A 57671-nucleotide genomic window follows, 5' to 3' on the forward strand; every position below is an offset into this window, starting at 1 on the left:
TTCTCGGGGATGCGCTGATCAAAGAAGCGGTAAAGCGTTTCCTCGTCCACCACGATATCGCGCTTGCGTGCCTTGGCTTCCAGTTCATCCAGCTGGCTGAGCAACTGCTGGTTGGCCTTGTTGAAGGCCGCCCTGCCGTGCCACTCGCCTGCCACCAGCGCCTGGCGAATAAACAGTTCGCGCGAGACAACCGGATCAATCGGGCCGAAGTGCACCTTGCGCTTTGGCACGATGATCAGGCCGTACAGCGAGACCTGCTCAAAGGCCACGACCTGACCGCGCTTTTTCTCCCAGTGCGGTTCACTGTGGCTGGTCTTGACCAGGTGCGCCGCCAGCGGCTCGACCCACACCGGATCAATCTTTGCCGCCAGCCGACCATACAGACGGCGGGTTTCGGTCAGCTCGGCGACCATCACCCAGGCCGGCTTTTTCTTCGCCAGACCCGAGGACGGATGCAGCAGGAAGCGGCGTTGCCGTGCGCCGAGATAATCGCCCTCCTCGGTCTTGTTGCCGAGGTGGCTGAGCAGACCCGCGAGCAGCGCCTTGTGTATCGGCTCGCCGGACGCAGGCTGTTTGTTTTCTTCCAGTCCCATGTCGCGGCAGGTGAGACGAATCTGCCGATGGGTTTCGCGCCACTCACGCAGACGCAGATAATTCAGGAAATTGCGACGGCACCAGCTGCGCAGCTGGCTTTGGGTCAGTGCCTGACGCTGGCTCTCAAAACCGTTCCACAGATTCAGGAAGGCGGCAAAGTCCGAGCCCTCCTCGTTCCACTGGGCATGGGCCTGATCGGCTGCCTGCTGCTTTTCCAGCGGACGTTCGCGCGGATCCTGCACAGCCAGCGCGCTGGCAATCACCGCCAGCTCGGCCAGGCAGCCCTGACGAGCCCCTTCCAGCAACATCCGACCAATGCGCGGATCAACCGGCAGGCGCGCCAGCTGGCGACCGATATCAGTCATTGCGCCGCTGCGATCAACCGCGCCCAGTTCCTGCAGCAAGGTGAAACCGTCGCTGATGGCCCGGCCATCCGGCGGCTCGATAAACGGGAAATCCTCGATGCGGCCAAGGCGCAGATGCAGCATCTGCAGAATGACCGAGGCCAGGTTGGTGCGGCGAATCTCAGGGTCGGTGAACTCCGGGCGAGCGAGGAAGTCTTCCTCGCTGAACAGCCGCACACAGATACCGGGGGCAACCCGGCCGCACCGGCCCTTGCGCTGGTTGGCACTGGCCTGCGAGACAGCTTCCACCGGCAGCCGCTGCACCTTGGAGCGCGGACTGTAGCGGCTGATGCGCGCCTCGCCCGGGTCAATCACATAAACGATGCCCGGCACCGTCAGCGAGGTTTCCGCCACGTTGGTTGCCAGCACCACACGCCGCCCGGCATGGGAGGAAAAAATCTTCTGCTGTTCGGCAGCCGACAGCCGCGCATACAACGGCAGAATCTCGGTGTGCTTCAGGTTGGCCTTGCGCAGGTACTCGGCGGTATCGCGAATCTCCCGCTCGCCCGGCAGAAACACCAGCACGTCACCCGGCGACTTGCCCTGACTGCGCTCAAACTGCTGAATCTCGGTCAGCGCGGCAACGATGCCCTGGTCGATGCTGAGGTCTTCCTCGACCGTGTTGCCCTCTTCGTCCCGTTCGGCGCTGAGCGCCCGATACCAGACATCCACCGGGTAGGTACGACCGGACACTTCAATCACCGGCGCATTGTCGAAATGGGCCGAGAACCGCTCAAGATCAATGGTTGCCGAGGTGATGATCACCTTCAGATCAGGCCGCTTGGCCAGGATGGTCTTGAGGTAACCCAGCAGGAAATCGATATTGAGGCTGCGCTCGTGCGCCTCGTCGATGATCAAGGTGTCATAGCGGGTGAGGTAACGGTCATTCTGGGTTTCGGCCAGCAGAATGCCGTCGGTCATCAGCTTGATCAGCGAGCGCTCTGAGGTCTGATCGGTAAAGCGCACCTGATAGCCGACCAGCTCACCCAGCGGCGTGCCCAGCTCTTCCGCAATCCGCGATGCCACGCTGCGCGCAGCCAGTCGCCGCGGCTGGGTATGGCCGATCACACCGTGGGTGCCGCGCCCCAGTTCCAGACAGATCTTCGGCAACTGGGTGGTCTTGCCTGAGCCGGTCTCGCCGGCGATCACCACCACCTGATTGTCGGCAATAGCGGCCTTGATCTGCTCACGCTTGTCGGCAATAGGCAGCGCGTCCGGGTAAATGATCTTCGGGATCAGCCGGGCGCGCTCGGCCACCTTCTCGCTTGAAGCGTTAAAGCGCTCCAGCCAGGCTGCAGCGGCCTTGCCCTGATCGTCCTTGGGCAGGCGCTGAAACTGCTGCTGCAGGCGATGACGATCGCTGGCCATGACCTGGGAAAAATCGGGTGCATTGGAGTGCTTGGCTGACATGATTGATCCTTGGCATTAAAAAACCCCGCCCGGCAGTGCCGGGCGGGGCTCTATTGTCGCAAAATCGAAGCGACCGGTGCAGCTTACTGGCTGGCGAGTTTCTTCAGCTCTTCGTCACGCAGTTCGCGGCGCAGGATCTTGCCGACGTTGGTGGTCGGCAGAGCGTCGCGGAACTCGACGTGCTTGGGCACCTTGTAGGCAGTCAGGCTGCTGCGCATATGGGCGATCACGTCTTTCTCGGTCAGGGTCGAGTCGGCAGATTTGACCAGGAAAACCTTGATCGCTTCGCCCGATTTCTCGTCCGGCACGCCAATGGCAGCACACTGCACCACGCCCGGCAGGGTCGCCATGACATCTTCCAGCTCGTTCGGGTACACGTTGAAACCGGATACCAGAATCATGTCCTTCTTGCGGTCAACAATGCGCAAGTAGCCGTCTTCCTGAATGATCGCAATGTCACCGGTTTTCAGCCAGCCTTCGGCGTCCAGGATCTCATCGGTTGCTTCCTGACGCTGCCAGTAGCCCTTCATTACCTGCGGGCCCTTGACGCACAGCTCGCCACGCTCACCCAGCGGCAGCTCGTTGCCGTCTTCATCGATGACCTTGCACAGGGTGGACGGTACTGGAATACCGATGGTGCCCAGCTGGATGTTGCTGATCGGGTTAACCGTAGCAACCGGGCTGGTTTCGGTCATGCCAAAGCCTTCACAGATATCGCACCCGGTAACCTGCTTCCAACGCTCGGCGGTAGCCAGTTGCAGCGCCATACCACCGGACAGGGTGACCTTGAACTTGCTGAAATCCAGCGCACGGAAAGCGGCATCGTTACACAGAGCAACGAACAAGGTGTTGAGGCCAACAAAGCCGGTGAACTGGAACTTGGACAGCTCCTTCACAAAGGACGGGATATCACGCGGGTTGGTGATCAGCACGTTATGGTTACCGCTGACCATCATTGCCATGCAGTGGAAGGTGAAGGCATAGATGTGATAAAGCGGCAACGGGCAGATCACGACTTCTTCGCCATCGATCATGTTCGAGCCCATCAGTGCCTTGGCCTGCAGCATGTTGGCGACCAGGTTGCGGTGCGTCAGCATCGCGCCCTTGGCAACGCCAGTGGTGCCGCCGGTGTACTGCAGCACGGCGATATCACCCGATGCCGGATTGGCTTCAGCCAGACTCAGGCTGCGTCCCTTGGCCATGGCATCGTTGAAGCGGACCATGCCCGGAATGTTGTAGGACGGTACCATCTTCTTGAGGTACTTGACCGCCGCATTGATCAGCAGGCGCTTGAGCGGAGGCAGCATATCGCCGAGCTCGGTGACGATGACATGCTTGACGCCGGTCTTGGGCACTACTTCTTCTGCCATATGCGCCATGTTCGCCAGGCAGATCAGCGCCTTGGCACCGGAGTCGTTGAACTGGTGTTCCATTTCCCGCGGGGTGTAAAGCGGGTTGGTATTGACTACCACATAGCCGGCACGCATCGCGCCGAACACGGCAATCGGATACTGCAAAACGTTCGGCATCTGGATAGCGATACGATCGCCCGGCTGCAGGCCGCTGTGCTTCTGAAGGTAGGCAGCAAAGTGACCCGAGAGAGTGTAAAGGTCACCGTAGGTGAGTGTCTTTCCGAGGTTGGTAAAGGCAGGCTTGTTGGCGAAGCGCTGGCAGGAGTCTTTGAGAACGGCGAGAACGTTGGGGTACTGGTCGGGATCGATTTCAGGGGAAACACCCGCTGGATATTTGTCTTTCCAGAAATTTTCAAGCATGTAGGCCGGCTCCTGAACAGGTATTGCTGCTGTCTTATCGTATGTTCGGTTGTCTTTTGGTGCTTTCAGCACTCTTGTCACGACACTCAGTCTGCCCCCAGGCAAGCGTCTATTTGACGCACCCGAGGGGCCAAAGAGCCCGAAGACTAGCAGCTTTTCCAGAGGCAGACCAGCACCCCGGACAGGCATCCAGGGTGCATGAAGCTTGGCTTTGAGCGCCTGCGAGAGTGACCGGCGGGTCACCCTCGCAGGCAGAGGATTACTGGTCGCGCAGCTCGCGACGCAGAATCTTGCCAACCGCCGACATGGGCAGCGACTCACGAATCTCGTAATGCTTGGGCACCTTGTACCCGGTGAAATTCGCGCGGCAGTATGCCTTGAGCTCGTCAACGGTCAGGCTCTTGTCGCTGGGCACAACAAACAGCTTGACCGCTTCGCCGGATTTCTCGTCTTCCACGCCGATGGCCGCCGCATTGGCGACCTTGGGATGGGCAGCCACCACGTCTTCAATCTCGTTGGGATAGACGTTGAAACCGGACACAATGATCAGGTCCTTGATGCGGTCAACAATCGACACAAAGCCGTCTTCGTCGATGATCGCCACGTCACCGGTACGGAACCAGCCGTCGGCATCCAGTACCTCTGCAGTCGCTTCCGGGCGATTCCAGTAGCCCTTCATTACCTGCGGGCCTTTGACGCACAGCTCGCCACGCTCGCCGATAGGCAGCTCGTTGCCGTTTTCATCAATGACCTTGAGGGCTGTCCCCGGTGCCGGCAGGCCAACCGAGCCCAGACGCGCCAAACCATCGCCCGGGCTGGAGGTCACAACGGGTGAGCACTCGGTCAGGCCATAGCCTTCACCAATGACGCAGCCGGTCTTTTTCTGCCAGCGCTCGGCAGTGGCCTTGACCAGTGCAGTGCCGCCGGAACCGGTACTTTTAAGGCGAGAGAAATCCAGCTTTTCAAACTCGGGATGATCCATCAACGCGACAAACAGCGTATTGAGGCCGACAATCGACGAGAACTGCCACTTTTTCAGCTCGGCGACAAAGCCGGGAATATCGCGCGGATTGGTGATCAGCACGTTATGGTGCCCGGCGATCATCATGCACATGCAGTTCACGGTGAAAGCAAAGATGTGATACAGCGGCAGCGGTGCAATGATCACCTCGCCAGGCTCACCGTTGATCTTCTGGCCGTTGCTGTCGAGCTGCTGCATGTTGGCGTACACCTGCAGCATGTTGGCCACCAGGTTGCCGTGGGTCAGCATGGCCCCCTTGGCAACACCGGTAGTGCCGCCGGTGTATTGCAGCACTGCCACGTCGTCCAGCGTGCGGGTAACACCGCTCGGGCGCCGGCCGTTGCTGCGCTTGAGTGCTGCCTTGAACGGTACCGCCTGCGGCAACGAGTAATCCGGGACCAGCTTTTTAACGTGCTTGACCGCAGCGTTGACCAGCATGCCCTTGAGACCGGGCAGCATGTCACCCATGCGCGCCTCAAACAGGTACTTGATCTCGGTATCAGGCAGCACTTCCTGCACCAGATGCCCAAACATGTTCATGTAGATCAGCGCCTTGGCACCAGAGTCCTGGAACTGGTGACGCATCTCCCGGGCGGTATAGAGCGGATTGGTGTTGACCACCACCAGTCCGGCACGAATCGCACCGAAAACAGCAATCGGGAACTGCAGCACGTTAGGCATTTGCACGGCAATACGGTCGCCGGGCTCAAGGTCGGTGTGCTGCTGGAGATAACTGGCGAAGGCGGCTGACAGACGATCCAGGTCAGCGTAGGTCAGGGTGACCCCCATGTTGCTGAAGGCTGCCAACTTGGCGTGCTTCACACAAGCCTGGTCAAAGACGTCGATAATCGAGCTGTACTGTGTCAGATCGATGTCGTTGGGAATCCCCGCCGGCCGTTTGTCAGCCCAGAAGGACGCATCCATTGTTATTCTCCTATTCCCCGGTGGTGCAGTTTCTTATATTGGCGACGCCAGTCGTTGGCATCGATTGAGCATTGAAGCTCTTGGCACTACTGATAAAGTGGCTCAAAGCTAACAGGGCTTTGCGCAAATACAAAATGCTGGAGTGTTTCATTTGATTTGTGAATACCGCTCCTCCCGCGGGCACTAGCATGCCTGCAGCGACTGCCCGTAAACAACAAGAACAACAAGCACAGGACGACTGACCGATGCCCTACTCCACCCTAGCGTTAACTGCACCTGACGGCGCCCGCCTGAACATTCACCACTGGCCCAGCGCATTGCCAGTGCGCGCCAGCGTCGTCATCTGTCACGGCATGGCCGAACACGGCGCACGCTATCAGGCACTGGCGGAACAACTGAACGCCACCGGCCTTAAGGTATGGGCGCTGGATCTGCGTGGTCACGGTCTGAGTACGCCCGAACTGGCTCGTGGGCAACTTACCCCCGGTGCCGGCTGGGAGGCATTGACCAACGACCTGCTGCAAGTGATCAGGCATGCCAGAGACGCTGCGCCGGAGCACCCGCTGATCCTGCTCGGGCACAGCATGGGCAGCTACGTCGTCCAAAGCCTGCTGCTCACCCATTCCGACTGCGTCGATCTGGCAGTGCTCAGCGGCAGCAACGCCAACCCCCGGATTCTCTGCCGTATCGGCCAGGTAATGGCAGCACTGGAAAGCCGCTTGCGTGGTGCCGATGCGCCCGCACACACCATGAGCACACTCTCGTTCGGTCGCTTCAACCGCGCCTTCGGTGCACCCCGCACTGCGTTTGACTGGCTCAGCCGGGACCCTGTTCAGGTCGACCGCTATGTAGCTGACCCGCTTTGCGGGTTCGTGCTCAGTGGTCACTACTGGCAGCGCCTGTTCGACGCGCTTGGACGTATTGCGACAGCCGATCAACTGGCGTCGATACGGCGCGACCTGCCCATTCTGATACTGGGCGGCGAGCGCGACCCCGTCAGCGCCGGAAACGGCCTGGCAAAGCTGCAGCAACGGTTGCACGCCGCCGGACTTTCACAGGTAGAATTGCGGCTTTATCCGGGTGCCCGGCACGAAGCCTTCAATGAGATCAATCGGGATGAGGTCATCTCCGATTTGCTCGGCTGGCTGGACCGGCACCTGCCCACCCCCGTGCAACGGAGCCGCAGCCATGCAGAAGCTTGAAAACCGCATTTACGACGAACTCAACATTGGCGACAAGGCCAGCCTTGCCCACCAGGTACAGGAGAGCGACCTGCTGCTGTTCGCTGCGGTGTCCGGCGACGTCAACCCGGTCCACCTGGACGAAGAATTTGCCGCAGCCACCCCGTTCAAGGGTCGCATTGCCCACGGCATGTTCTCCGGCGCACTGATCTCCGCCGCCATTGCCTGCGAACTGCCGGGGCCGGGCAGCATCTACATCGGCCAGGAACTGAGCTTTCTGCGCCCGGTACGCCTGGGCGACAACATCACCATTGAGCTGGAAGTGCTGGAAAAACTGCCAAAGAACCGGGTAAAAATCGCCACCCGCGTGATCAATCAGGACGGCAAGCAGGTTGTGGATGGTGTCGCCACCGTAATGGCGCCCACCGAGAAGGTCAGCATCGACCGTCCGCAGGCGCCGGCGGTGCAGTTGGGCTGAGAGGCAGCTTTCGCTGCCGCAGCTGGAAGCTACAAGCGGCAAGCCTCAAGCTAAAAACAAACCCGGCCTTGTGCCGGGTTTTGTTTTGGAGCTGGAAGCGAATGTGCCGAATCAGCCGCCTCAAGCAGCCCCTGCAGGGACTGCTTGTGGCTTATAGCTTGCAGCTTCTGGCTGCGGCGGCGAAGCCGCCGCCTACTTGCTGAGGTACTTCATCCCATCTTCCAGACCCTGCAGGGTCAAGGGGTACATCTTGTCCTCGACCAGCTCGCGAATCAGCTTGGTTGATGAGGTGTATTCCCAGGCATCCTTCGGGTACGGGTTAATCCAGATGAGCTTCTTGTACTTTTCCATGAAGCGCTGAATCCAGACGTAGCCCGCCTCTTCGTTCCAGTGCTCTACGCTGCCGCCCGGCTGAGTGATTTCGTAGGGCGCCATGGCCGCGTCTCCGACAAACACCACCTTGTAGTCCGGACCGTACTTGTGCAGCAGGTCCAGCGTCGAGGTGCGCTCGCTGGTGCGACGCATGTTGTTCTTCCACACCGACTCATAGACGCAGTTATGGAAGTAGTAATACTCCAGGTGCTTGAACTCGGTACGGCAGGCGGAGAACAACTCTTCGCACACCTTGATGTGCGCATCCATCGAGCCGCCGATATCGAACAACAGCAGCAGCTTGACCGCGTTACGCCGCTCCGGACGCATCTGGATATTCAGCAGACCCGCATCCTTGGCGGTGTGGTCGATGGTGCCGTCAATGTCCAGTTCGTCTGCAGCGCCCTGACGCGCGAATTTGCGCAGGCGACGCAGCGCCACCTTGATATTGCGTGTCCCCAGCTCGACCTGATCATCCAGGTTCTTGTATTCGCGCTGATCCCAGACCTTGACCGCCTTGCCCTGGCGCTTTCCGGCGTCGCCGACGCGAATACCCTCAGGGTTGAAGCCACCGGAACCAAAGGGACTGGTGCCGCCGGTCCCGACCCACTTGTTGCCGCCCTCGTGGCGCTCTTTCTGCTCTTCGAGGCGCTTTTTGAACTCCTCGATCAGCTTGTCAAGACCGCCGAGCGTCTGGATCTTGGCTTTTTCCTCCTCGGTCAGCATGCGCTCGAATTCCTTGCGCAGCCAGTCGTCGGGGATCATCGCCTCAATCAGTTGATCGAGGTTTTCCAGCCCCTTGAAATAGGCGCCAAAGGCACGATCGAACTTGTCGAAGTGCCGCTCGTCCTTGACCATGACCGTACGCGCCAGATAGTAGAACTCGTCCATATCGGCGAACACGACGTGGTGCTTCAACGCGTTGATCAGGTCGAGCAGCTCACGTACCGAGACCGGTACCTTGGCTGCCCGCATCTCATTGAACAGGCCCAGTAACATCGGGCACCTCCCTCTTAACGGTTCTGACGACGCGTCATGAAGGCGAGGCGTTCCAGCAGCTGGACATCCTGTTCGTTCTTGACCAGCGCACCGTACAGCGGCGGAATCGCCTTGGTCGGATCGCGGTCACGCAGAACGGCCTCGGGAATCTGATCAGCCATCAGCAGCTTCAGCCAGTCAACCAGCTCGGAGGTAGACGGCTTCTTCTTAATACCGGGTACCTTGCGCACATCGAAGAAGATATCCATGGCTTCGGACAGCAGTGTCTGCTCGATCTTCGGGAAATGCACTTCCACAATCTTCTTCATGGTCTCGCGATCCGGGAAGGCAATGTAGTGGAAGAAGCAACGACGCAGGAAGGCGTCCGGCAGCTCTTTCTCGTTATTGGAGGTAATGATGATGATCGGGCGCTGCTTGGCCTTGATGGTCTGATTGGTCTCGTAAACGTAGAACTCCATCTTGTCGAGTTCCTGCAGCAGGTCGTTCGGGAACTCGATGTCGGCCTTGTCGATTTCATCGATCAGCAGAATGGCACGCTCTTCGGACTCGAACGCTTCCCAGAGCTTGCCTTTCTTGATGTAGTTGGCAACGTCATGCACCTTGTCGACGCCCAACTGGGAATCACGCAGACGACTTACCGCGTCATACTCGTACAGCCCCTGATGCGCCTTGGTGGTGGATTTGATGTGCCAGGTAATCAGCTTGGCGCCCATGGACTCGGCCAGTTGCTCGGCCAGCATGGTTTTACCCGTGCCCGGCTCGCCCTTGATCAGCAGCGGGCGTTCCAGGGTAATGGCAGCGTTAACCGCCAGTTTGAGGTCGTCGGTTGCGACGTAGGACTGAGTACCTTCGAACTTCATCTGAGTGTTCCTTGGGCCGGAGCCCGGTGTAATAGAGACCAGGCATTGCACGAAAAATGGATCAAGCACTATAGCTTGCGACGATTTTCACTGTAAACGCGACATGGCACAACCAAAGGCTGGCTGATACCCCTTCATTATTGGCGACGAGATTTGCGCCACCACCGCCCCCGAAAGCACCGCGCATCGCATTGACGGGTGCCGGCGCCCGGCATAGGCTGATTGGCCTGATCCCCCCCTGCCCTGCAGCATTTACAACAAGGAGTCGTGCCATGAGCCGCATCTTCGCAGACAACTCCCAGGCCATCGGCAACACGCCGCTGGTTCGTATCAATCGCCTCGGCCCGAAGGGCGTGACCATTCTGGCCAAGATCGAAGGCCGCAACCCTGCCTATTCGGTCAAGTGCCGTATCGGCGCAAGCATGATCTGGGATGCCGAATCCAGCGGCCGCCTGAAGCCGGGCATGACCATTGTCGAGCCAACCTCTGGCAACACCGGCATCGGCCTGGCATTCGTTGCAGCCGCCCGCGGCTACAAGCTGGTGCTGACCATGCCTGCCTCAATGAGTCTGGAGCGCCGCAAGGTACTCAAGGCGCTGGGTGCCGAGTTGGTACTGACCGATCCGGCCAAGGGCATGAAGGGTGCTATCGAAAAGGCACAGGAGCTGGCCACCCAGCACCCGGAGCAATACATTCTGCTGCAGCAGTTCGAGAACCCGGCCAACCCGGCCATTCACGAAAAGACCACCGGTCCGGAAATCTGGAACGACACCGACGGCAGCATTGACGTGCTGGTCGCCGGCGTCGGCACCGGCGGTACCATTACCGGCATTTCTCGCTACATCAAGCTGACCTGCGGCAAGAAGATAACGTCTATCGCGGTTGAACCGGCGACCTCCCCGGTAATCACCCAGACGCTGCAGGGTGATGAGGTCAAACCCAGCCCGCACAAGATCCAGGGCATTGGTGCCGGCTTCGTGCCTGCCAACCTTGATCTGGGCATGGTTGATCGCGTTGAACAGGTCAGTGATGACGAAGCCAAGGACATGGCGCTGCGCCTGATGCGCGAGGAAGGCATTCTGGTCGGCATTTCCTGCGGTGCGGCCATGGCGGCAGCAGTGCGGGTCGCAGAGGAGCCAGCGATGCAAGGCAAAACCATCGTCGTCGTCCTGCCGGATTCCGGCGAGCGCTACCTGTCCACCATGCTGTTCAGCGACCTGTTCACCGATCAGGAAACCGTGCAGTAACAGCCGCGCCCGCCGCACCCTGACACGGTGCGGCGGATCGCAGCACACCCTTCCCAGTCTGCCCCTGACTGGCTATGCTGCGGGCATTCGCTCCCCTACCCGCAGGCGCTCTCATGTCCCAGGCTTCCGATCAGATAGCTCAGCAGATTCTTTCCGGCTTTGACCGCTACCGTCGCATCTTTCGCGACCTGACCGCCGGCGCCCGAGCGCGCTTCGAGCAAGCCCGCTGGAACGACATTCAGGAAGCCTCTACCCTGCGGATCAACGCCTACGAAGAACAGGTACAGGACACCGCTGAACGTCTTGCCGCATCCGAACTTGGCGAGCAGGTGCGCAATGTCGCGGCCTGGCCCGATGTTCGCCTCTCCTACATTACCCTGATTGATCAGCGCTTTGACGACGAACTCGCAGAGACCTGGTTCAACTCGGTATTCTGCAGCCTGCATCAGCACGACCAGATCAGCGACGAAACCATGTTCGTCCATAGCACCCGGCCGGTTAGCCGCCCGCCCTCACGCATCACCCTGACCCGTGGCTTCATCTCCGAGGGGTCGCTGCAGGGGCTGGCCCACCAGATTCTCAGTGAATACAGCTTCGATGTGCCCTGGGAAGACATGACCCGGGATGTCGAGATGATTGTCAGTGAGCTGCAGCAGGGGCTGCCTGACTGGGCGCAGATGGATCGCGGACTGACCGCCGAGATGGTGCAGAGTGTGTTCTACCGCAACAAGGGAGCCTACCTGGTCGGACGCCTGATCAGCCAACAGGAGCAATGGCCCTTTGTGCTGCCGCTGGTCAACCGCGAGCACCAGGGCATCAGCGTCGATACCGTGATCACCGATGAGTCGGACGTTTCGATCATCTTCTCCTTCACCCGCTCCTATTTCATGGTCGAATGTGCGGTACCCAGTGAGCTGATCGCCTTCGTGAAACGCCTGCTGCCCGGCAAGCATCTGGCCGAGCTTTATACCGCCATCGGTTTCTACAAGCAGGGCAAGTCCGAGTTTTACCGTTCGCTGATCGCCCACCTGGCCAATTCGGATGACCGGTTTATCATGGCGCCCGGGGTACGCGGCATGGTAATGAGCGTATTTACCCTGCCGGGCTTCAATACGGTCTTCAAGATTATCAAGGACCGATTTGCCCCCTCGAAGAACATCGAACGGGCTACCGTCATCGAGAAATACCGACTGGTTAAACGTCACGATCGCGTCGGTCGCATGGCAGACACCCAGGAATTTGCCGATTTTCGCTTTCCGCGTGATCGCTTCGACCCCGAATGCCTGCAAGAGCTGCTGGAGGTCGCCGCGTCAACCGTCATTGAGGAAGGCGATACCATTCTGATCCGGCACTGCTGGACCGAGCGCCGCATGACGCCACTGAACATCTATCTGGAAAATGCCAGCGAACAGCAGACTCACGACGCTTTGCTCGATTATGGCAAGGCGATCAAGGAACTGGCCGCTGCCAATATTTTCCCCGGCGACATGCTGTTGAAGAATTTTGGTGTTACCCGCCATGGCCGCGTAGTGTTTTATGACTACGACGAAATCAGTTATCTGACCGAGGTTAACTTTCGAGTCATTCCGGAAGCGCTTTACCCGGAACAGGAAATGGCGTCGGAACCCTGGTATTCGGTATCACCAAATGACGTGTTCCCCGAAGAGTTTCCGGTTTTCCTGTTTGCCGATCTGCACCAGCGCAGACTGTTCTCCAGATTGCACGGTGACCTGTTCGACGCCGGGTACTGGCAAGGCCTGCAGGAGCAGATTCGCGCGGGCCAGGTACTGGATGTCTACCCCTACCGACGCGCCACGCAAGGCGCGTAAAACGGGCATTTCCGGCTTACTGAAAAAAAATCTTGAAAGACGTGCCATTTCCTGAATCTGTCGTATACTCAATTTCGTTTATTCGCGCCGTGACGGGGTCTTGTTGAGGTCTTGACTTGTCCCCCTGAAAGGCGCAGAGTGAGCGCGTAGGTTTTCAAGAGATAGAGTTGTAGGCTGCAAGCGCACTTTTCAGTACGTAAGTTTGTCATTCTCGTGATCTTTGATTCCCACGCTTTAATTGAGTGCAAGCTCAAGTATTTCAATTTGATAGGAATTATCTGAAATGGCAACTGGTACAGTTAAGTGGTTCAACGACACTAAAGGTTTTGGTTTCATCACTCCGGATGGCGGTGGAGACGACCTGTTCGCCCACTTCTCCGAGATCAAGGTTCAGGGCTTCAAGTCCCTGGCTGAGAACCAGAAGGTGTCCTTTGACGTGACCACTGGTCCGAAAGGCAAGCAGGCTGCAAACATTCAGATCATCGGTTAATCCGAGAACTGAATAAAAAAACCCGGCTCAGGCCGGGTTTTTTGTTGCCTGCAGAATGCTAAAAACTACTCGCCTCCGCCGTCCCGACCGCGTACCCTATGCGGCATAAAAGCCATCCGACACCCCTGCTGCCGCCCGGGGTATCCCGCGGATGCAACACGTCTAACAGCCTCGTTTTACCCTCGCCCGACCAGAATCGGCCGCGAGCAGGAACGTCAGTCACAGGGGGTTACCAGTGGAAACCACGCCCAGCAGTCAGAACCCGGATGCACTCAAGGTCATCATTTTTCGTGCCGCAGAAGCGATCGTCAGTGAATTGGGCGCGTCGCAACTGACCTTCGCCAGCCTGAGCGAACGCAGCAAAATTGATGAAGCCACGCTGCAACAAATGTTCCCCGACCGCGAAGCGCTGCTGAGCGCCATGATCGAATACCGTCTTGAGCGTTTTCGCGTGCGCTGGGGCGCCTATGAAAGCGTATTGCCCGACGAGCCCATGCGCGAACTCAAGGCATTGCTGCTCAGCAACATGAGCGAATCCAGCGAGGAAAAGAACCTGGACTCGGCCATTTTCGCTGCCGCCGCCAGCAATCCGGCCTTGCTGCAGACCAGCTCGGATAACGTCCAGGGGCTGTTCGATATTCTGGAGAAGTCTCCCCTGGGGCTAGCCCAGGCGGCCATCCTGTTTTTCTCGGTACGGGGTTATCGTCTGTTCGAGCAACTGAACATGTGCCCTATGACCGACGCTCAGCGTACCGAATTCCAGGAGCAGATCATGCGTCTGGCACGCATGATGTATGAGGCTCGCAACGGAGAATAAGGGATCAGGCGTCGGCGGCGGCCGGCTCGTCTTCCTGTGGATGACGCCGGCGCCACCAACGCTGGACTGCAAGGCGGACCGCCGCAACCGGCACATAGCAGGCAAACGCCAGCGTCATCACCAGGCTGAGCTCGCCAAGCACGCGCGACTGGTTCTCACCGGTAGACAGAAACGTATCGAGCAGATAGATCAGGGTGGCCGGAGCCATCCAGGTCCCGTCAGCCTCGACGGAAACCGGTGTAAACAGCAAGACCGCCATGGCCAGACAAAGCGGCTCACGAATAAGCCACCAGCGGGTCAGAGCAGTCAGCTTCCACCAGACAAGCCAGCACCCTGCCGCCGTCGCCAGATAGATCCACCAGACCGTCTGATATTCTGCTTCGTTGAACATTGCCTGCCATCCGTCCGATCAAATCAACCGCGCCATGATAACGGTTTTTAGCCCATGAGTCCTGAACTGCACCAACCCATCGCCCGCCGCGAGTCCGGTGAAGATCCCTACCGCTGGCTCGAGCAGCGCGACACACCAGAGGTCATCCAATATCTGCAGGCGGAGAATGAGCACACCGACGCCTGGATGGCGCCCCATGCCGAGCTTCGCGAACAGCTGTTTCAGGAGATTCGTGGGCGCATCCGGGAGACCGATCTGGGCCTGCCCAGCCCCAAGGGCGCCTGGCTGTATTATCAGCGCACCGAAGCCGGCGCCGAGTATCCGCGCTACTACCGCTGCCGCCGGCCGGCCGACCAGAGCCTGCACATCGACACCAGCACCGAACAGTTGCTGCTGGACCTGAATCAGCTCGCCGAAAATGAAGATTTTCTCGAGCTTGGCGACTTCAGCGTCAGTCCGGACCAGCACTGGCTGGCCTACAGTCTGGACACCCAGGGTAACGAGGTATATCAGCTTTACGTTCGCTCATTGCTGAATGATGAAATCTACTCCCTGCCACTGGAGAATGCCGGTGGCAACCTGTGCTGGGCCAACGATAACCGCACGCTGTTCGCCATCAGTCTGGATGACAGCGCACGCCCGGCTCACCTCTGGCGTCTGCGTCGAGACGAAGAGCCGGTCAGGGTCTTTGACGAGCCGGACGCGCTGTTCTATCTCTCGGTCTATCGCAGCAGTTCCGAACACTTTATCTGCGTCTCCAGCAGCAGCAAGAACACCGGTGAGGTGCACTTTCTGCCGGCGGACCGACCGGAAGCGGCTCTGGAGTGTCTGGCCGCTCGACAGACAGGCCACGAATACGACGCAGACCATGGTGAGCAGGGTTTCATTATTCGCAGCAACAGTGCGGGAGAGAACTTTGGTCTCTACTGCTGTGATCCGGCCACACCGGGTCAGTCGAACTGGCGGCTACTGTGCCCTGCAGATCCGGCGCATACCCTGGAGGATGTCGAGGTACAGCGCGACGCGCTGATTCTCCAGTATCGATGCGATGGCCTTTGCCGGCTGGATGTCCTGCCGGTTGGCGCAGACGCGTATCAGGTACAGATGCCAGATGCTGCCTACAGCCTCCATGTGCAGTCCGGCGAGGAGTACCAGAGCCCGCAGGTTCGACTGCGCTATGAGTCGCTGAATCGACCGGCCGAGATTCGCGCTCTGAATCTCAAGAGCGGCGAGCAAACGGTGCTGAAGCAAACACCGGTTGAGGGCCCCTTCGATGCAGAGGCCTACCGGGTCGAACGACTCTGGGCTATTGCTGACGACGGTGCCCGCATTCCCGTCAGCCTGATCGAGCGCAGCGATGCAAGCGGCAGCGGTCCGCTTTATCTATATGGCTACGGTGCTTACGGCGCATCTATGGACCCGTGGTTCTCCCACGCCCGGTTGTCACTGCTGGATCGCGGCTGGCGCTTTGCGATAGCGCACGTTCGCGGCGGCGCAGAAATGGGCGAGTACTGGTATCAGCAGGGTAAGCTGGAGCACAAGGGCAATACGTTCAGTGATTTTATCCGCTGCGCAGAGCAACTGATCGAGCAAGGCAAAACGGATCCCGGCCACCTGGTCATTGCTGGAGGCAGTGCCGGTGGCCTGCTGATCGGCAATGTCATCAACCAGCGCCCGGAGCTGTTTCGTGCAGCCGTAGCAGACGTGCCGTTCGTGGATGTCTGGAACACCATGAACAACCCGGAGTTGCCGCTGACTATCGGTGAATACGAAGAGTGGGGCGATCCCAACGAGCCGGAGGTTGCCGCACGCATCAAGGGTTATGCACCCTACGAGAATGTTGGCGCCAAGGCCTACCCTGCCCTGTTTGTGACCGCGGGTTACCATGACGTGCGCGTGCAGTACTGGGAAGCGGCCAAGTGGGTTGCGCGGTTGCGTTCCACACGCAGCAATCAGGCACCGCTGCTGCTGCGCACGCAGATGAGCGCGGGGCACGGCGGCGCCAGCGGCCGCTACCAGGCCATGCGCGACATTGCCGAGGAATACACCTTCCTGCTGACCGTGTGCAGCGGTTAGGCACTGCAGCGCAAGCATAAAAAAACCGCCGGCCCTTGTGGGTGCGGCGGTTTTTTACGTTCAGACGATCAGAACCGTGAAGCCATGTCGTCGAATTGATCGGCTACCTTGCCTTCCGGAGCCGGGGTGATCAGGGTCACCACCACAATGGCGATGGTGGCAAGGATGAAACCGGGGATGATTTCGTAAAGACCGATGGTATCGATCTGCTTCCACACCACCACGGTAACGCCACCAACAATGATACCGGCCAGCGCACCAAAGCGATTCATCCGGCGCCAGAACAGCGACAGAATGATCGCCGGCCCGAAGGCGGCGCCAAACCCGGCCCACGCGTAGGACACCAGACCCAGTACGGTACTTTCAGGGTTGAAAGCGAAGACCAGAGCCAGCGCTGCGATACCCACAACCGCCGCGCGACCAACCCAGACCAGCTCCTGCTGTGACGCATCACGACGGAACAGTGCCTTGTAGAAATCTTCGGCCAGAGCAGAGGACGATACCAGCAGCTGGGAGTCGGCAGTGGACATGATGGCAGCCAGCACCGCAGCCAACAGGATACCCGCAACCAGCGGATGCATCAGCGCCTGAACCAGGGCGAGGAACACGGTCTCGGCGTCCGCCAGCCCTTCTTCACCGAAGTAACCGATGCCGATCCAGCCGATCACCAGCGCTGCCAGCAGGCACACGCCGGACCACAGGACCGCGATGCGGCGGGCGGTCGGCAGTGCGGCATCACTCTCGATCGCCTTGAAGCGCGCGAGAATGTGCGGCTGACCGAAATAGCCAAGACCCCAGCCCAGCAGGGAAATAATGGCGATAAAGCCCAGCGGCTCGCCTTCTACGTTGGTCCAGAGGTTCAGCAGTTCAGGGTTGCGTGCTTCCATGGCTCCGTGCACTGCATCCCATCCACCCACGACGTTGAGTGCCATAACCGGCACGACAATCAGCGCTGCGGCCATCAGCAGACCCTGAATAACGTCGGTCCAGGATACCGCGAGAAACCCGCCGAAGAAGGTGTAGGAGATAATCGCCAGCGTGCCGATGACAACTGCGAGCTCGTAACCAAAGCCGAAGGTGCTCTCGAACAGCTTGCCGGCTGCGACCAGACCGGAACTGGTGTAGAACAGGAAGAACAACAGGATGAACACGGCCGAGATAACCCGCAGCATCCGGCTGTTGTCTTCGAAACGGTTCTCGAAGTAAGCCGGCAGCGTCAGTGAGTCACTGGCCAGGTGCGAGTAAACCCGCAGACGGCGCGCCACGATCAACCAGTTTGCCCAAGTCCCCAGCAACAGACCGATGGCAATCCAGGATGCCTCGTAACCGGCTGACAGCGCATAACCGGGCAAGCCCAGCAGCAGCCAGCCACTCATATCCGATGCGCCGGCAGACAATGCCGCCGTGCCCGGGCCCAACGAGCGGCCCCCCAAAATGTAATCCGACAGGTTGGTGGTGCGCTTGTAGGCGATATAGCCCAGTGCGAGCATCACCCCGATGTACACGATAAACGTCGCCGTAACGACTGCAGTATTACCTTCCATTTTTATTCTCTCTCTTGGAGATTCGTGAATGGTTCTCGCGGGCCGGGGGTAACCCGATCCGCGAGCAGGTGGCTATTGTCACCCAACTAACCGGTTCACGCATCTATGGTTGCTGAACTGTCCGTGCTGCTGATTCATCCCTGTTGCTTCTTTTCGCCAGTCGCCGCCGCCTCAGGGCTCCCCGTCACCAAGTGAAAGCAGACTGGCATTACCACCTACCGCCGTAGTGTTGATGGTTCGCGTACGCTCCGTGACAAACCGTAGCAGATAATGCGGACCACCCGCCTTGGGACCAGTGCCGGAGAGGCCCTGACCACCGAAAGGTTGCACCCCGACAACCGCACCGATCTGGTTGCGATTGATGTAGACGTTGCCGATGCGCACCCGTGCGTCGATATGCTCTGCGGTATCCTCGTTACGCGTATGTACGCCGAGGGTCAGACCAAAACCGGTCGCGTTGATGTCATCGATGATCTTGTCGAGATCCCGTGCGCGCCAGGTTACAACGTGAAGAACCGGGCCAAAATGCTCCTCGCTCAGCTCGTTGATGCTGTCGAGACGGAAAGCGACCGGCGCCACGAAGTGACCGTTCAGCGATTCGGGTACCGGTGTCTCGGCGATCAGACGTCCGGCCTGTTTCATTTCTCGAATATGCTTGAGCAGCCCGTCACGGGCATCAGCGTCGATCACCGGGCCAACATCGGTGTCTCGACGTGCAGGATCACCCACATGCAGCTCGGCCATCGCCCCCTTAAGCAGTTCGATAACTCGCTCGGCGATGTCTTCCTGCACAAACAGCACGCGCAACGCAGAGCAGCGCTGACCGGCGCTCTGGAACGCCGAGTGCACCACATCGTTGACCACCTGCTCGGGCAAGGCAGTGGAGTCGACAATCATAGCGTTCTGACCACCGGTCTCGGCGATCATCGGCGCAATCGCGCCGTTGCGGGCGGCCAGCGCGCGGTTGATCACATGGGCTGTCTGGGTGGAGCCGGTGAAGGCCACACCGGCGATACGCGGGTCGGACGTGATGACGCTACCAACCTGTGCCCCATCACCCGGCAACAGTGCCAGCACGTCACCCGGCAGGCCGGCTTCATGCATCAGCTCAACGCAGCGTACGGCAACCAGACTGGTCTGCTCGGCCGGCTTGGCAACCACGGTGTTGCCGCAGACCAGCGCCGCGCTGACCTGACCGAGGAAGATCGCCAGCGGAAAGTTCCACGGACTGATACAGGCAAACACGCCGCGTCCTTGCAGATACAGCTCGTTGCTTTCACCGGTCGGCCCCGGCAGGGTGATGGTAGCGAAGCGCTGGCGCGCCTGCATGGCGTAGAAGCGGCAGAAATCAACTGCTTCACGCACTTCATCGATGCCGTCCTGCAACAGCTTGCCCGCCTCGCGGGTACACAGGGCCATCAGCTCGGGCATGTGTTCTTCGAGCTTGTCGGCGGTACGCTCAAGAATCGCTGCACGCTCATCAACCGGGGTCGCATTCCAGCGCACAAAGGCGCTGCTCAGGCTATCAATCGCGGAGCGGGTCTGATCGGCCGAGGCCCAGACCACCTCACCGACCTGATGGCTCAGCTCGTAGGGACACATGACCGGGCGCCCCTCCCCTTGCAGACGCTTGCCGTTAACCAGCGGAGCGCCGCTCCAGCGGGCATCCCACCACTTGTCCAACTCGTCCTTCAACGGCAGCCATTCGCTGAGGATGTTCATGTTCACACCGCGGGAGTTTCGGCGCGCGTCACCAAACAATGCAGGCGGCAGCGGAATGCGCGGATTGGCCAGCGAGGCATGACGCTTGAGCGCGTTAACCGGATGAGTCGTCAGACTGTCGACCGGTACACGCGGGTCAACCAGCTTGTGCACAAAGGACGAATTGGCGCCGTTCTCAAGCAGGCGGCGAACAAGATACGGCAGCAGGTCCTTGTGGGCTCCTACCGGCGCATAAATGCGCACCGGGCACTTGGCCTGCTCAATCACCGTGTCATACAGCGCATCACCCATGCCGTGCAGGCGCTGAAACTCGAACTCGCGGCGACCCGCCAGCTCCAGAATGCAGGTAACGGTGTGCGCATTGTGGGTAGCAAACTGCGGGTAGATATGGCCTTCGGTCAGCGGGCTGAGCAGGTAGCGGGCACATGCCAGATAGGAGACATCGGTCGCCTCCTTGCGGGTAAATACCGGGTAGCTGCTGAGGCCAGCCTGTTGCGACCACTTGATCTCGGAGTCCCAGTAGGCGCCCTTGACCAGACGCACCGGAATACGATCACCCTGGGAGCGGGCAACCAGCGTCAGCCAGCACAGCACCGGCAACGCGCGCTTGGAGTAGGCTTGTACGACGAGGCCGAAGTTGCCCCAGCCCTGCACATCCGGGTGGCGATATACGCGCTCGAACAGTTTCAGCGACAGCTCCAGGCGGTCAGCCTCTTCCGCGTCGATGGTAATACCCACGTCGCCTACGCGTGCCTGCCGCACCAGCGCCAGCACACTGTCACCCAACTCTTTGAGCACCTGCTCTTCGCGCGCGGTTTCATAGTGCGGATGCAAAGCGGAGAGTTTGATCGAAATCGTCGGTTTCGGGCTGCGGCCCTTGTATTTGTCGTCTACCAGCGCGGCGATCGCCTTGCTGTAGTCCTGGAAATACTTTTCGGCGTCGGCACGGGTCAGCGCCGCCTCGCCGAGCATATCAAAGGAGTAGGTGTAGCCCTGGTCGCGTTGCGGCTTGCCGTTCTTCAACGCTTCGGTGATGGTGCGCCCGAGCACGAACTGGCGCCCCATGATCTTCATCGCCTGCATCATGGCGGCGCGAATGACCGGCTCACCGCTGCGCTTGATCAGACGCCCCAGCACGGTACCCGGCGTGCCATCCTGACGCTGATCCATGTTGACCACCTTGCCGGTCATCACCAGGCCCCAGGCCGCGGCGTTCACCAGCGTATGCTCGCTCTGTCCGAGGTGACGGTCCCACTGCGCAGCGTTCAGCTTGTCACGGATCAGCGCATCGGCGGTATCGGCATCCGGCACGCGCAGCAGCGCCTCGGCCAGACACATGAGCATGATGCCTTCCTGGGTATCCAGGCTGTACTGCTGCAGCAGCGCGTCGATACTGTCGACCGCGTTTTCACGCTTGCGTACATCCACAATCAGCTGGCTGGCCTTGCGCGTAATCGCACTCAGATCCTGGTCCTGCGCGAGTTCGATCAACTCACGCAGATAGCTGTCCTCATCAACAGCGTAATTGGCACTGACCTTGTGCAGAAATTCCGTTGGCTGGCTGCGCAGGAAATCGCCCTGCAGCACCTCGCTGGCTTTAAACATTCTGGCATGCTCCTGGATTTGTCCGGCATCGCATCAACTGATGTGCGGACATATGAGTTCGCCTGTTACAACCCTAGACCATTCAGGCGTATCGGACGAATCATCCCGTTTGTTGTGATTTAGCCGGGCGCTTGCCGACCGGCTTACGGGCAGCGACAGTGCCCGATGCTCGACTGTAGAAGCGCAGGCGGACGGAATCTTGCGGAAAGCTCTGGGATTTTTGTCAAAATCTCGGAAGCAGCGCGTGCCATTCAGCTCGCAAATAGTGGCGATGAAGCGGCGCCAGGAAGACCAAACTGGTCAGCAATATCAAGGGAATCACGCGGCCTTGCGCCATTCAACACACTCAGGCGCGCCCGAGACGCAACCCCCGGGGCGTCTGTCCCCAGTAGCGGCGCACGGCGTGGCTGAGCGCACTCTGACTGGAAAAGCCGCAGCGGCTGGCAACCTCGGCGACCGGCATTGCCGTCTCCTGCAGCAGTCGGGACGCTTCGCGAAGACGCAGGGACAGCACGTGCTGATGCGGGGTTATGCCCGTCGACTCACGAAACAGCGCATGAAAATGACTGCTGCTCACGCAGACCTGCGCTGCCAGCGCGGCAACACTGATGGGGTGGTCGAGATTGGCCAGAATGTAGGCATCAAGTCGCTGAAGCTCTGCGGGCGTCAGTGCGGTTCGCCGCGTGGGCTGCGGCAACCCGTCTGACAGGCGCCGTTGCAGCGCCGCAAGCAGAACACCCCCAAGATGCCAGTTAAGGCCATCCTGATCCGGTGCGGGTTCAGTCAATGCATGCTGGGCAAAGTCCAGCAGGCCCTGCATGCGATGATCAAGCTGCATAAAGCGTGGCCGCTCGAACAGGCGGGCCAGGTCATCGCCCAGCCCAAGCTCTTGGCCAGCGCCGGGCAAATCCATGATCAACATATGATTCTGGCCACGGCCGGAGAACGCATGCGCCTCCCCGCCCGGCACAATGCAGGCATGCAAACGATTCACCGCGCCGCCCTGGCCTTGCACTTCAAAATCCGCGCAGCCGCTCAACCCGACAACCAGCTGGTGCTCGGGATGGGCGTGAATCGCGGTTTGTACAGGAAGATCCAGTAAGCGGGTTCGCATCAACGGCGTCATCGATCCGGAAAGAACGCTGTCATGCTGCCACAATCCGCAACAAATTTCCGCTATTGAAATAGCCGCCCGGCGTCGCCATCTCATCCCCAATAGATGTCCATAGAAGGTGAATCGATGAGCGATCAGGATACCGACTACATTGAACACGTCGCCGAGGATGCTGCAGAGTCCCGCGGTACAGGGCTGGTTCTGCCCGATCAGAACCTGCCTGACAAACTGTATTTGCTGCCGATAAACAATCGGCCGTTCTTCCCTGCTCAGGTCATGCCGGTGGTGGTTAATGAATCCCCCTGGCACGAGACTATAGAACGGGTCGCCAATACCCAGCACAAGGCGCTGTCTCTGTTCTACGTCGACGGCCCCATGCCTGCCGATGGTGAACTCGACCCGGATCACTTGCCGACTACCGGCTGCGCCGTTCGCATCCATCATGCCGTGCGCGAAGACGGCAAGATCCAGTTTATTGCCCAGGGCCTGCGCCGGGTTCGTATTACCCAATGGCTCAGCCACAAGCCGCCCTATCTGGTAGAAGTCGAATACCCGCACTCGCCCGCCGACGAGCGAGATGAGGTGCGCGCCTATGCCATGGCGCTGATCAACGCGATCAAGGAACTGCTGCCGCTCAATCCCCTATACAGCGAGGAGCTGAAGAACTACCTCAACCGTTTCAGCCCCAACGACCCGTCGCCGCTGTCAGACTTTGCCGCTGCACTGACCTCCGCCAAGGGGCCTGAACTGCAGGACATCCTGGACACCACCGGCATTCTGCGCCGGATGGAAAAGGTGCTGGTGCTGCTGCGCAAGGAAATCGATGTAGCGCGCCTGCAGGGAGAAATCACCGCCGAGGTCAATCGCAACATTGGCGAGCATCAACGCACCTTCTTCCTCAAGGAACAGTTGAAGATCATCCAGAAAGAGCTGGGCATGTCGAAGGATGACCGAACAGCCGACATCGAGCAGTTCCGTCAGCGCCTGGAGGGCAAAACCCTGCCCGATGCCGCCGCCCAGCGGATTGAGGAGGAACTGAACAAGCTGTCGGTACTGGAGACCGGCTCGCCCGAGTATGCCGTTACCCGCAACTATCTGGACTGGGCAACCGCCCTGCCCTGGGGAATCGTGCACCCGGATCGGATCGATCTGAAACGGGCAAGACGCATCCTCGACCGTGACCATGACGGCCTTGAGGATGTAAAAAGCCGCATTCTGGAGTTCCTTGCGGTTGGCGCCTTCCGTGGCTCGATCTCCGGCTCGATCATTTTGCTGGTGGGCCCGCCGGGCGTTGGCAAAACCAGCATCGGACGCTCCATCGCGGAAAGCCTGGACCGCCCCTTCTATCGCTTCAGCGTCGGCGGCATGCGCGATGAGGCGGAAATCAAGGGCCATCGACGCACCTATATCGGTGCCATGCCCGGCAAGTTCGTCCAGGCGTTGAAGGACGTGGGCGTGATGAACCCGGTGATCATGCTCGACGAGATCGACAAGCTCGGCGCCAGCCATCAGGGCGATCCCGCATCAGCGCTGCTGGAGACGCTTGATCCGGAGCAGAACAGCCAGTTCCTCGACCATTACCTGGATCTGCGTCTGGACCTGTCGAACGTCCTGTTTGTCTGTACCGCCAATACGCTGGACAGCATTCCTGCTCCACTGCTCGATCGCATGGATGTCATCCGTCTGTCCGGCTATATCAGTGAAGAGAAACTGGCGATCGCCAAACACCACCTCTGGCCACGTCAGCTGGAGCGCGCCGGGCTGCGCAAGAGCCAGCTGCGCATCAGCGACAAGGCTCTGCGCGAGGTGATCGAGGGCTACGCCCGCGAAGCCGGCGTGCGCAACCTGGACAAACAGCTTGGCAAGCTGGTGCGCAAGTCAGTGGTGACGCTGCTGGAGGAGCCGGATACGCGTATCAGCATCAAGCCCGCTGACCTGAAAAGGCTGCTCGGCACGCCTGCCTTCCGCACCGAGAAGCAGCTCAAGGGCACCGGCATCATCACCGGCCTCGCCTGGACCTCGATGGGCGGCGCTACATTGCCAGTGGAGGCGACCCGCATTCACACGCTGAACCGCGGCTTCAAGCTGACCGGTCAGCTGGGTGACGTGATGAAGGAATCGGCGGAAATCGCCTACAGCTACCTGTGCGCCAACCTGGCCAGCTATAAGGCCGACCGCGCGTTCTTCGACGAAGCCTTCGTTCACCTGCACGTGCCCGAAGGTGCCACGCCCAAGGATGGCCCATCAGCCGGCATTACCATTGCCAGTGCGTTGCTGTCACTGGCACGCCAGCAACCGCCGCGCAGCGGACTGGCGATGACCGGGGAAATTACCCTGACCGGGCATGTGCTGCCGGTGGGCGGCATTCGGGAGAAGGTGATTGCCGCACGGCGCCAGGGCATCCATGAACTGATCCTGCCGGAGGCCAACCGTGGCGATTATGAGGAGCTGCCGGCGTATCTGCGCGAAGGCATGACCGTGCACTTTGCCAGCCACTTCAGGGACGTTGCCAAGCGCTTGTTTGACTGAAAGGGTCGTTGCGCAGTAGCTGGCTCGCTCTGCCCTACCGCACAGTCCTGTTCCGTAGGCTGGATTAAGCGCAGCGTATCCACCGACGCTCCCGCTCCAGGGCGTCTGCAGGCACCGATGTGCCGCGCCTGGTTTGCTCCAGACATAAAAAAGGCGACCGCAATGGTCGCCTTCCGTTCATGCTCTCTCTCAACGCTTGTCCTGCTCATCGCTGGGGCTGCGCACCAGATCATGAGGCCCATCCAGATCGTCCAGTTCCTCGATTTCCGGGAACTCGTGGAGACTGCTCTCGAACGCCTCGTCATCAAGCGCAATCGGATCAAGCCGACTGGTCTTGCGCGCCGGCGTGGGCGTCAGGCCTTCGATCAGATCCCAGTCGGGATCCAGGGTGAAGTCACTGAGGTTCAGCTGGGATTCCGCCAGGTCGTTGTCAGCCTGATCGGTATCCAGCACATCGTCTACCGTATCGATCGGCGATACCGCCGCGTCCAACTGCGGGAAGCGGGCGCGCAACTGATCAACGCGTTGCATATCGCCACCCAGCTGAGAAATGGCGGCTGCCTGCTCAGTGAACCCCTCGGCATCCCCCAATTCACCCATGACCCGAGCCTGCTTGTAGCGCAACTCCAGATTCTCCGGCTCCTCGCTGATCGCCTTCTCCAGCGCATCACGTGCCTCGGCAAAGCGTCCATAGGTGATATACAGCTCGATGCCGGACACGTTGTCCTGCGCCTCATCTGCCACGGCCGCCGCTGTCACGCCGGCGGCAGCCGGTGCAACGCTGCTGCGGGGCTCGGCTCGGGTGACATCGGAGGTCATCTGGCGCGGCGGCGCAACCACCGGCTTGCCGGCTGGCTTGCCGCGCACACGGGCCACCACCCAACCGATCAGGAACGCCAGCAGTGCCAGCAGTACAGACCACCAGGCAAACGACGAATCGGCCTTCTCGCTGGCAATCGGTTGCTCGGCGGCCACACTGCCGGCTTGCGGATCATCACTGCCGGTCGGAGAGATGGTATCGCCACCGTTACCACTGCCCAGCGTGCCGCCCGCCTGACCCTGACCGGCTGCGGCTTCCTCAGCCTGACGGGCCGCGTGCAGCACATCCAGCTCGGCCTGCAACGCGGCGATCTGACGGTCACGGCTATCCAGTTCACTCAACAGCGTATTGAAACGCCCTTCAAGTTCATTGAGCCGGGATGCCAGCATCGCTGCCTCGGCTTCGGCGTCACTGACCGCATCTTCGTCGATGGTCAGGCGGCCCTGCCCCAGCCCTGCATCAGACTGGCTCTGCGCAGCCATTGCAGCGGCATCATCACGCATCTCGTCGGCGATCTGTGCCGGCGAGCCATCACCTGCTGGAACCGTGGACGGTGCGGAGGGCACTGGCGTCGCCTCCGGGGCGTCCTCCGAAGCCGGAGCTGGAGCGGGGCTAGCCGACACACCCAGTTGCCCCGCCGTCGGCAAGACCAGTGCCTGCCCGACCTTGAGTCGATTGATATCGCCGTCAACGAAGGCCTGCTGGTTAAGCGCATGAATGGCAGTCATGGTGGCCTGAACCGAAACACTCGCAGCCGGACGATTACGTTCGGCAATGGCCCACAGTGAATCACCGGCAACCGTCGTGTACTGATCGGCATCAGGCTGCGGCGTCAGATTTGGCAGCACAACCTGGCGACGCGGCGCCGGGCTCGGAGCCCTGGCAGCCGGGGCAGCGGGTGCAGCCGTGACCGACGCACGCTCAACCGGCGCAGCCGGACCAGGACGGTAGAGTGGCGGATCCAGCAGCACCGTGTATTCACGCAACATGCGCCCGTTGGGACGACGCAGCTCTACAAGGAAATTCAGATAGGGTTCGCGCACCGGCTGGGTGGACCGCACCTGCACCGTCAGACGGCGATTTTGCACCACGGGCGTGAAGCGCAAATCATTGAGGAAATACGGTTTGTCGATGCCGGCGTTATCGAAGTCTGACGTCTGGGCCAGCCTGACGACCACGTCGTCCGGGCCCAGGCCCTCCGAGCCCTGCAACTCGATAATGGCATTGAGCGGTTGGTTCAGCGCAGATTCCAGCTGAATTTCCCCAAGACCCAGTGCCCCCGCAACACCCGCATACAGCGCCGCCAGCGAGGCAGCACCACGGACAATCTGGCGTTTAACAGCCATACCCTTTCCTCATTTAACTGTGAGCCCCGATTGGCGCAGGGAACTCAACGCGTCCATTGCTATTGTGTAAAGCAACTTGCTGTTGCCGGCAACCCGCCCACCAACGCGACGCCACCAGCACGCCATTATGCCATCTAGCCGCATGGAAACGAATGGCAAGCCAGCCAGACAGTCAAAAAAATACTACGAAGACTGCCTGACGAGCACAAAAAGCCAATAAATTGGCCCGTGACACAGCGCACACTCTAGTGTGCAGTCAAGCAATCCGCAGTCCATCCTGTCAAGGCAGACGAGTTGGGTTAGAATGCCCAGCCTCACGATGCCACCCGGGGTCCTGCCATGTCAGAGGTAGACAAGCTGTTCGCCAGCCCTATCAGCAAGGTCGACGATTTTCGCTTCGACGACGCGGTCGCGCGCGTCTTTCCCGACATGATCAAGCGGTCGGTACCCGGGTACCCCACCATCATCGAAAGCATTGGCGTGATCGCCGGGCAATACGCCCAGCCCGGCACCCTGATCTACGATCTCGGCTGTTCCCTGGGCGCGGCGACCCAGTCGATGCGCCGTCATTTGCCCCAGAACGGCTGCCGGATCATCGCGGTGGACAACGCCGAAGCCATGAGTGAGCGCTGCCGGGAATACCTCAGCGCCCAGGATGCCATGCTCGAAGAGGCGATTCCCGCCGAGGTGGTAACCGCCGACATCAACACACTGACGCTGCAACCCTGCTCCATGGTGGTGCTGAACTTCACCCTGCAGTTCATTCCGCCGCATCAGCGTCTGGCGCTATTGCAGCGTATCCGCAAGGCCCTGCTGCCAGGCGGCGTTCTGGTGCTGTCCGAAAAGCTCAACTTTACCGACAGCCAGACCCAGAACACGCTGGAATCGCTGCACTACGCGTTCAAGCGCGCCAACGGCTACAGTGAACTGGAGATTGCCCAGAAGCGCACCGCGATCGAGAACGTGATGCGCCCTGACCCGCTGGAAGTCCACCAGCAACGTCTGCGCGACGCCGGTTTCAGCCACAGCCACCTGTGGTTTCAGTGCCTCAATTTTTGCTCAATGATTGCCCACACGTGATTGATTACACTCCGCTACTCGACTCCCTGAAATCGACTCCGCTCGCCAGCTGGCACACGCCACTTGCAGAGGGCCTGCAAGTGCGTCTGGCAGAACTGCAGCACGGCGACCTGGAACGTTGGCAACAGAGCCTGCGCAACCTGCCGCCACTCGAAGGCGTGCAGCATGACTTCAGCCGGAGTGTGACCCTGACCGGGGCGGCACCACTGCCGGAGGCCACACGACAGCAACTGCACGAGGCCCTGCAGGGGTTGCATCCCTGGCGCAAGGGCCCGTTCAACCTGTTCGGCGTGCACATCGACACCGAATGGCGCTCAGACTGGAAGTGGGAGCGCGTCGCGCCGCACATCGACCTGCGCGGACGCCGGGTACTGGATATCGGCTGCGGCAATGGCTACTACATGTGGCGCATGTGGCACGCCGGTGCCGCCATGGTGATCGGCGTCGACCCCAACCTGCTATTTCTCAACCAGTTCGAGGCGGTAAAGCACTACCTGCCGAATGCACCGGTCTGGCAGCTGCCCTTCACCCTGGAAGACCTGCCGGAGCCCAGCAACGCCTTCGACACCGTCTTCTCGATGGGCGTGCTCTACCACCGCCGCTCACCCATCGATCACCTGCTGCAACTCAAGGCCTGCCTGCGCCCGGGCGGCGAACTGGTGCTGGAAACGCTGGTGGTAGAAGGGGATGAGAACCACTGCCTGCTGCCGGAAGACCGCTACGCGCAGATGCGCAACGTCTGGTTCCTGCCGTCAGTCCCAATGCTCGAACGCATGTTGCGACGCGCCGGTTTCAGAAACGTGCGCTGCGTTGATCTGAATCAGACCAGCGTGGAGGAGCAGCGCAGCACTGACTGGATGCGCTTCAACTCGCTGCCATCGTTCCTCGACCCGAACGACAGCAGCAAGACCATCGAAGGCTACCCGGCACCGCTGCGCGCCACCCTGATCGCGGAGCGCCCGGCCTGAGGCGTCAACCGAATACCGTGACCGTTTGCCGGCTGATCGCGACCAGCTCGCCTGCTGTATTCCAGACCATCGCCGCGCAGTGACCGTAACCATCACGGGCGTGCTCGATGGTTGCCCGGTACAACAACCAGTCATCACCGGCAATCGCTGGCTGCGGCTGGACGAACTCGATGGTCCAGGTCAGTGAGCTGGCAGGAGCCCGCTCCTTGAGGTGCGGCAGCACCGCAGGCGGCCACACGTCGACCAGGCCGACCAAATGCACCTCGTCAAACTGCTCGAAGGTTTCATCAAACCGCATCCAGCCGCCCATTTCCCGCTTGCGGCTATTGGTGCAGGGGTAGTCGCCAAAGGTCCAGCGCGTATCAAAATAGCGCAGGAAGTTGGGCATGATGCCTTCGACATACGGAGTACGCTGACATTCGCTGGCCGGGGGCGCGCTGGGCGCCGGCTCTGCCGCAACGTTGACGCTGGACTCACGGCCCGCGCCAAAGCTGCCCTGCACAATGCACATGGTCTGCCCGTTCTGCACCGCCCGCCCCAGCACCTGCGTGACGGCTCGGCCCTCGCGCAGGATTTCGGTCTGCACCTGCACCGGCTCGCCCGGCTGCACCGGGCCAACAAAGGTGATTGCCAGAGAACGCACCGGCCGGGCGTCGGACAGGCTGGCGCGCATGCCGCGCAGCACCAGCGCAGCCACCAGGCCGCCATACCCGGCACGCCCCTGCGCCCACTCTGGCGGGATGGTAACGGATGCATTGGCGGACTGATCAAAGGCCTGAAGCAGAGCGGTGAAGTTCATCAAACAAGATCCTTAGCCGTGACAAAGCCGGCTATGGTAGGCCAGCGGCCTCTCACTGACCAGCCTTGCCCTTCGGTGCACTGACCCGCAAACCGCATAACCAGCCAAGTGCCACCCAGGCTGCCGGAATATCAGGCCAGTCCTCGGGGCCGGCGCCGGCCAGGTCATAGCCCGGCTCCCCGGCGCGCGCCATCAGTCGCTCATACCACCAACGCAGGTAGTGCCCCTGCCCGACCGGATATCGATTTGCCAGCTCGGCGCGCAGACGCAAGGGCAGCGAGCCGAACAGCCGCTCGTCGACCGCCCGGTAAACCCGTTGTTCATTGTCCAGATAAGCCGACTCCGCCGCCGCAGGCACCGCAAGCACACTGGCCAGAACCCGCAATTGAGTGGCGTACTCACGATGGGGTGTCAGCGGGTTGAGCTGGCTGCGCCAGTCAAGCTGCAAACGCTCCAGCGCCTCCAGCAGGGTAAACGGGCCGGCGCTGGGCGCATCCAGCAGGCTCGCCAGCCAACGCCGCTGACCGGACTCCAGACGCTCCAGCCAAACCAGCAGCTCGGCACTGCTGGAGCCGTCACGCGGGCGCCGGGTCACCGTTTCACCGTCACTGATGCCAGCCACCCTGGACATTCGCGCGGGCCAGCCCATCGGCAGCACTTGATCTCGCACCCGGACAAGGCGCTCGCCCCACCGATCCTGCTGCCGCTCCAGCCAGCGCTCTGCCAGCCAGCGGCGTCGTGATTTATAACCCGCCATCGATACCGCGCCCAAGGCGCTCCTTCATCATCCTGATAATGCCCCGATTGTCCTCTACCAGCTGCTGTTTTTCTGCTAAAGGTGCCGCACGACTGAGATCCAGCGTGAAATGCCCCAGCCGGGCACTGTAGAGCCCCACTCCCACACCCTGACCAATCCGCGCCGCGACCTTTTCCAGCAAGCCCGACAGCAACGAATCACTCAACGCACTCATGGCCACCTCGGTCCCGCCTGCCAGCGCGATATTGCGCAGCACATGGCGCGCCAGCCGCCAGCGGCTGAAGCGACCGATCGGCAGCCCGTAGCAGACGGCTACCCGTTGCATCAGCCGAATATTGCGCCAGACCACCAGCAACAAATCGACTGCGACCCAGGGACTGGACGCCACCAGCACACCGGTAGTAACCGACTCCTGACGGATAATCTGCCGCGCCTGCTGGTCGATCGGCTGGTAAAACTGCAGATTCAGCCGCCTGGCGACCTCCCCGGCGCTGTGGGAGCCGTCCAGCCCCGCGCACGCCTGGCGCAGGCTGCCGGCCAGCGGTGTATCAGCGTAGACACGCTGCAGGCGGTCCAGCCAGTCGACGGCCAGCCGCTGATCGTGTTCAGCCAGCGCCTGCTGCATTTCGGAGCGCAGCTGCTCGAGCGCGCTCAGACGATGCCGCTGTCGACGCAGATCACGCCAGGCCAGCAGCCCGGTACCAGCCAGTGCCAGACCCAGACCGCCTACCAAGCCCCCCCACAGCGGCTGCCACTGCCAGGCAGCCCAGCTCCACTGACCCCATTGCATGGCGGCGCCGCCAAGCCCGGCTAACAGAGCAAGGCGCGCAAGCCGGCCGGGCCAGCGACTGGCCGGTGGCGCATTCAGAGTTGACGGCAGTGCCGCTTGTGCCGGCTCGGCAAAGGCATCCGGCATGGCATCGGCGCTACCCACGACCTCGGTAGCCCGCTCGGTATCGCCCTGCGGCTCACCCTGCCAGGTCTCCAGAATTCGGGTTTTCTGTTCCGTGCTCACAGCTGCGCCCCCTCAATCAGCCAGGCCACCAGGTCGTCCATACGGTAATGGGGAAACGGCTCACTGCGATGCAGGCCCGGTGGCGGCCTGAGCGGCAACAACTCCGGACTGGTGAGCTGTAGCGACTGCGGCAGATGTGCCGGGATACTGCCCGGTCGGTAGCGCACCCAGCCCTCCTGCCCTTCCAGACCGGCGACCAGGTTCTCGCCTTCCTGACGGGTTGCCCGGATAGCCGATAACGGCAGCCCGAGCACCTCAACCCCGCCATGACGCACATCAGCCAGCCGATCGAGCATCAGGTCCTCCAGGCACTGCTGTACCGAGCGCTGCTGTTCAGGGCTGACCTTGTCGACCTTGGTTGCGCAAAAAGCCAACCGACGAATGCGCGGACGGAACCGCAACAACCGGGCCAGCAGACCACTACGGCCATAATCGAAGCTGGCCAGCACCGCCTCCATCGCATCGCGCAGATCGACCAGTGCCGGCTCCCCGGCATCCATTGGACCGAGCATGTCTACCAGCAACACCTGCTGATCAAGGTGGCGAAAATGCTCGTCATAGAAACCACGTACCAGATAATCGCGGTAGTAGTTGAAACGCGCCGCACAGACGCCAAACCAGCTGCTATCGCTCTCGCTGCTGTGCCGATTGGCCCTGAGCAGCGGAATAAACTGCAGCATCTGTTCGGCTACCCCGCTTCCCGGCTGCAGGAAACGGGCAGGCTGGTTGCGCGACAGCCCGGCGTCGCGACGGCAACGCAGCAGAAACTCGCTCCACGCGTCCTTCAGCGCGGCCAGCTGCGCGGCGTCCGCCGGCGCCGCCGGATCGATGTTCAGCAGTGTCTGGCGCAATTCGCCGGCCAGCGAACGTCGCGGCTCCTGCTCCAGCCACTGCGCCATCTGCTCGCACCATTGGCCGTAGTCCAGTTGCAGCAGCGGTAAATCGAGCAACCATTCGCCGGGATAATCAAGAATGTCGATACGTACCTGGCGTACAGGCTGCACCTTGCGCAGCAGTCCCTGGGGCCGAAAGCGAAGGTCAATCACCACCCGTGACAGGTCACTGGTCGAGTCCGGCCAGCGCGCAGGCGCGGAAGACAGGGCGGCCAGCGCGTCGAGATAGGGGAATGGCTGCTCGACGTTCTCGCGCTGCCAGCGCACCGACTCCAGCCGGTCAAAGGGTGCGCGCCTGGCCAGCAGACCCTTGCCATGATTCTCCAGTTGATTGATCAAACTGGTAATAAAGGTGGTTTTACCCGCACCACTGAGGCCGGTCACACCAACACGCAGCCGCTGCTGGCCAAGGGTCTCTGCGCGCTGGGCCACTTGCTTGAACCAGTTCGCACTTTTATTTTGCACGCTGCAGGCACTCCACAAATCGTTTATGGTCTATGACCAGTATTACACACCCACTTTTGCAGAGAGGCACCCCCGCATGGCGTATTCGGATACTCACAGCAAGGCAATCGGCTACCTGCTATGGATATTCGGATTCATGGGGGCACACCGCTTTTACTATGGTAAACCCTGGACCGGTACGCTGTGGTTTTTCACCCTGGGGCTGTTCTTCATCGGCTGGATCATCGATCTGTTTCTGATCCCTGGCATGGACCGTGAGGCTGATCGTCGGTTCCGCACCGGCCCCATCAACTTCAACCTGACCTGGATTCTACTGACGTTCCTCGGCATCTTCGGCGCGCACAGGCTGTATATGGGCAAGTGGGTTACGGCGATCATCTACTTCTTCACCGGTGGCCTGTTTCTGATTGGCGTGCTGTACGACTATTGGACGCTGAACGAGCAGATTTCCGTCGAAAACATGCGCCGCGAGTGGTAGGCCGGGCGCTGCCTGACAGCGCCCTCGCCAGCTGGGGCTTTGAGTTTGCATGACGTGCGGTGCGTGTTGCCGGGTAGGGTCGACCGGATTGAGGCAGCAGATACAACAACGCCGTCGCAAATGCGACGGCGTTGTTGCAAGACCCGGGCAGCACAGGATAGCTAAACCGGATCATTCCGATTCAGCAACTCCGGTGGCAAATGCTGAATATAGTCGTCTTCCTGCGGTGGCATCTGCAGATGAAAACCCTGCTCCTTCAGGTTATGCAACACCGTAAGGATGTCTTCCTGGGCCAGTTTGCGTTCCTCATGCAACACCAGATCCATCGCATGCTCCCCCCGCCCGAACAACTGTAACAGCGCCTCGGGCAGTTCGCTCAAGCCCTTTTCCCGGGGCACATACAGGTACATCCCCTGCTTTTTCGTGCTACGGAAAATCGAACACAACACTTTCATTCAACTACCTCCACCGCGCCGTTGGCGGCCTTCAACAATGCGTCACCCATCAGATCCCGACGCCAGCCGGTCAGCTCATCCGGCAGTCGATAAGGGCCGCAGGGATACCCGGTGCGCACCATGGCTTCGAGTACTTTCTTGCGCAGCATGATCTCAACTGCGATACCCCGTTTCTCGGCTTCCTCCTGCCCGACCTTGCGCAATGCCTTGAGCAGCCGATTGGCAGCAGGCGGCAATGGCTCCGGCAGCACCTCGGGGTAGTCTGACGGCGCAACTGCACGGCCCTCGCGAATCAGCTGCAAAATGGTTTCACCCTCGTGGCGTACGGTCCGCGGATGCATGTCCTCGATGCGCGACAGCGCCTGCAGGGTGTCTGGCTGCCGCTGTGCCAGCGGAACCAGGGTACGTTCACGCAGCAGCCGGTTACGGGCCATATCGCGAGCTCTGGACTCGCGTTCGCGCCAGGCCGCCAGCGGGCGCAAGATCGCCAGTTCGGCCGGTTTCAGCCGCCAGGCCTGCTTGACGTGCAGATACGCCTGCTCCGGCTCAACCACCTGACCTGAGGCTGCGACCTGCTCGGCGGTGTCGGCAAACAGCCACTCGGCCACGCCGGCCTCGGCGATCCGTGGCGCCAGGATCTGATAGAGCTCTGCCAGGTGCTGGGCGTCACGGGCGGCATACTCGATCTGGGCCGGGCTCAGGGGGCGCTGCAGCCAGTCGGAACGGGTCTCATCCTTGGGCAGATCGATATCCAGCAGCGCACTGACCAGTCGGGAGTAGCCCATGGAAAAGTCCATGCCGAGAAAGGCTGCCGCAAGCTGGGTATCGAACAGCGGCGCGGGCAACGCGCCGCACAGCCTGGAAAAGACCTCAAGATCCTCACTGCATGCATGCAGGACCTTGACTACAGAAGCATCCTCTAGCAGCGCGACAAAGGGCGTCCAGTCGCCAATACCCAGCGGATCAATGAGCGTGGCGCGCTCGCCATCGCCAATCTGGATCAGACCGGCAATCGGGTAAAATGTCTCGGTGCGAACAAATTCGGTATCAACGGCAACGAAGGGCAGCCGACGCCACTGGTCGCAGCAGCGTGCCAACTCGGCGTCATCATCAATCATTACGGGTTGCGTTAGCGCAGGGGTCATAAGCTGTCTTTTCTGGGGCCTTTTCCCGTCTGGTTCGCTCGCCTTGCAGCATCGGAACATGCTCCCGGTCGGGTAGCGATCTGCAGTCCAGGACGCAGGCAATGGATTATTCCCTTGGCAGGTCCCGCAGCGCCGCGCAGCTGACTATGATGCCAGCCCGAAGGATGAGCCGGCGCTTGCGTCACCCTCCGGCGGTTATACTGGCGGACCAGCCGTCACTGCCGAACAGAGCTTGACGCAAAAGCGGCTTCATCATGGTCATGGCGTACGGGAACAGACCCTGAAGTTGCGCGCAGTATAACCGAAGCGTCAGCACCCTGCCGAAGCCTGTGTTACATACAACCCTTCAAGTTTGACCCGGATCAACCGATATATCAGAGTGACGGCACATACTGACGGCCCTGTGCCGCCTGCCAGTCAGGATCACCTGTTTCAACATGCTCTGGAGTATGCATGCAAGCCTTCAAGAACCTGCCACTGAAATACAAGTTCTGGGCAGTCAACGGTGTTGCTTTCGCAGCAACGCTGATGCTCGTACTGGTTGCCATCTGGGTCGAGCAACGCAGCATAGAACAGACCCGACAGGAACTGGCCGGCGTGCTTGCCGGCGAACAACCCTCCGACGGCAAGGTGCACGGCCTGAGCTGGATCACAGCACCGACTGCCGCACAGACAGAGCCAGGGCGCTGGCTGGAGGCCTCCAGACTCGGCATTGCCGAAGATCGCTACATTGGCGCCTGGTCAGCCGCAGAGGGCCGCGCTCTGGCCGTGGAACGGCAGGGCTTCACCGCGCTGTTACTTGAACGCGCGCCACTCTATGCGATCGTGGTGGCAGCGCTGATGCTGATGGTGCTGTTCTTCTCGCAACTGCTGATTCTGTTCATCACCCGCCATATCATCACCCTGCGCGACGTCATGCTGGCAGTGGAAAGCACCGGTGACCTGACACTGCGTGCGCCTGGCAGTGCGCGCGATGAAGTCGGCTCGATGGCCCGAGCCTTCAATGCCATGCAGGAGTCCCAGCAGGCCGTCGTCGGCTCGGTACGCCAGGCGGCACTGGAACTGGATCAGCGTGCCCGCGGACTGGCCGAGACCATGACCCGTATGCGCGACGGCATGATAGTGCAGCAGGGAGAGACTGATCAGGTCGCCGCCGCCGTTAACGAAATGAGTGCGACGGTACAGGATATTGCCGGCAGCACCTCGATTTCCCGTGATCAGTCCAGTCAGGCCAATGCTCTCGCCATTCAGGGCCGGGACAAGGTACAGCAGGTTCGCAAGACCATCGCAGGCCTGGTCACCAGCATCGACCGCTGCACCGAGCACATGCACCAGCTGTCAACTCACAGTCAGGAAATCAGCGGCGTAGTGCGGGTAATTCGCGAGATTGCCGAACAGACCAACCTGCTGGCCCTGAACGCGGCAATCGAGGCAGCACGTGCGGGTGAGTCTGGTCGCGGATTTGCCGTCGTCGCAGACGAGGTGCGCGCCCTGGCCCAGCGCGTTCAGCACTCTACCGATGACATTCAGCGCATGATCGAAGCCCTGCAGACCGGCACCGAGGTAGCTGTCGAGGATATGCAGGCCAGCGCCGGGCTGACCCATGACTCGGTCCAGCAGGTTGAAGATGCCGGTGAGTCTCTGCAGGATATCGCTGCGGCCGTCAGTCAGATCAGCGAGGGCAACAGCGAAATCGCATCGGCGGTCGAGCAGCAGAGCCTGGCAGCGGATGCCATTACCCAGAGCGTGGTCGAAATCAGGGACGTGACCGAACGTACCGTAGAACAGACCGCGCACAGTGCCGACACCAGCGACCAGCTGGCTCGACTGGCCCATCAGCTGACCGAAGCGGTCAGCAAGCTCCGCACCTGAAACAGAGGCGGCGCCTTGCGGCGCCGCTCTGCCATTGCCCGGAAACACCAACCCGGGCCTATTTACTCAAGCACAATCCGCCCCTCGTTATTCGCCAGCGTGCTGGCGCCAATCCCCTTCACTTCGGCCAGCGAAGCTACCGACCCGAAAGCACCATGCTCCTCGCGGTAGGCAACGATAGCGTCAGCCTTGGCCTGCCCTACCCCCTGCAGCACCTCGGCGATCTCTGCCGCGCCGGCGGTATTGATATTGACCGTTGGTACAGACACTTCCTGAGCCCAGGCGGGAGATACCAGCCAGAGACTGAGAACAACACCCAAGATGCTAATCCAGTGACGCATTTTCCATCCTCCATATATGTGAGAAGTGCCGCACTGAAGGAACACGGCTTCAGCACTATCCCTGCGGCATGGAGGACGCTAAAACAAAAAGGCCGGAGAGCTGTGAACTCTCCGGCCTTGATGTGACAAAGCACGCAACTGCGCAGACAACTCAGCGCTGGGCGTCGAATCCACGCTGCAGATCGGCCTTGATGTCCGCCAGGTCTTCCAGGCCGATGGCAAGTCGAATCAGCCCCTCGCGGATACCCGCCGCTTCGCGAGCCTCGGCGCTCAGGCGGCCATGGGTAGTGGTCGCCGGGTGCGTGATGGTGGTCTTGGCGTCACCGAGGTTGGCGGTAATGGACACCATTCTTGTCGCGTCGATGAAGCGCCAGGCAGCTTCACGACCGCCGCGCAGCTCAAAACTCACTACCGCTCCAAAGGCACTCTGCTGGGCCTTGGCCAGGGCGTGTTGCGGGTGCGACGGCAAGCCGGCGTAGTAGACGCGCTCAACTTCCGGACACTGCTCCAGCCACTCGGCAATCTGCTGCGCGGACTCGCAATGGGCTCGCATGCGCAGACGCAACGTTTCCAGGCCCTTGAGGAATACCCAGGCATTGAATGGGCTGAGGGTCGGCCCCGCAGTGCGCAAAAAGCCCACCAGCTCCTGCATGTGCTCACGACGCCCTACTACCACGCCACCCATGCTGCGGCCCTGACCGTCAATGTATTTGGTTGCCGAGTGAACGACGATGTCGGCTCCCAGCGACAGCGGCTTCTGCAGCGCCGGCGTGCAAAAGCAGTTGTCGACTACCAGCAACGCGCCATGCTCGCGGGCAATCGCGCCGAGCGCGCCAATGTCGCCCAGCTCGGCCAGCGGATTGGACGGAGACTCGATAAAGAACATCCGGGTGTTCGGCTTGCAGGCGTCACGCCAGGCGGCCGTGTCGGTCAGAGGTACATAGTCGACCTCAATGCCAAAGCGCTTGAAGTACTTTTCAAACAGCGTGACAGTGGCGCCGAAGACGCTGCGCGACACCAGAATATGGTCACCGGCCGAGCACAGGCTCATAACAGTTGTCAGGATGGCCGCCATGCCGGAGGCAGTGGCAACAGCCTGTTCACCGCCTTCCATGAGAGCAATCCGCTCTTCGAAGGTGCGCACGGTCGGGTTCATATAACGCGAATAGACATTGCCGCTGGTTTCACCGGCAAAGCAGGCAGCAGCATCAGCGGCACTGCGAAACACATAGCTTGAAGTCAGAAACAGGGCTTCGCCATGCTCTGCTTCAGGCGTGCGCCGCTGACCGGCGCGTACCGCCAGGGTGTCGAAGCCGGCCCCGTCAAGATCACTGTCCAGACGGCCAGGTTGCCATTGTTCGGTCATGCAAAAACCTCGTTCATACAGGGCAGCGCTGGCGCTGCCGACTGGCATCAGTTGTTGTGCAGGCCGATGATTTCGCTGACCCGCTCGACCGTCGATTTGGCCGCGTCATTACGAGCACGCTCGATGCGATCCAGGTACTGTTCGTTGACATCGCCGGTGACGTACTGACCATCGAATACCGCGCAATCAAAATGTTCAATCTTGACCTTGCCGCCGCCAACAGCGTCTTTCAGGTCATCAAGATCCTGATAGATCAGCCAGTCGGCGCCGATCAGTTCGGCAACCTCGTCCGTGGTGCGACCATGGGCGATCAGTTCGTGGGCGCTGGGCATGTCGATGCCATACACATTGGGATAGCGCACCGCCGGTGCAGCCGAGCAGAAGTAAACATTCTTGGCACCGGCCTCGCGTGCCATCTGAATGATCTGCTTGCAGGTGGTGCCGCGCACGATGGAGTCATCTACCAGCAACACGTTCTTTCCGCGAAACTCCAGATCAATGGCGTTCAGTTTCTGGCGAACCGACTTCTTGCGCGCAGCCTGACCCGGCATGATGAAGGTCCGGCCGATATAGCGGTTCTTGACGAACCCCTCGCGGAACTTCACACCCAGCTGGTTGGCCAGCTCCAACGCCGAGGTTCGGCTGGTATCCGGGATCGGGATGACCACGTCAATGTCGTGATCCGGGCGCTCGCGCTGAATCTTGTCTGCCAGCTTTTCGCCCATGCGCAGCCTGGCCTTGTAGACCGACACACCGTCCATCAGCGAGTCAGGGCGAGCCAGATATACATGTTCGAAAATGCACGGCGAATATTGCGGATTCTCGGCACACTGACGGGTGAACAGTCGACCATCCTCGGTGATATACACTGCCTCGCCCGGCGCCAGATCGCGGATGAGGCTGAAGCCCAGCACGTCGAGCGCAACGCTTTCAGAGGCAATCATGTACTCGACGCCCTGGTCGGTGTGACGCTGACCAAACACGATGGGACGGATCGCATGGGGGTCACGGAATCCGACAATACCGTACCCGGTAATCATGGCCACTACCGCGTAACCACCCCGGCAGCGCTTGTGCACCTGGCTGACCGCGGCGAAGACGTCTTCCTCGGTCGGCTGCAATTTGTTGCGTACGGCCAGCTCGTGGGCAAATACGTTCAGCAGTACCTCTGAATCAGAGGTCGTATTGACGTGGCGCAGATCGGATTCATAGATCTCGCGCGACAGCTGCTCGACGTTGGTGAGGTTACCGTTGTGCGCCAGGGTGATGCCGTAGGGCGAATTGACGTAGAACGGCTGGGCCTCGGCAGAACTGGAGCTGCCAGCGGTCGGATAGCGAACGTGTCCGATACCCATCTGACCTACCAGACGCTGCATGTGACGCTGATGGAACACATCGCGTACCAGACCATTATCCTTGCGCAGGAAGAGTCGCCCCTGATCGCTGGTTACAATGCCGGCGGCGTCCTGGCCGCGATGCTGCAGGACGGTCAAGGCATCATAGAGCGCCTGATTGACGTTCGATTTGCCCACTATGCCAACAATGCCACACATGCCTGAGTACCTTCTCGATTAAGGGCGGCGCTGTCCGGGAGTGCCGGATCAGCGACCCGCCATTTGCAGAATGAGATTTTTCGACCAGTCAGCGACCAGCAGAAAATGGGGAATCACCACCGATTCGCGCCACCAGGCATCCGCTTCAACGGGGGCCAGGCTTAACAGACCGACTGCGACTACCACCAGCAGCGCACCGCGCGCTGCGCCGAAAACCATGCCAAGAAAGCGGTCGGTACCGCTGAGACCCGTTGCCTTGACCAACTGGCTGATCAGATAGTTGACCAGCCCGCCCAGCAGCAGCGTCATGACAAACAGAATGGAACACGCGGCGATGACGCGCAGGGAAGGCGTTTCAATATAGGGCACAAGCAACTCGGCGAGTGCTCCGCCAAACAGCCAGGCAACCAGGCCGGCAATAACCCAGGTCAGCAGGGAGAGGGCTTCCTTGACGAAGCCTCTGGTCAGGCTGATCAGGGCCGAGACTGCAATGATGGCGACGATAGCCCAGTCAACCCAGGTCAAAGACACGATGAAGTACCCTGTTCTACAAAGGCAGGCATTCTAGCAGAGCTGCGCGGCCCATCGAAACTGCATAATCAGCCTCGACCGCTATCGGCATCGTACGCCACAACAAAACCCTTGCTGCCGCGCTTGCGCTCCAGTTCATCGCGCAGGCGATTGGCTGCTTCACGGCTCGCCAGCGGCCCGACATATACGCGGGTGCTGGTCTTGCCTTGCACGGTTACGCTATGGGTGTAGGCGTTGTAACCCTGGGCGCGCAACTCCTTGCTCAAGCCGTCAGCATTGGAGGCACTGGAAAAACTGCCCAGCTGGATAACCCAGTCACCCGACGCGACCGGCGCAGGCGCGGGCGCAGCCGGCGTCGCTACCGGCTCCGGCGCAGATGCCGGGGCTGGCGCAACGGGCTGCACTGGAGCGGATGGGACGACTGCCGGCGCAGAATCAACCGGCACGTCCGGCAGCGCGACAGGCAGCTCCGGAACCTCCGCAGGCGCGGGCAGCGGCGCGGGCGCGACGGGCTCAATTACCTGCGGAGCCAGCACCGGCGCCTCAGGCACATCAACCTCAACCTGTACCGTCTCGTCCTGCCCAGACAGCAGCATCGGCAAAAACACCACAGCCGCAATGATCAATACAACCGCACCAATGATGCGCTGTTTCAGACCCTCATCCATTCTGCGCTACTCCGGCATGTTCAGATAGCCAGAGTATGGCGTCGGCGACGCAGAAAAACGACCCGAATATCACAACTTCGGTCGCCGAGTCGGTTTGCTCCAGCGCCTTCTCAATCGCCCGGGCGATGGATGCATGGGCTGAAGCCGGCTCGCCAGCCGCGGTCAGGCCCTGGACCAGATCCTCGGCAGAGCGGCTGCGCGGGCTTGGCAAAGGGGCGGTAAACCAGTGTCCGAACACCCCGTGCAACTCTGCCGCAACTCCGTTCAGGTCCTTGTCAGACAACAGGCCAAATACGGCTACCCGCGGACGCGCCGCATCGGCACCCAGACTGGAAGCCAGAAAACGAGCCGCATGCGGGTTGTGACCGACATCCAGACGCAGATCACGCACCACTCCCTGCCACAGAACCTGGCGCGCCTCCAGACGTCCCGTTGCGGTAGCTGACCGCAGCGCCGCACAGATCAGGGTATCAGCCAGATCGAACCCGGCAGCCCAAAACGCCTGCAATGCCACAGCCAGGTTATCGCGCGGCAGACTGACCGCAGGCAGGCGCAGCTGACGGCGGTTACCAGTCCCGTCAATGCCGTCAAGCACCCAGGATCCATCAGCAAAACTCTGAACACTAAAGTCCTGATCGCGCTGGTACAGCCGACATCCCAGCCGTTCTACTGCATCAGTAAAGGGCGACGGCAAGTCACGTTCGCCACTGACAACAGGATGCCCTGCACGCATGATGCCGGCCTTCTCAAACGCAACCGATTCCCGCGTTGATCCCAGGTACTCCTGATGATCCAGACCAATGCTGGTCACAACCGCCACGTCGGCATCAACCACATTTACCGCGTCGAGACGACCGCCCAGCCCCACTTCAAGCACGACCGCATCCAGCCGCTCGCGCTGGAACAGCCAGAACGCGGCCAAGGTGCCGAATTCAAAATAGGTCAGGGAGATATCGCCACGGGCTGCATCAATGGCAGCAAAGGCATCGCAGATCGACTGATCATCGGCCTGCGCAGCATTGATACGGATGCGCTCGTTGTAGCGATGCAGGTGCGGGGAGGTGTAACAACCGGTACGCAGCCCGGCCGTGCGCAACAGCGAGTCCAGGGCCGCACAGGTCGACCCCTTGCCGTTGGTACCGGTAACGGTGAAAACGCGAGGTGCCGGACGAAGCACGTTCAGTCGCTCGGCGACCTCACGTACCCGTTCCAGCCCCATATCGATTTCGCTGGGATGCAAGGCCTCCAGCACGGCCAGCCACTGGCCAAGACTGCGCTGGGACATCAGGCCTCGTCGGCAACCTCTGCCGCTGGCTCAGGTGCCGGCGCGCCGGTCAGCATGGAAAGCAGGCTGGCCAGGCGGTCGCGCATCTCGCTGCGAGCGATGATCATATCCAGCGCACCGTGTGCCAGCAGGAATTCACTGCGCTGGAAGCCGGCGGGCAGCTTTTCGCGCACGGTCTGCTCGATAACACGCGGGCCGGCAAAACCGATCAGCGCGTTGGGCTCGGCTACGTTCAAATCACCCAGCATCGCCAAACTGGCAGAAACGCCGCCGTAAACCGGGTCAGTCATCACCGAAACAAAGGGGATGCCCTCTTCGCGCAGACGGGCCAGCGCCGCACTGGTCTTGGCCATCTGCATCAGGGAGAACAGGGCCTCCTGCATCCGCGCACCGCCGGAAGCAGAGAAGCACACATAGGGAACGCGATCACGCAATGCGGCTTCAGCGCCACGCACGAAGCGAGCCCCTACCACGCTGCCCATCGAGCCACCCATGAAATTGAATTCGAAGGCGCTGGCCACAATCGGCGCCCCCTTGAGCTTGCCCTGCATGACAACCAGCGCATCTTTCTCGCCAGTGTCCTTCTGCGCTGCAGCCAGGCGGTCCTTGTACTTTTTGCTGTCACGAAACTTGAGACGGTCTACCGGCTCCAGCTCGGCACCCAGCTCGGTACGCCCTTCCGGATCGAGGAAAATGTCCAGACGGCGGCGTGCGCCAATACGCAGATGGTGACTGCACTTGGGGCACACATCCAGATTCTTCTCCAGCTCGGGCCGGTACAACACTGCGTCACAGGACGGACACTTGCGCCACAGCCCCTCCGGTACGCTGCTTTTCTGTGCTTCGGAGCGCACGATGGAGGGAATCAGCTTGTCCACCAACCAGTTGCTCATCGCCTTTCCTTCTCTGAATTTGTCATGTCAGCCTGCCCTCCTGCGGAAGGAGCGGCAGCGCCTTGTTCAGCGGTCCATTGAACTGCGCATGTCAGCCACGATGGCAGCGATGGCCTCACGTGCCTTGTCCGGATTGTCCGCATTGGCGGCAATCTGATTGACCAGCACCGAGCCTACAACGACGCCATCTGCTACACCGGCAACCGCCGCTGCAGACTCGCCATCGCGAATGCCGAAGCCGACACCAATCGGCAGATCGGTAACGGTGCGCAGCATGTCCAGTTTTTCTGCTACATCGGTGACGTTCAAAGCACTGGACCCGGTCACACCTTTGAGTGAAACATAATAGACATAGCCGCTTGCCTGTTCGCAAATCAGCCGCGCGCGCTCTGCCGTGGTGGTCGGTGCCAGCAGGAAAATGGTATCCAGCCCCCGCGCCTTGAACAGCGGAACGACGTCTGTCGCCTCTTCCGGCGGCAGATCGACGGTCAGCACCCCGTCAACACCCGCCTCTGCCGCGGACTTGGCAAATTGTTCGTACCCCATCTTCTCGATCGGGTTCAGATAGCCCATCAGTACCACCGGCGTTTCATTATCGCGGCTGCGGAACTGGCGAACCATCTCGAGCACCTGACTCAGACTGACGTGATGCTCGAGCGCGCGCTCCATTGCCAGCTGAATCACCGGGCCATCGGCCATCGGATCGGAGAACGGAATACCCAGCTCGATGACATCGGCACCGGCGGCTACCAGATCATGCATCAGGGGCAGTGTAACCGCCGGATTCGGATCACCAGCAGTGATATACGGAATAAGCGCCTTGCGACCAGCAGCCTGCAAAGCGGAAAAACGGGCTTCAATTCGGCTCATGAATATCTCTTTTAAATGCTGATGCCGTCGATACCGGCGACGGTGTGAATATCCTTGTCGCCTCGACCTGACAGGTTGATTACCACGATCTGATCAGGACTCATGCGCGCCGCCAGCTTCATGCCGTAGGCGACCGCATGACTGGACTCCAGCGCGGGCATGATGCCCTCCACACGGGTCAGCTCACGGAACGCATGCAGCGCCTCGTCGTCGGTCGCATCAACATAATCAACCCGACCGATATCCTTCAGCCAACTGTGCTCAGGGCCGACCCCAGGATAGTCAAGGCCCGCGGACACGGAGTGAGTCTCGATGATCTGCCCCGCCTCGTCGGACATCAGATAGGTGCGGTTGCCATGCAGCACACCAGGCTTGCCCGCACTCAGTGGCGCCGCATGCTCGCCGGTCTCAATGCCAAGACCGCCCGCCTCGACGCCGTACATCCGTACGCTCTCATCATTGAGGAACGGATGAAACAGGCCAATGGCGTTGGAGCCGCCACCAACGCAGGCAACCAGCGCATCAGGCAGACGACCCGCCTGTTCCAGGCACTGCTGGCGCGCCTCGCGGCCAATCACGCACTGAAAATCACGGACCAGCTCAGGATACGGGTGCGGCCCGGCTACCGTACCGATGATGTAGAAGGTGTCATCGATATTGGTAACCCAGTCGCGCATGGCTTCGTTCATGGCGTCCTTCAGGGTGCGCGAACCCGAGGTCACCGGAATGACCTCTGCGCCCAGCAGCTTCATGCGATAGACGTTGAGCGCCTGCCGGCGCACGTCCTCGGCCCCCATATAGACCTGACACTTGAGGCCAAGACGCGCCGCCACGGTCGCCGTGGCAACACCATGCTGACCGGCGCCGGTTTCGGCAATGACCCGCGGCTTGCCCATAAACTTGGCCAGCAGCGCCTGGCCGATGGTGTTGTTTACCTTGTGGGCACCCGTGTGATTAAGGTCTTCACGCTTGAGATAGATCTTCGCGCCACCGACCTTGTCAGTCAGATGCTCGGCAAAATACAGCGGCGACGGGCGGCCAACATAATGGGCCAGATCGCGATCAAACTCGGCCTGAAATTCGGGATCGGCAGACAGCTTGCGATACACGCGCTCCAGCTCGTCCAGTGCATCCATCAGCGTCTCGGACACAAACCGGCCGCCATAGGGACCGAAATGCCCACGCGCATCAGGGACCGCAGAATAATCGATGGGGTTGGAGTCAGACACGCTTCACCTCTTGTACAAACGCGTTAATTTTTGCCACATCCTTGATGCCCTTGCTTGCCTCGACGCCACCACTGACGTCGACCGCCCAGGGGCGCATCTCACGGATCGCCTGATGCACATTGCCTGCTGTCAGCCCCCCGGCCAACACCAGATTCCATTCCCGCTTGAGCGGCACCAGGGTCCAGTCGAACACTTCACCGGTGCCGCCCGGAACACCTGGCTTGTAGCTGTCGAGCAAGATTCCGCTGGCCCCAGGCCAGCGCGATGCAACGTCGGCCAACTGATCTGCACACTGCACCCGGACCGCTTTCAGAAAGGGCCGCCCGAACTGGCGGCAATAGGTATCGGACTCATCACCATGAAACTGCAGCACGTCCAGCGGCACCTGGCCCAGCACTTCACGCACATAGTCCGGCTCGGCATCGACAAACAGGCCGACCGTGGTGACAAACGGCGGCAGCGCCGCAATGATATCGGCAGCCTGAACGGCAGTGACGGCGCGCGGGCTGGGTGCATAAAACACCAAGCCGATTGCATCGGCACCTGCTTCAGCGGCAGCCAACGCATCCTCGACCCGGGTAATTCCGCAAATTTTGATACGCGCCATGTAACCTGCTCCAGGGCCTGCCCCTAAGGGTCTCGATGTTAGCAGATCACATCAGGGGCGTCAGTTCGCCACATCAGGGAGTGCAGACAGAAAGTGCGGACCCAGATATCGCTCAGGCAGAGCAAAGGTCTCGGGGTAGGTCACATCGACCAGATACAAGCCGTAAGCCGGTGCGGTCAGACCGCCCTGCGCGCGATCGCGCACCTCAAGCACCTGCTGCGCCCACTCCACCGGCTGCTCGCCGCAACCAATCTGCATCAGGACCCCGGCAATATTGCGCACCATATGGTGCAGAAAGGCATTGGCACGGATATCCAGCACGATAAAACGGCCGAACTCCAGCAGTTCAAGGTGATGGATAGTCTTGATTGGCGACTTGGCCTGACAGCCAACCGCACGGTAGGACGTAAAGTCATGCGTACCAACCAGCGCCCGGGCGGCAACACGCATGCGCTGGATATCCAGCGGCCGGTAATTCCAGGTCACTTCATGGGCCAGATGCGCGGGCCGAATGGGATCGTTATAGATCACATAGCGATAGCGCCGGGCAACGGCAGAAAACCGCGCGTGAAAATCCAGACCGATCGGCGTAACCCAGCTCAGCGAGATATCCGCCGGCAGGTTGGCATTGGCTCCATGAATCCAGTTTCGCGGCGAACGATGCGCGTCACTGTCAAAGTGAATCACCTGGCAGGACGCGTGAACCCCGGCATCGGTGCGGCCAGCACAGAAAACCTGCACCGGATGATTTGCCACGCGCCCCAGCGCCTTCTCCACGGCCTCCTGCACGCTGGGTACACCCGACTGCTGGCGCTGCCAGCCGCGATAGGCCGTACCCTTGTACTCGACACATGCCGCCACTCTGGAAACAACAGCGGCCGCCTCAGGGGCGGCCGCTGTTGCGAGATCAAACTCTGTCATCAGTCAGCCAGGTGCTCCATCATGCTCTGTGCTTCCTGCTTCTGCTGGTCATTACCCTCTTCAATCACTTCGTTGAGGATATCGCGTGCACCTTCCTGGTCACCCATATCGATGTAGGCCCTCGCCAGATCCAGCTTGGTCGCACACTCGTCGGTGCCGGACAGGAAGTCGAACTCATCGTCCTCCTCGTCCGATTCAGTAGCCAGCGCCGCCTCTGCTTCAACGACAGCCGGAGCTACCTCATCCATCTCCGGCAGCTCGAAATCATCCAGCGACAACTCGGTATCAGCGGGCACCTCAATATCCTCAGGCAACGCCACATCCTCCGGCAGCTCAAACTCGATCGCGTCGTCCTCCAGCTTGATGTCAGCGTCAGCGGACAAATCCAGTGGCTCGGCAGCAACGGTTGACGCTGGCTCCTCGACCGGCTCGTCGCTCAGTGCGGCAAAGTCAGCCATCAAGTCTTCTGCCTGAAGATCGTCGGTCATGGCCAGATCGAAATCCGCCTCAAGAGATGGTGTTGACGAATCGGCTGCGGGCTCCGCTTCATCTGCGGGCAACGCCAGATCATCAACATCCAGCTCAAATTCGTCAAAATTGATGCTGTCAACCTGACTATCAGGCAGCTCTGGCTCAAAGGGCGCGGAGGCAGTCGGCTCCTCTTCCTGAGCCACAGGCTGTGCACTGCCGTCTTCCAGATCAAAGTCCAGATCAAAGCCCTCTGCTGCCGGCGCGGCAGGCTCAGGCTCGGCAACCGGCTCGTCAAATGCCAGCTCGGCGGACGGGGTAGTATCGCTGGCGTCCCCAAGATCAAACTCGCTGAAATCAAAGTCCATATCCGCGTCGACGTCAGCCTGATCGTTCTGACCTGCAGCGGACGGATCCAGATCGGCCAGATCCGTTTCGTCCCACTGCGCTGCGGCAGCAGCGGCTCCGTCAGCGGCTGCGGCCATCAGCGGGAAACGGGCATCCAGCTCAGCCACGCGAGCGGAAGACGGGTTTTGCGCAGTAACGGCAGCACGCTGCTCCAGATAGCCGGCGCTATCTTCAAGCAAACCGTTCACTTCCATCAGTTTCAGGCGCAGCTCCTCACGTGCCGGGTCCGCCGCCACGGCTGCCACCAGCACATCACGCGCCTCCTGCAGCTTGCCGTAAGCCATCAGAGCATCGGCTTCAACCAGCGGGTCAGCGGCCAAATCCAGCTCATCGGCCCCGTCCATACCCTCTGCGTCGGCCAGAGCAACATTGAAATCATCGCTGTCAGTGAGCTGATCACCATCCTGCTCGGCAGCGTCGGCAATGAAGTTATCCGCCATTGCCTCCTCGCGACGGGCGTTGCGACGCGAAATTGACATCAACACCAGCAGAAGCAGCAGAACCGCAACAACGCCCCCGCCGATCATCAGCATCTGATTTTGCATCAGCCCCTTGATAACAGCCATCGGGTCGCTATCCGCAGGCTCTGCAACCGGCGCAGGTTCAGCCGGGACCACAGACTCTGGCTCGGCGACTGGCTCTGGTGCTTGTTCCGCTACAACGGGCTCCTCGACAGCGGGCTCTGACGCCTCGGTTTCGGCAGGGGCTTGCTCGTCGACAGCTACGTCTTCAGCAGCCTGCTCCTCGGAAGTTGCCTCTGACGCGGCTTCCGGTTCTGCAACCATTACGCTGCTTTCGACGTCTGCTGCGGCGTCCGCCTCTGCTTCCGCGACGTCGGCCAGCTCGGCAGCTTCCTCGGCTGTTACCGCCGACTCCGCACCCGCGTCAGCGACCTGCTGCTGCAATGCAGCCAGCTGGGCATCTTTCAATTCAAGCAGGCGTTGCAGGGTTTCAAGCTGCCCTTGAACGTCATTCAGGCGATCGGTCATTTCCGCCTTTTCACGCTCAGCGGCATCCAGCTGCTCCTTGGTGCGATCCAGCGCATCACGCAGCTGCGCCCCTCCGGCATCGGCATTGGAGCTGCCGGCAGCCTCTGCCGCCGTGCCTTCGGTGCTCGATACCAGACGCAGTGAGTCCTGAGCATCTACGGCCTCGGGTGCTGCACCGGCCGACTGGCGCTCACGCGCATCGAGCTGAGGCGCCTGCGCCTGAGCGGCAGTCGGTGCCCGGCGATTGCGCCATGCACTGTTCTGCGCGGCGACCTCGGCAATCGCCTCGGAGTTGCTGCGAGCGGTCGCCTGCTGGGCGCTCGGCAAGGTCAGTGTTTGCCCCGCCTTTAGCTGATTGATATTACCGTTGATGAAGGCGTTAGGATTCAGGTCCTGAATCGCCAGCATGGTCTGGTGCACGCTTGCGCCCTGGGGGCGAGCCCGCAACGCCAGATCCCAAAGTGTGTCGGAGCGTGTGGTCGTCAGCTGGCCTGTTCGGGTACCTGAACTCGCTGCCGGTGCCGGCGCCGCGGCAGTGGGAGACGAAGCACTGGCCGGTGGAGCGGAAACGGCCGCAGCTGATGCCAGACCTGCCGCACTGGGTCGCGCCGCCGCAACCTGCGGTGCCGACGAAGACACGGGTGCAGAGATAGTGGAGCTGCTGACGACCGGCGTTGGCTGATACATGGGCGGGTCAAGCAGGATGGTGAACTCGCGCAGCACCCGCCCGGACGGCCAGCGCACTTCCATCAGGAAGTTCAGAAACGGCTCATTGACGGGGCGGCTGGAGGTAACGCGAATAACCGAGCGGCCATTGGGCTTGATGACCGGCTGAAACTTGAGATCGGTAAGAAAGAAGGTTCTGTCAATGCCGGCGCGTCCGAAGTCATCGGGCGACGCCAACATGGAGCGAATTTCATCGCCGGACAGATCACGAACCTGAGTAAGGTCAATCTCTGCATCCAGCGGCTGATTCAGCGCGGAGTTCAGATGGATATCGCCTACCCCTAATGCGTGAACCATCCCGGACGACATCACGGCACTTGCTGCGGCGACAGCGATAACCAATTTGCGAACCATAGCGGTAATCCTTTGCTCTTATCGTTTTCTCACGTCCCAACGCACCCCATGCTCGGACTGGCTTACGCCAAAGGCTCCCCACCCGGCCCGAGCAAGTTGCGAATGCAACGCCATGCCCAAACGGTCTTTGTCCTGCAAAACCTAACCTGCTTGATACAAAAACACCAGCAAGTATCGATTACAAATAGTCTTTTATCAACAATCCGGCCACTGCCAGACTGTTAAGTGCGACACCTTTTCGAAGATTATCAGACACAATCCACAAATGTGTGGTGTTCGGATCAGTGACATCCTGGCGAATCCGACCCACCCAGACCTCATCCGTGCCAGTGGCATCGGTTACCGGCGTCGGGAAGCCGCCCGGACCCTCCTTGTCCAGCACCTTGATACCCTTGACCCGACGCAGGATGTTGCCCACCTTTTTGCTGTCGAGCGGCTCGGCGGTCGTGACCTGCATCATCTGGGCGGTACCGTAGAACAGCGGCACCAGCACGCAGCTCGCCAGCACCGGGACATCTTTGAGCCCGAGCACATCAATCACGCCATTTACCAGGTCACGCTCCTCGCGGCTCGCCCCGGAAGCATCGATTTCGCTGGTGGCCGGCAACAGGTTGAACGCCACCTGCTTATCGAGGACACCGCCCTTCTCAATTGGCTGGCCATTGAGCAGTCGACCGGTCTGCATCGCCAGCCCTTCCACAGCAGCCTTGCTATGGGTAGACATTGACTGATAGGTGGAGATACTCACACGCCGCAGATCCGACATTCCGGCAAGCGCCTTCAACACCAGCGCACTCTGCACGACCTGAGCATCCGGGCAAGATACTGCACGGCGCTGCGCCGCATCGGCCAGCGCCTGAGGGTTCACCTCTGCAACAACACTGGCGCCCTGACCCGCCAGCAGACCTGTCGTATCGACCACCAGCGCACCGGCATCACGAATGGCACCGATGCACTGCAGGCCGAATTCCCGCTCGCCTGCGACGATCGCAACCGCGACCGATGAAAAATCAAAGCCGGAAAGCGCTTCAACCCGAACACTCTGGCCTTTGATCATGCGGCGCTCACCCGCCTCGTCGTCGACATCAACCAGCGCAACGGAGGAGAACGAATGCTCATGCTCGTCCAGCATGTTGACCAGCATGTCGCCAACCAGACTGCTGACACCGACAATCGCCACACCTGATGCTTTGCTCATACCCTGCCCTTCATCTATTTCACGCATTACACAAATACAAAGGGCATCCCGACGAAACGGGATGCCCTGATCGTTACCGCACACGCGCCAAACGCGCTGCGATCAACCTTCCTGCAGAATCCGCAGCATGCGGCGCAGCGGTTCTGCCGCGCCCCACAACAACTGGTCGCCCACAGTGAAGGCCGACAGATACTGCGACCCCATGTTCAGCTTGCGCAGCCGCCCTACCGGTACACTCAGGGTGCCGGTAACGGCAGTCGGCGTCAGGCCAACCAGGGTGTCTTCCTTGGTGTTGGGAATCACCTTGGACCAGGGGTTGTGCTGGGCCAGCAGTGCTTCGATATCTGCCAGCGGCACATCCTTGTTCAGCTTGATAGTCAGCGCCTGGCTGTGGCAGCGCATGGCACCGATGCGCACACAGATACCATCAACCGGGATCGGACGGCCGCTGCGACCGATGATCTTGTTGGTTTCGGCCTGCGCCTTCCACTCTTCACGGCTTTGACCGTTTGGCAGTTGCTTGTCGATCCACGGAATCAGGCTGCCAGCCAGCGGCACACCAAAGTTGTCCACCGGGAAGGCGTCACTGCGCAGGGTCGAGGCAACAGTACGATCAATTTCCAGAATCGCACTGGCAGGATCAGCCAGCTGATCGGCAACGGACGCGTTGATTGCGCCCATCTGACTGATCAGCTCGCGCATGTTCTGGGCACCGGCACCGCTGGCCGCCTGATAGGTCATGGCGCTCATCCACTCGACCAGCCCCTGCTCAAACAGGCCACCGAGACCCATCAGCATCAGGCTGACAGTGCAGTTGCCACCAACGAATGTCTTGATACCATCACGCAGCGCCTGATCAATGTTACGACGGTTGACCGGATCCAGCACGATAACGGCATCGTCTTCCATTCGCAGTGTAGAGGCCGCATCGATCCAGTAGCCTTTCCAACCCTCGGCGCGCAGCTTGGGATACACCTCACTGGTGTAATCGCCACCCTGACAGGTAATGATGACGTCCATCGGCTTGAGAGCTTCAAGGTCAAAAGCGTCCTTGAGCGCAGGAATGTCCTTGCCAATATCCGGACCTTTGCCACCCACGTTGGATGTGGTGAAAAACACCGGATCAATATCAGCAAAATCATTCTCGTCGCGCATGCGTTGCATCAGCACAGAGCCGACCATGCCACGCCAACCAACCAAACCAACTTGCTTCATAACAACAACCCCCGTGGGGTAACAGATTCAAAGACACATACGCCCGGCCGAAGCCGGGCGTAAATGGATAGTCGAACAGATTACAGGTTTTTCAGTGCTGCTACTACGGCATCACCCATTTCCACTGTACCGACCTTGCGGCACCCTTCAGACAGGATGTCGCCGGTACGCAGCCCCTGATCCAGCACCTGGCTGACCGCCTGCTCGATGGCATCAGCCGCCGCTACCTGGGCAAAACTGTAACGCAGCATCATGGATACCGACAGGATGGTTGCCAGCGGGTTGGCGATACCCTGGCCGGCGATATCCGGCGCACTGCCGTGACACGGCTCATACATGCCCTTATTGTTCACATCCAGCGACGCCGAAGGCAGCATGCCGATTGAACCTGTCAGCATGGAGGCCTGATCGGAGAGAATATCGCCGAACATGTTGTCGGTCACCATCACGTCAAACTGCTTCGGTGCACGGACCAGCTGCATGGCCGCGTTGTCGACGTACATATGCGACAGCTCGACTTCCGGATAATCCTTGGCCACCTCCTCGACCACTTCGCGCCACAGCTGGCTGGACGCCAGCACGTTGGCCTTGTCGACCGAGCAAAGCTTCTTGTTGCGGACCATTGCCATGTCGAAACCGACCTTGGCAATGCGGCGCACTTCGCTCTCGCTGTAGGGCAGCGTATCAAAAGCCATGCGCTCGCCGTTTTCCAGCGTGGTGCGCTCGCGCGGCTTGCCGAAGTAGATGCCACCGGTCAGCTCGCGCACGATCAGGATATCCAGGCCGGAGACAACTTCCGGTTTGAGCGTCGAGGCTTGCGCCAGCTGCGGATACAGAATCGCCGGGCGCAGGTTGCCAAACAGACCCAGCTCGGAGCGAATTTTCAGCAGGCCACGCTCAGGGCGCAGCGCAGGATCGATGGTGTCCCACTTCGGACCACCAACTGCACCCAGCAATATCGCGTCAGCGGCACGGGCGCGCTCCAGGGTTTCGTCAGCCAGCGGCACGCCGTAACGGTCGTATGCAGCACCACCCAGGTCGTCGAAACTCAGCTCGAAGCCGAGATTGAACTTGCTGTTGGCCACTTCCAGCACCTTGACCGCTTCGGCCATGATCTCCGGACCAATACCATCGCCCGGCAGGATCAGAATCTGTTTGCTCATGTGTTTCCTCGTAATCATTCATGGTGCACCGCGCCAGCCGCAGTGCACCCATTGTTCAGGTGCAGCCCGTGTCAGGCGTCGCGAAACAGCCAGGGTTGACGCTGCCTGTGGCCGGCTTCGAAGGCGCTGATCGCATCGGCGTCACGCAGTGTCAGGCCAATATCATCCAGACCGTTGAGCAGGCAATGCTTGCGGAAGGCGTCGATCTCGAACGCATATTGCTTGCCGTCCGGACGGGTTACGGTCTGCGCCTGCAGGTCGACCGTCAGCTGATAACCTTCGGTGGCCTCACATTGCTCGAACAGCTCGTCCAGCGCCTCGTCCGAAAGGATGATCGGCAGAAGGCCGTTCTTGAAGCTGTTGTTGTAGAAGATATCGGCAAAGCTCGGTGCAATCACCGTGCGGAAGCCGTACTCATCCAGCGCCCAGGGCGCATGCTCGCGGGACGAACCACAGCCGAAGTTTTCGCGCGCCAGCAGCACACTGGCACCCTTGTAACGTGGGAAGTTCAGCACGAAATCTTCGTTGATCGGCCGCTGGGAGTTGTCCTGATTCGGCTGGCCGACATCCAGGTAACGCCACTCGTCAAACAGGTTCGGACCAAAACCGGTGCGCTTGATCGACTTCAGAAACTGCTTCGGAATGATCTGATCGGTATCGACGTTGGCACGATCAAGCGGGCAGACCAGGCCGGTATGTTGGGTAAAAGCTCTCATCGGGGCACTCCTCAGGCCTGCATCAATTCGCGAACATCAATGAAACGACCGGTCACCGCTGCGGCAGCGGCCATTGCCGGACTCACCAGGTGGGTGCGCCCGCCATTGCCCTGACGACCTTCAAAGTTGCGGTTGGACGTGGATGCGCAATGCTCGCCACTTTCCAGGCGGTCCGGGTTCATCGCCAGACACATGGAACAACCGGGCTCACGCCATTCAAAACCGGCTTCGATAAAGATCTTGTCCAGCCCTTCCTTCTCGGCCTGCGCCTTGACCAGACCGGAGCCCGGGACAACCAGCGCCTGCTTGACGCTGGCTGCCACCTTGCGGCCCTTGGCCACAGCCGCCGCCGCGCGCAGGTCTTCAATCCGCGAGTTGGTGCAGGACCCGATAAACACGCGATCCAGCTTGATCTCGGTGATCGGCTGGTTTGCGGTCAGGCCCATGTACTTGAGCGCGCGCACGATGGAGTCGCGCTTGACCGGATCGCTCTCAACGGCCGGGTCCGGCACGTTCTGATCAACGGCCAACACCATCTCCGGAGAGGTGCCCCAGCTGACCTGCGGCTTGATGTCTTCGGCGCGCAGCTCAACGATGGTGTCAAAGTGCGCATCAGCGTCGGACACCAGATCCTTCCAGGCCTCGACCGCGCGGTCCCATTCGGCACCCTGCGGCGCAAACGGACGGCCCTTGACGTATTCGATGGTCTTTTCGTCTACCGCGACCATGCCAACACGGGCGCCGGCTTCGATGGCCATGTTGCACAGGGTCATGCGGCCTTCGACCGACAGATCACGAATCGCACTGCCGGCGAACTCCAGCGCGTGACCGTTACCACCCGCGGTGCCGATCTTGCCGATCACCGCCAGCACGATGTCCTTGGCGGTGACGCCGAAGGGCAATTGCCCCTCAACACGCACCTGCATGTTCTTCATCTTTTTGGCGACCAGACACTGGGTGGCCAGCACATGCTCAACCTCAGAGGTGCCGATACCGTGCGCCAGCGCACCAAATGCGCCGTGGGTGGAGGTATGCGAGTCGCCGCAAACCACGGTCATGCCCGGCAGGGTTGCGCCCTGCTCCGGGCCGACAACGTGAACGATGCCCTGACGCACGTCATTCATCTTGAATTCGAGGATGCCGAAGTCGTCACAGTTCTCATCCAGGGTTTTGACCTGAATACGCGACACTTCATCCGCGATGGCTTCCAGACCGCCCTGGCGCTCTGCCTTGGTAGTCGGCACGTTGTGATCCGGGGTCGCGATATTGGCGTCGATGCGCCACGGTTTGCGGCCAGCCAGTCGCAGCCCTTCAAACGCCTGTGGCGAGGTCACTTCGTGGAGAATGTGACGATCGATATAGATCAACGCGGAACCATCATCCCGTTGTTTGACGAGATGGTTGTCCCACAGCTTGTCGTAAAGCGTTTTCGCAGACATGGGTTACTCCTGGGCATCAGACTGTGGCCACCGTCTCCTGCAACTGCAGGCCCTGCGGCGGCTCTTTCACTGGGCACAGAATAAATTTTACCCAGAGATAAAACAAAGGAATATTATTTATAAAACAGATAACCAACTGGAATGCGAGATGGACACCGCCAACCTGCAAGCCTTTCTTGCCGTCGCCGAAACCGGTTCGTTTTCCCGTGCCGCCGAGCAGCTGCATCTGACCCAGCCCGCAGTCAGCAAGCGCATTGCCATGCTGGAGCAGCAACTCGATGCGCGCCTGTTTGATCGCATCGGCCGCCACGTATCGTTGACCGAAGCTGGCATGGCACTCAAGCCGCGTGCCGAACAGGTACTCAGCCTGCTCAATGATACGCGCCGGGCATTGAGCAATCTATCCAGCGAAGTTTCCGGCCGCCTGAGCATTGCCACCAGCCACCATATCGGCCTGCATCGCCTGCCCCCGGTGCTGCGCGAATTCACCCGCCGCCATCCGCAGGTGTCCTTCGACATCCAGTTTCTCGACTCCGAAGTTGCCTACGACAAGGTGCTCCACGGCGAAATCGAACTTGCTGTGATCACCCTTGCCCCCGAAGTCGAGGCGCCGGTGATGAGCGAGCTGATCTGGCACGACCCGCTCGACTTTGTCATCGCCCCGGAGCACCCGCTGGCCCGCCAGCCAACGCTCGATCTGGCACAGCTGGCCGACTATCCGGCTGTTTTCCCCGGCACCAATACCTTTACGCACAAGGTGGTCAGCGACCTGTTCGAGCGTCATCACGTACAACCACAGATCAGCATGAGCACCAACTATATGGAGACTATCAAAATGATGGTCTCCATCGGCCTGGCCTGGAGTGTTCTCCCACGCAGCATGCTGGACAGCCAGGTCAGCGTCCTGTCATTACCGGGCGTTCACCTGCAGCGTGAGCTCGGCTGCATCTGGCACAGCGGTCGCACCCAGTCCAATGCCGCCCGGGCGCTGATTGAACTGCTCCGAGACGCCCGTCAGCATCCAGACTGATTCCGACTTTCGGTTACTTGTCCAACCGCATGCGCACGGCTATCTTCAAGGAAGGAAGGAATCAGCCAAACAGCCCGGCAATTTGCGGGGCTGAAGCGGCGCCGGGGCAAGACGGCCCCACTGAATGGATCAGAAACCAATGCCAGGCAATACAGGCACTTACTCACCAGATGCCGTAGACGGGTCAGAGACGCCCTTTAATCTGCTGTTTCACGGCATGCCCTGCCCT

Annotated in this window: 47 protein-coding genes (2 of these 47 cut by a window edge); 14 read left to right on the plus strand and 33 right to left on the minus strand. The window is 60.5% G+C overall.

From position 1 onward, the window contains the following. From hrpA to O5O48_RS15630, 3 genes are all read right to left on the minus strand, one after another. Positions 1 to 2408: the 5' portion of an ATP-dependent RNA helicase HrpA gene (gene hrpA / locus O5O48_RS15620; RefSeq protein WP_269687549.1), read on the minus strand. The gene continues 1492 nt to the left of window position 1, outside the view; 2408 of the gene's 3900 nt are visible here — the first part of the coding sequence; the start codon lies at positions 2406 to 2408; its stop codon lies beyond the left edge, outside the window. A gap of 83 nt (positions 2409 to 2491) precedes the next feature. Next, positions 2492 to 4180: a long-chain-fatty-acid--CoA ligase FadD1 gene (fadD1, locus tag O5O48_RS15625; protein ID WP_269687550.1), complete on the minus strand. Its 1689-nt coding sequence runs from the start codon at positions 4178 to 4180 to the stop codon at positions 2492 to 2494. A gap of 259 nt (positions 4181 to 4439) precedes the next feature. Continuing rightward, positions 4440 to 6125, minus strand: a complete 1686-nt coding sequence (locus tag O5O48_RS15630) for a long-chain-fatty-acid--CoA ligase (protein ID WP_269687551.1) — start codon at positions 6123 to 6125, stop codon at positions 4440 to 4442. A gap of 245 nt (positions 6126 to 6370) precedes the next feature. Between O5O48_RS15630 and O5O48_RS15635 the strand changes: the two genes are divergently transcribed. After that, complete coding sequence (locus O5O48_RS15635; protein WP_269687552.1) at positions 6371 to 7327, plus strand: alpha/beta fold hydrolase; 957 nt, start codon at positions 6371 to 6373, stop codon at positions 7325 to 7327. Continuing rightward, positions 7314 to 7784 carry a MaoC/PaaZ C-terminal domain-containing protein gene (locus O5O48_RS15640; protein ID WP_088275118.1) on the plus strand — a complete coding sequence of 157 codons (471 nt, stop codon included), beginning with the start codon at positions 7314 to 7316 and terminating at the stop codon, positions 7782 to 7784. Before O5O48_RS15635 ends, O5O48_RS15640 begins: the two co-directional genes overlap by 14 nt. Positions 7785 to 7976: 192 nt before the next feature. Here O5O48_RS15640 and O5O48_RS15645 read toward each other — a convergent pair whose 3' ends face one another. Next, entirely contained in the window at positions 7977 to 9155 is a 1179-nt protein-coding gene (locus O5O48_RS15645) for a vWA domain-containing protein (RefSeq protein ID WP_088275120.1), read from the minus strand. A gap of 14 nt (positions 9156 to 9169) precedes the next feature. Continuing rightward, positions 9170 to 10015, minus strand: coding sequence for an AAA family ATPase (locus tag O5O48_RS15650; protein ID WP_104739552.1), 846 nt, complete (start codon positions 10013 to 10015; stop codon positions 9170 to 9172). A gap of 272 nt (positions 10016 to 10287) precedes the next feature. On the opposite strand from O5O48_RS15650, the gene cysK reads away from it, so the two are divergent. The 4 genes from cysK to O5O48_RS15670 all read left to right on the plus strand — a co-directional run bounded on the left by cysK (position 10288) and on the right by O5O48_RS15670 (position 14398). Continuing rightward, positions 10288 to 11262 (plus strand): cysteine synthase A, encoded by a 975-nt coding sequence (gene cysK / locus O5O48_RS15655; protein WP_228246506.1) that lies wholly within the window; start codon positions 10288 to 10290, stop codon positions 11260 to 11262. Positions 11263 to 11375: 113 nt separating this feature from the next. Beyond that, positions 11376 to 13091, plus strand: coding sequence for a bifunctional isocitrate dehydrogenase kinase/phosphatase (gene aceK, locus O5O48_RS15660; RefSeq protein ID WP_269687553.1), 1716 nt, complete (start codon positions 11376 to 11378; stop codon positions 13089 to 13091). A 283-nt stretch (positions 13092 to 13374) separates the two neighbouring features. Then, entirely contained in the window at positions 13375 to 13581 is a 207-nt protein-coding gene (locus tag O5O48_RS15665; RefSeq protein WP_083727464.1) for a cold-shock protein, read from the plus strand. 235 nt (positions 13582 to 13816) lie between these two features. Continuing rightward, the gene (locus tag O5O48_RS15670) at positions 13817 to 14398 is read left to right on the plus strand and encodes a TetR/AcrR family transcriptional regulator (RefSeq protein WP_269687554.1); all 582 of its coding nucleotides are present in this window, start codon (positions 13817 to 13819) and stop codon (positions 14396 to 14398) included. Between the two features lie 4 nt (positions 14399 to 14402). Here the strand turns inward: O5O48_RS15670 and O5O48_RS15675 are convergent, their stop codons facing one another. Next, positions 14403 to 14789, minus strand: a complete 387-nt coding sequence (locus tag O5O48_RS15675) for an MFS transporter (RefSeq protein WP_088275130.1) — start codon at positions 14787 to 14789, stop codon at positions 14403 to 14405. Positions 14790 to 14843: 54 nt separating this feature from the next. Here O5O48_RS15675 and O5O48_RS15680 point away from each other — a divergent pair, with 54 nt between their 5' ends. Next, positions 14844 to 16865 carry a S9 family peptidase gene (locus O5O48_RS15680; RefSeq protein WP_228246508.1) on the plus strand — a complete coding sequence of 674 codons (2022 nt, stop codon included), beginning with the start codon at positions 14844 to 14846 and terminating at the stop codon, positions 16863 to 16865. 68 nt (positions 16866 to 16933) lie between these two features. Here the strand turns inward: O5O48_RS15680 and putP are convergent, their stop codons facing one another. The 3 genes from putP to O5O48_RS15695 all read right to left on the minus strand — a co-directional run bounded on the left by putP (position 16934) and on the right by O5O48_RS15695 (position 22850). Then, complete coding sequence (putP, locus tag O5O48_RS15685) at positions 16934 to 18409, minus strand: sodium/proline symporter PutP (RefSeq protein ID WP_228246509.1); 1476 nt, start codon at positions 18407 to 18409, stop codon at positions 16934 to 16936. A 171-nt stretch (positions 18410 to 18580) separates the two neighbouring features. Further along, the gene (putA, locus tag O5O48_RS15690; RefSeq protein ID WP_269687555.1) at positions 18581 to 21736 is read right to left on the minus strand and encodes a bifunctional proline dehydrogenase/L-glutamate gamma-semialdehyde dehydrogenase PutA; all 3156 of its coding nucleotides are present in this window, start codon (positions 21734 to 21736) and stop codon (positions 18581 to 18583) included. Between the two features lie 346 nt (positions 21737 to 22082). Further along, a complete protein-coding gene (locus O5O48_RS15695) occupies positions 22083 to 22850 on the minus strand; it encodes a helix-turn-helix domain-containing protein (protein ID WP_434006945.1) in 768 nt (255 codons plus the stop codon). 126 nt (positions 22851 to 22976) lie between these two features. Here O5O48_RS15695 and lon point away from each other — a divergent pair, with 126 nt between their 5' ends. Next, a complete protein-coding gene (gene lon, locus O5O48_RS15700) occupies positions 22977 to 25379 on the plus strand; it encodes an endopeptidase La (RefSeq protein ID WP_269687557.1) in 2403 nt (800 codons plus the stop codon). Positions 25380 to 25568: 189 nt separating this feature from the next. Here lon and O5O48_RS15705 read toward each other — a convergent pair whose 3' ends face one another. Then, positions 25569 to 27545 (minus strand): type IV pilus assembly protein FimV, encoded by a 1977-nt coding sequence (locus O5O48_RS15705; protein WP_269687558.1) that lies wholly within the window; start codon positions 27543 to 27545, stop codon positions 25569 to 25571. 339 nt (positions 27546 to 27884) lie between these two features. Here O5O48_RS15705 and cmoA point away from each other — a divergent pair, with 339 nt between their 5' ends. Further along, the gene (cmoA, locus tag O5O48_RS15710) at positions 27885 to 28625 is read left to right on the plus strand and encodes a carboxy-S-adenosyl-L-methionine synthase CmoA (RefSeq protein WP_269687559.1); all 741 of its coding nucleotides are present in this window, start codon (positions 27885 to 27887) and stop codon (positions 28623 to 28625) included. Beyond that, the gene (gene cmoB, locus O5O48_RS15715) at positions 28622 to 29593 is read left to right on the plus strand and encodes a tRNA 5-methoxyuridine(34)/uridine 5-oxyacetic acid(34) synthase CmoB (protein ID WP_269687560.1); all 972 of its coding nucleotides are present in this window, start codon (positions 28622 to 28624) and stop codon (positions 29591 to 29593) included. The genes cmoA and cmoB overlap by 4 nt, the downstream gene beginning before the upstream one ends. A gap of 4 nt (positions 29594 to 29597) precedes the next feature. Here the strand turns inward: cmoB and O5O48_RS15720 are convergent, their stop codons facing one another. From O5O48_RS15720 to O5O48_RS15735, 4 genes are read right to left on the minus strand one after another with little or no spacing between them, the layout of a single operon-like run. Further along, positions 29598 to 30392, minus strand: a complete 795-nt coding sequence (locus tag O5O48_RS15720; RefSeq protein ID WP_269687561.1) for an acyl-CoA thioesterase — start codon at positions 30390 to 30392, stop codon at positions 29598 to 29600. 52 nt (positions 30393 to 30444) lie between these two features. Further along, positions 30445 to 31164, minus strand: coding sequence for a hypothetical protein (locus O5O48_RS15725; protein WP_269687562.1), 720 nt, complete (start codon positions 31162 to 31164; stop codon positions 30445 to 30447). Continuing rightward, a complete protein-coding gene (locus tag O5O48_RS15730) occupies positions 31136 to 32164 on the minus strand; it encodes a TIGR01620 family protein (protein WP_269687563.1) in 1029 nt (342 codons plus the stop codon). Before O5O48_RS15730 ends, O5O48_RS15725 begins: the two co-directional genes overlap by 29 nt. Further along, entirely contained in the window at positions 32161 to 33522 is a 1362-nt protein-coding gene (locus O5O48_RS15735) for a YcjX family protein (RefSeq protein WP_269687564.1), read from the minus strand. The genes O5O48_RS15730 and O5O48_RS15735 overlap by 4 nt, the downstream gene beginning before the upstream one ends. A 76-nt stretch (positions 33523 to 33598) precedes the next feature. On the opposite strand from O5O48_RS15735, the gene O5O48_RS15740 reads away from it, so the two are divergent. Next, positions 33599 to 34000 carry an NINE protein gene (locus O5O48_RS15740; RefSeq protein WP_088275153.1) on the plus strand — a complete coding sequence of 134 codons (402 nt, stop codon included), beginning with the start codon at positions 33599 to 33601 and terminating at the stop codon, positions 33998 to 34000. 161 nt (positions 34001 to 34161) lie between these two features. On the opposite strand, the gene O5O48_RS15745 is transcribed toward O5O48_RS15740, so the two are convergent. Both O5O48_RS15745 and rnd read right to left on the minus strand, forming a co-directional pair. After that, the gene (locus O5O48_RS15745; protein WP_269687565.1) at positions 34162 to 34455 is read right to left on the minus strand and encodes a YcgL domain-containing protein; all 294 of its coding nucleotides are present in this window, start codon (positions 34453 to 34455) and stop codon (positions 34162 to 34164) included. After that, on the minus strand, positions 34452 to 35573 hold the full coding sequence (rnd, locus tag O5O48_RS15750; RefSeq protein WP_332367346.1) for a ribonuclease D: 1122 nt from the start codon (positions 35571 to 35573) through the stop codon (positions 34452 to 34454). The genes O5O48_RS15745 and rnd overlap by 4 nt, the downstream gene beginning before the upstream one ends. A 480-nt stretch (positions 35574 to 36053) precedes the next feature. Between rnd and O5O48_RS15755 the strand changes: the two genes are divergently transcribed. Then, positions 36054 to 37472 (plus strand): methyl-accepting chemotaxis protein, encoded by a 1419-nt coding sequence (locus O5O48_RS15755; protein ID WP_269687567.1) that lies wholly within the window; start codon positions 36054 to 36056, stop codon positions 37470 to 37472. A 62-nt stretch (positions 37473 to 37534) separates the two neighbouring features. On the opposite strand, the gene O5O48_RS15760 is transcribed toward O5O48_RS15755, so the two are convergent. From O5O48_RS15760 to leuC, 17 genes are all read right to left on the minus strand, one after another. Beyond that, entirely contained in the window at positions 37535 to 37813 is a 279-nt protein-coding gene (locus O5O48_RS15760) for a ComEA family DNA-binding protein (RefSeq protein WP_088275167.1), read from the minus strand. Positions 37814 to 37964: 151 nt separating this feature from the next. Then, complete coding sequence (locus O5O48_RS15765; protein ID WP_088275419.1) at positions 37965 to 39179, minus strand: O-succinylhomoserine sulfhydrylase; 1215 nt, start codon at positions 39177 to 39179, stop codon at positions 37965 to 37967. Positions 39180 to 39226: 47 nt separating this feature from the next. Next, positions 39227 to 40732, minus strand: coding sequence for an amidophosphoribosyltransferase (gene purF, locus O5O48_RS15770; protein ID WP_269687568.1), 1506 nt, complete (start codon positions 40730 to 40732; stop codon positions 39227 to 39229). 48 nt (positions 40733 to 40780) lie between these two features. After that, positions 40781 to 41263, minus strand: a complete 483-nt coding sequence (locus O5O48_RS15775; protein ID WP_088275171.1) for a CvpA family protein — start codon at positions 41261 to 41263, stop codon at positions 40781 to 40783. Between the two features lie 68 nt (positions 41264 to 41331). After that, the gene (locus O5O48_RS15780) at positions 41332 to 41931 is read right to left on the minus strand and encodes an SPOR domain-containing protein (RefSeq protein WP_088275173.1); all 600 of its coding nucleotides are present in this window, start codon (positions 41929 to 41931) and stop codon (positions 41332 to 41334) included. Continuing rightward, entirely contained in the window at positions 41924 to 43216 is a 1293-nt protein-coding gene (gene folC, locus O5O48_RS15785; RefSeq protein ID WP_269687569.1) for a bifunctional tetrahydrofolate synthase/dihydrofolate synthase, read from the minus strand. Before folC ends, O5O48_RS15780 begins: the two co-directional genes overlap by 8 nt. Continuing rightward, complete coding sequence (gene accD, locus O5O48_RS15790; RefSeq protein ID WP_088275177.1) at positions 43216 to 44109, minus strand: acetyl-CoA carboxylase, carboxyltransferase subunit beta; 894 nt, start codon at positions 44107 to 44109, stop codon at positions 43216 to 43218. Before accD ends, folC begins: the two co-directional genes overlap by 1 nt. Positions 44110 to 44175: 66 nt before the next feature. Continuing rightward, on the minus strand, positions 44176 to 44979 hold the full coding sequence (trpA, locus tag O5O48_RS15795; protein ID WP_088275179.1) for a tryptophan synthase subunit alpha: 804 nt from the start codon (positions 44977 to 44979) through the stop codon (positions 44176 to 44178). A gap of 11 nt (positions 44980 to 44990) precedes the next feature. Next, positions 44991 to 46208 carry a tryptophan synthase subunit beta gene (gene trpB, locus O5O48_RS15800; RefSeq protein ID WP_088275181.1) on the minus strand — a complete coding sequence of 406 codons (1218 nt, stop codon included), beginning with the start codon at positions 46206 to 46208 and terminating at the stop codon, positions 44991 to 44993. Beyond that, positions 46201 to 46815 carry a phosphoribosylanthranilate isomerase gene (locus O5O48_RS15805; RefSeq protein ID WP_088275183.1) on the minus strand — a complete coding sequence of 205 codons (615 nt, stop codon included), beginning with the start codon at positions 46813 to 46815 and terminating at the stop codon, positions 46201 to 46203. Before O5O48_RS15805 ends, trpB begins: the two co-directional genes overlap by 8 nt. 60 nt (positions 46816 to 46875) lie before the next feature. Beyond that, positions 46876 to 47736, minus strand: a complete 861-nt coding sequence (gene truA, locus O5O48_RS15810; RefSeq protein WP_269687570.1) for a tRNA pseudouridine(38-40) synthase TruA — start codon at positions 47734 to 47736, stop codon at positions 46876 to 46878. Continuing rightward, positions 47736 to 50681 carry a FimV/HubP family polar landmark protein gene (locus O5O48_RS15815; RefSeq protein WP_269687571.1) on the minus strand — a complete coding sequence of 982 codons (2946 nt, stop codon included), beginning with the start codon at positions 50679 to 50681 and terminating at the stop codon, positions 47736 to 47738. The genes truA and O5O48_RS15815 overlap by 1 nt, the downstream gene beginning before the upstream one ends. Before the next feature lie 178 nt (positions 50682 to 50859). Next, positions 50860 to 51879, minus strand: coding sequence for an aspartate-semialdehyde dehydrogenase (locus O5O48_RS15820; RefSeq protein WP_160003155.1), 1020 nt, complete (start codon positions 51877 to 51879; stop codon positions 50860 to 50862). A gap of 102 nt (positions 51880 to 51981) precedes the next feature. Then, positions 51982 to 53094: an aspartate-semialdehyde dehydrogenase gene (asd, locus tag O5O48_RS15825; RefSeq protein ID WP_088275190.1), complete on the minus strand. Its 1113-nt coding sequence runs from the start codon at positions 53092 to 53094 to the stop codon at positions 51982 to 51984. 80 nt (positions 53095 to 53174) lie between these two features. Beyond that, the gene (gene leuB, locus O5O48_RS15830; RefSeq protein ID WP_088275192.1) at positions 53175 to 54257 is read right to left on the minus strand and encodes a 3-isopropylmalate dehydrogenase; all 1083 of its coding nucleotides are present in this window, start codon (positions 54255 to 54257) and stop codon (positions 53175 to 53177) included. A gap of 71 nt (positions 54258 to 54328) precedes the next feature. Further along, positions 54329 to 54973: a 3-isopropylmalate dehydratase small subunit gene (gene leuD / locus O5O48_RS15835; protein ID WP_088275194.1), complete on the minus strand. Its 645-nt coding sequence runs from the start codon at positions 54971 to 54973 to the stop codon at positions 54329 to 54331. 11 nt (positions 54974 to 54984) lie between these two features. After that, positions 54985 to 56412 carry a 3-isopropylmalate dehydratase large subunit gene (leuC, locus tag O5O48_RS15840; protein ID WP_233049489.1) on the minus strand — a complete coding sequence of 476 codons (1428 nt, stop codon included), beginning with the start codon at positions 56410 to 56412 and terminating at the stop codon, positions 54985 to 54987. A gap of 148 nt (positions 56413 to 56560) precedes the next feature. Between leuC and O5O48_RS15845 the strand changes: the two genes are divergently transcribed. Together O5O48_RS15845 and O5O48_RS15850 are read left to right on the plus strand one after the other, a co-directional pair. Further along, a complete protein-coding gene (locus tag O5O48_RS15845; protein ID WP_088275198.1) occupies positions 56561 to 57442 on the plus strand; it encodes a LysR family transcriptional regulator in 882 nt (293 codons plus the stop codon). A gap of 139 nt (positions 57443 to 57581) precedes the next feature. Next, positions 57582 to 57671 carry the start of a bifunctional diguanylate cyclase/phosphodiesterase gene (locus tag O5O48_RS15850; RefSeq protein ID WP_269687572.1) on the plus strand. Its footprint extends 3132 nt past the window's final position, so only the first 90 of its 3222 coding nucleotides appear in the window; its start codon is at positions 57582 to 57584; its stop codon lies off the right edge, out of view.

This window comes from Halopseudomonas sp. MFKK-1 (genome assembly GCF_027474385.1).
GTDB lineage: Bacteria > Pseudomonadota > Gammaproteobacteria > Pseudomonadales > Pseudomonadaceae > Halopseudomonas > Halopseudomonas aestusnigri.

Coding starts and splice junctions, on each gene's coding strand:
- fadD1 (WP_269687550.1), bottom strand. CDS start 4,180: ATGCTTGAAAATTTCTGGAAAGACAAATATCCAGCGGGTGTTTCCCCT.
- O5O48_RS15630 (WP_269687551.1), bottom strand. CDS start 6,125: ATGGATGCGTCCTTCTGGGCTGACAAACGGCCGGCGGGGATTCCCAAC.
- O5O48_RS15635 (WP_269687552.1), top strand. CDS start 6,371: ATGCCCTACTCCACCCTAGCGTTAACTGCACCTGACGGCGCCCGCCTG.
- O5O48_RS15640 (WP_088275118.1), top strand. CDS start 7,314: ATGCAGAAGCTTGAAAACCGCATTTACGACGAACTCAACATTGGCGAC.
- O5O48_RS15645 (WP_088275120.1), bottom strand. CDS start 9,155: ATGTTACTGGGCCTGTTCAATGAGATGCGGGCAGCCAAGGTACCGGTC.
- O5O48_RS15650 (WP_104739552.1), bottom strand. CDS start 10,015: ATGAAGTTCGAAGGTACTCAGTCCTACGTCGCAACCGACGACCTCAAA.
- cysK (WP_228246506.1), top strand. CDS start 10,288: ATGAGCCGCATCTTCGCAGACAACTCCCAGGCCATCGGCAACACGCCG.
- aceK (WP_269687553.1), top strand. CDS start 11,376: ATGTCCCAGGCTTCCGATCAGATAGCTCAGCAGATTCTTTCCGGCTTT.
- O5O48_RS15665 (WP_083727464.1), top strand. CDS start 13,375: ATGGCAACTGGTACAGTTAAGTGGTTCAACGACACTAAAGGTTTTGGT.
- O5O48_RS15675 (WP_088275130.1), bottom strand. CDS start 14,789: ATGTTCAACGAAGCAGAATATCAGACGGTCTGGTGGATCTATCTGGCG.
- O5O48_RS15680 (WP_228246508.1), top strand. CDS start 14,844: ATGAGTCCTGAACTGCACCAACCCATCGCCCGCCGCGAGTCCGGTGAA.
- putP (WP_228246509.1), bottom strand. CDS start 18,409: ATGGAAGGTAATACTGCAGTCGTTACGGCGACGTTTATCGTGTACATC.
- putA (WP_269687555.1), bottom strand. CDS start 21,736: ATGTTTAAAGCCAGCGAGGTGCTGCAGGGCGATTTCCTGCGCAGCCAG.
- O5O48_RS15695 (WP_434006945.1), bottom strand. CDS start 22,850: ATGCGAACCCGCTTACTGGATCTTCCTGTACAAACCGCGATTCACGCC.
- lon (WP_269687557.1), top strand. CDS start 22,977: ATGAGCGATCAGGATACCGACTACATTGAACACGTCGCCGAGGATGCT.
- O5O48_RS15705 (WP_269687558.1), bottom strand. CDS start 27,545: ATGGCTGTTAAACGCCAGATTGTCCGTGGTGCTGCCTCGCTGGCGGCG.
- cmoA (WP_269687559.1), top strand. CDS start 27,885: ATGTCAGAGGTAGACAAGCTGTTCGCCAGCCCTATCAGCAAGGTCGAC.
- O5O48_RS15720 (WP_269687561.1), bottom strand. CDS start 30,392: ATGAACTTCACCGCTCTGCTTCAGGCCTTTGATCAGTCCGCCAATGCA.
- O5O48_RS15740 (WP_088275153.1), top strand. CDS start 33,599: ATGGCGTATTCGGATACTCACAGCAAGGCAATCGGCTACCTGCTATGG.
- O5O48_RS15745 (WP_269687565.1), bottom strand. CDS start 34,455: ATGAAAGTGTTGTGTTCGATTTTCCGTAGCACGAAAAAGCAGGGGATG.
- rnd (WP_332367346.1), bottom strand. CDS start 35,573: ATGATTGATGATGACGCCGAGTTGGCACGCTGCTGCGACCAGTGGCGT.
- O5O48_RS15755 (WP_269687567.1), top strand. CDS start 36,054: ATGCAAGCCTTCAAGAACCTGCCACTGAAATACAAGTTCTGGGCAGTC.
- O5O48_RS15760 (WP_088275167.1), bottom strand. CDS start 37,813: ATGCGTCACTGGATTAGCATCTTGGGTGTTGTTCTCAGTCTCTGGCTG.
- O5O48_RS15765 (WP_088275419.1), bottom strand. CDS start 39,179: ATGACCGAACAATGGCAACCTGGCCGTCTGGACAGTGATCTTGACGGG.
- purF (WP_269687568.1), bottom strand. CDS start 40,732: ATGTGTGGCATTGTTGGCATAGTGGGCAAATCGAACGTCAATCAGGCG.
- O5O48_RS15780 (WP_088275173.1), bottom strand. CDS start 41,931: ATGGATGAGGGTCTGAAACAGCGCATCATTGGTGCGGTTGTATTGATC.
- folC (WP_269687569.1), bottom strand. CDS start 43,216: ATGTCCCAGCGCAGTCTTGGCCAGTGGCTGGCCGTGCTGGAGGCCTTG.
- accD (WP_088275177.1), bottom strand. CDS start 44,109: ATGAGCAACTGGTTGGTGGACAAGCTGATTCCCTCCATCGTGCGCTCC.
- trpA (WP_088275179.1), bottom strand. CDS start 44,979: ATGAGCCGAATTGAAGCCCGTTTTTCCGCTTTGCAGGCTGCTGGTCGC.
- O5O48_RS15805 (WP_088275183.1), bottom strand. CDS start 46,815: ATGGCGCGTATCAAAATTTGCGGAATTACCCGGGTCGAGGATGCGTTG.
- truA (WP_269687570.1), bottom strand. CDS start 47,736: ATGACAGAGTTTGATCTCGCAACAGCGGCCGCCCCTGAGGCGGCCGCT.
- O5O48_RS15815 (WP_269687571.1), bottom strand. CDS start 50,681: ATGGTTCGCAAATTGGTTATCGCTGTCGCCGCAGCAAGTGCCGTGATG.
- O5O48_RS15820 (WP_160003155.1), bottom strand. CDS start 51,879: ATGAGCAAAGCATCAGGTGTGGCGATTGTCGGTGTCAGCAGTCTGGTT.
- asd (WP_088275190.1), bottom strand. CDS start 53,094: ATGAAGCAAGTTGGTTTGGTTGGTTGGCGTGGCATGGTCGGCTCTGTG.
- leuB (WP_088275192.1), bottom strand. CDS start 54,257: ATGAGCAAACAGATTCTGATCCTGCCGGGCGATGGTATTGGTCCGGAG.
- leuD (WP_088275194.1), bottom strand. CDS start 54,973: ATGAGAGCTTTTACCCAACATACCGGCCTGGTCTGCCCGCTTGATCGT.
- leuC (WP_233049489.1), bottom strand. CDS start 56,412: ATGTCTGCGAAAACGCTTTACGACAAGCTGTGGGACAACCATCTCGTC.
- O5O48_RS15845 (WP_088275198.1), top strand. CDS start 56,561: ATGGACACCGCCAACCTGCAAGCCTTTCTTGCCGTCGCCGAAACCGGT.